Source organism: Vreelandella sp. ssv (assembly GCF_059448525.1).
The window spans coordinates 288358-345543 of the sequence record NZ_CM182545.1 but is presented as its reverse complement, the minus strand read 5'-3'; the positions used below and the strand labels follow the sequence as shown (position 1 = coordinate 345543).

The following is a 57186-nucleotide window of genomic DNA, read 5'->3' as shown; positions in this document are numbered from 1 at the left end:
ATGCCCCATAGCTCAAAGCCCATGGCAGCAACAACAGGTTCGATTAGCGCGTGAAGCGCAGCGTGTTTAGTGGCCACAGACAAAGCTCCTATAGCCGTTGCATCAGGCACCTGGCCAGGAGTTAGTAAAAAAGCTAGGTGGCTGATTGGCGTTACTCGGGAATGTGTCTCCGGCAATCCGGACGACATCCGCTCTTAAGGCGCTTTCGTTTACAAAAGCGCTCGCTATCCAAAAGCTGCTAACAAAAAGCCCCTTCACTGGAAGGGGCTTTTTGAAAGAAACCTTGAGTACCATCTTAGAAACATGTAACCGGCATTGCCTGGCAAGAGTGAGTGTTTTCAAGAGTAGTACAAAGAAAACAAGCTATCTACATGCTACTAGGAAATGGTAGCGGGGACCGGATTTGAACCGATGACCTTCGGGTTATGAGCCCGACGAGCTACCAGACTGCTCCACCCCGCATCAATCTAGGTCGACGATAATAGACACTAAAGCTACTTACGTCAAGGACTACTTGCTTCAAGAACATCTTACTTAAAGCTGTTTTCGTTTAGCTGTTAAATGCGAAATTGCCATTTGACAGTAAAGAAAAACATTCTGGGAAGCTGGCGAACCAGCAAAACAGATGGTGCCGAAGGCGGGACTTGAACCCGCACGACCATACGGTCACTACCCCCTCAAGATAGCGTGTCTACCAATTCCACCACTTCGGCATCAGGGGAGGCTAAAGAAACGCTATCTAACTAAACAACGGGCAACTGCTTACTCGCTGCTTTCCTCTAGCACTGGCGCGGTATTATCCACGTCCGCAGGCCTGTCGTCAAGCGTCGGAACACTTTGCTGCTGCTCGATCAAACGCGAGTCCGGAATACCTGCTTCCGGCGCCTGACCGGCCTGGGTGGCGAAGTAAGCCAGCGCCATTGAGGTAACGAAGAAACCCGCCGCCAAAATAGCCGTGGTGCGCGACAGGAAGTTACCGCTGCCACGCGAACCAAACACGGTTTGTGAGGCGCCGCCCCCAAAAGCGGCACCGGCTTCGGCACCTTTACCCTGCTGAAGCAGAATGAGTACCACCAGGGCGACCGCAATCACCACATGAATCATAAGAATTGCAACTTGCATGGCGTTATCCTGCTGACTGACAAATGGCATAAAAATCATCGATCTTGAGTGAGGCTCCGCCCACTAGACCGCCGTCGATATCCGGCTGAGCGAGCAGCTCAGCCGCATTACTTGCGTTCATACTGCCGCCGTATAGCAAACGCAGCTGTTCGGCTAACCCCTTATCAAAACCCGCTTGGTAAGCACGAATGCCTGCCATGACCTCCTGGGCTTGCTCGGGCGTCGCCGTGCGCCCAGTGCCAATGGCCCAAACGGGCTCATAGGCAATCACGACCTGCTTGCGCTGGTCGGGCTCTAAGCGGGACATGACATAGCCTACTTGACGAAGCACTACCTCCATCGTGCGACCTGCGTCACGCTCCTCTAAAGACTCGCCCACACAAAGGATCGGCTTTAGATCGAAACTTAACGCTGCCAATAGACGCGCGAAAATTTGCTCATCGCTCTCTTTATAAAGCTGGCGTCGCTCGGAGTGCCCCACCAAGACATAAGAGACTGCAAACTCTTTGAGCATGCGGCCACTCACTTCACCGGTATGCGCCCCGGAGTGGATGGGATTTAATGTTTGTGCACCTAATGACAACACCGTACCTTCAAACGCGTGGCGTGCCGCATCCAAATAGGGGAACGGCGGAATAATAACCACATCCACGTTCTTTGGCGATACGGCAGCAGAGAAGGCCTGGCCGAATTCATTGATCAACGCCACGGAACCGTTCATTTTCCAGTTACCGGCAATTAAAGGCGTACGCATCGACTCTCCTCACTCAAGGTGGAGCGAAATGGTATAGGAGCGGCCTTGTCAAGACAACCGCTGTTGTAAGCACACGACTGGTTTCAGGAACCGGTTTATGGTGCCAACGGGCTGAGCCCCCTTATTTAATTAGCGCCTGGACTTGATCAGCAAGGCCACGCGCCAATTGCTCGACATCTAAATGCGCACGCCCTTCCACCATCACACGAATCAATGGCTCGGTGCCTGACGGACGCAGCAACACTCGCCCTTCATCTCCTAACTCATGCTCTAGGGCGGCAACTGCTTCCTGCAAAGGCGCAGATTCCATCACTTCTTTGGCACTTGCATGTGCGGGCAAACGCACATTGACCAATACCTGCGGCACTTTCTCTAACTCTTTTAATAGCGTGGGCAGGCTCTTTTGCTCACGCATCATCAGCGCCAACACCTGTAGCGCAGAGACAATTCCATCGCCGGTGGTCTGCACATGACCACAGACAATGTGCCCCGACGCCTCACCGCCTAGTTCCCAGCCATTGGCCGCCATCCGCTCCATGACAAAGCGATCACCCACCTTAGCCCGCTCAAAAGGAATGCCCAGTTTATTCAGCGCCATTGCGAGGCCAAAATTAGACATTAAGGTGCCCACCACGCCACCTTGAAGCAAACCACGCTCGTGACGATCGCGCGCAATTAAATAGAGAATATCGTCGCCGTCGACTTCGCGGCCATTGCCATCAACCAGCAGCACGCGATCACCATCACCGTCAAAAGCGATTCCCAAATCAGCGTTTTGCTGGATCACAGCAGCGCGCAGCGCAGCGGGATGAGTTGACCCCACCTGCTGATTAATGTTTAACCCGTCAGGTGCAGAGCCAATGGTAGTGACGTTAGCTCCAAGCTCACGAAACACATTAGGCGCGATATGGTAAGTGGCGCCATGGGCGCAATCCAGCACGACTTTAAGGCCGTGCAGGCTTAGCCGATCGGGCAGGGTTGATTTGCAATATTCGATGTAACGACCAGCAGCATCATCGATGCGGGTTGCTTTACCCAACTGGGCGGCTTCTGCTGTGGTCAATGGCGCCTCGAGCATCTCCTCAATCCGATCTTCCGTTTCATCGGGAAGCTTTTTGCCTTCCGCGGAGAAGAACTTGATGCCATTATCATCATATGGATTGTGCGATGCCGAAATCACAATCCCCGCATCAGCGCGGAACGTCCGCGTTAAGTAGGCGATACCTGGCGTCGGCATTGGCCCAAGGAGCGAGACATCGACACCAGCTGCCGAAAGCCCCGCCTCTAAAGCGGACTCAAACATATAACCAGAAATACGCGTATCTTTACCGATGAGCACCCGCGTCCGACCTTTATCACGGCGCAGCACCTGCCCCGCCGCCCAGCCTAGCTTGAGCATAAAGTCGGCCGTAATGGGTGATTGACCCACCGTGCCACGGATTCCGTCTGTCCCAAAATAGCGCCTAGTCATGCGTTAAACTCCTTGTTCAGCGGCGGCTCGCAGCCTTCTTGTAGTACCGCCCACGCCATATTGACTGCATCTACCGTTGCAGCGACATCATGCACGCGCAAAATATTCGCTCCACGCTCGACCGCCATCGCAGCGAGCGCCAAACCTCCTGAGAGACGCTCCTCCACCGGTCGACCCAACACTTTTCCAATCATGCTCTTGCGCGACATACCCACCAGCAATGGAAGCTCCAGTGACTGTAGAGTTTCCATATATTTGAGTAAGCGTAGATTGTGTTCGACGGTTTTGCCGAAGCCAAAACCAGGGTCAATTAAAAGTCGATTACGGCGCAGCCCGGCTGCCTCGCACTCGGCGACTCGGCGCGCCAAATAATCCGCCACTTCCTCTTCTATTGGGCGGCGATAAGCGGGCGCGTGCTGCATATCTTGCGGCTCGCCCTGGCGATGCATCAAGCAAACAGGTAGACCACTCCCTACTGCCGCAAGCAGCGCGCCTTCGCGCTCCAGCGCGCGCACGTCGTTGATCATCCCAGCGCCCAGCTCGCTCGCCTCGCGTATAACCGTCGGGCAACTGGTATCCACCGACACCAGGGCGTCCAGCTCGCGCACCAGAACCTCCACTACCGGCGCCACACGATCCAACTCCTGCTGAGGGCTAACAGGCGTAGCGCCAGGCCGGGTCGACTCGCCCCCCACGTCTATCATTGCAGCCCCTTCCGCCAGCATACGTTCGGCATGGCGCAGCGCGTCATCCAGTGCAACGTGCTGTCCACCATCAGAAAAGGAGTCTGGAGTGACATTGAGAATCCCCATCACGCGAGGAAAAGAGAGATCCAGCAGATGGCGACCACACCGCAAATGAAAAGCATTTTCTGCGGTTAGCATAGAGGACGAGTCGGTCATTGATTTCATTCTTCAGCCTGGTCAAGAAAAGAAACATGGCAGTGATATATACAGCATAACAAAAAAGGCGCCCCATGACGGGGCGCCTTCGGCTCATACGAGGGGTGATCTAACTAGTCATTTCACTAGGAACCCGCAGTTCCACCGAGAGGATCCGAGGGCCGACGGCGAGGTTTGTCATCTTCCTCTTCACCATCACTACCTGAAGCATTACTAGACGTATCATCATCGGCTTCTTGCACTTTTGGCTTATCACCGCCACCAATAGGCGTACCACCGCCGGATGAATCACCGTCGTCCCAGCCTTCAGGCGGACGGGGATCGCGCCCCTCCATGATGTCCTTCAACTGAGTGGCATCAATAGTCTCGTACTTCATTAGTGCCTCTGCCATGGCATCAAGCTTATCGCGATTATCCGTCAGGATTTGGCGCGCTTGCTCATAGCAGTCATCAATAATTTTGCGGACTTCCTTGTCAAGGCGGGTCGTGGTGTCACCCGACTTCATCTTACTACCACCCTGACCGGGACCACCGAGGAATTGATGCGACTCATCCTCGTCGTACATGATCGGCCCCATTTCGTCCGACAAGCCCCACTTAGCGACCATGTTATGAGCCAGCTCAGTCGCACGCTTGATGTCGTTAGAAGCACCGGTCGTTACGCCGTTCGGGCCTAATGTCATCTCCTCGGCAATACGACCACCGAACAGCGAGCAGATCTGCCCTAAAATTTGTTGCTTCGACAGGCTGTAACGATCCTCTTCCGGCAGGAACATGGTGACACCCAGCGCACGGCCACGGGGAATGATCGTTACCTTATAGACGGGGTCATGAGAAGGCACGACCAAGCCGATAATGGCGTGACCCGATTCATGGTAAGCCGTATTGAGCTTCTCTTTATCGGTCATGACCATCGATTTGCGCTCTGCGCCCATCATGATCTTGTCTTTCGCCAGCTCAAGCTCTTCCATGCTGACTAGGCGCTTGTTACGACGCGCGGCGAACAGCGCAGACTCATTCACCAAGTTAGCCAAGTCGGCACCGGAGAAGCCTGGCGTACCGCGTGCGATTATTTGCGGCTTAACGTCGTCTGCCAATGGCACTTTACGTAGGTGAACACCCAAAATGTGTTCACGACCACGGATATCGGGCAAACCAACGGTGACCTGACGGTCGAAGCGACCTGGGCGCATTAACGCAGGATCAAGTACATCAGGACGGTTAGTGGCTGCGATGACGATAATGCCTTCGTTCGCTTCAAAACCATCCATCTCGACCAGCAGCTGGTTCAACGTTTGCTCACGCTCGTCGTTACCACCACCCATGCCCGTGCCACGTGAACGGCCCACGGCGTCAATCTCATCGATAAAGATAATGCACGGCGCCTGCTTCTTGGCCTGTTCGAACATGTCGCGCACACGCGATGCACCCACACCCACAAACATTTCAACGAAGTCAGAACCCGAGATAGAGAAGAACGGCACTTTAGCTTCGCCAGCAATCGACTTTGCCAACAGCGTTTTACCGGTACCCGGAGGCCCCACCATTAGAACGCCGCGGGGAATCATACCGCCCAGGCGCTGGAACTTGGTCGGGTCGCGCAGGAAGTCGACCAGCTCTTCTACTTCTTCCTTCGCTTCATCACAGCCCGCCACGTCGGCAAAGGTGGTTTTGATCTGGTCTTGAGAGAGCAGCTTGGCCTTCGATTTACCAAAGCTCATTGGGCCGCCTTTGCCGCCGCCGGCTCCACCCTGCATCTGGCGCATAAAGAACATAAAAATGCCCAAAATCAGCAGAATCGGGAAGCTAGCGATAAGCAGGCGCGTCCAGATACTTTGCTGTTCTGGCTCTTTACCGACGACCGTTACATTATTGCTCAACAGATCGTCCATCAGCTTCGGATCCTCCGCCGCTGGGCGGATCGTCTGAAACTGAGAGCCATCCGTGCGCTCACCACTGATGGTGTAACCATCAATCGTGACGCTACGTACCTGCTGATTTTGCACCTGTTGCACAAACTGAGAGTAGTTTGTGTTTTGCGGTGCGCTTTCCGTACTGAAATTATTGAACACTGTCAGTAGGACGGCCGCGATGACCAACCACAGAATCAGGTTCTTCGCCATATCGTTCAAGGGGCTACCCTCATTACAAGAATCCGTCAGTTAAACCCTAGTGCTCAATGAAGCCTGCTAATAGGACATTACATCAGCATCAAGCGTTCAACCATTGCCAAAGCGTCTTATATTCTGCCTCGGGCCATCTGTGTCACGCGCACTTATGGCGACTAATGTGACACACGTTGCGCTTGCCTGTCTGGCAATCGCGCTGATAAATCTAGGCTATGAACCATACGAGCGACTGCCGCACCATCTGACCAGTCACCCGCGAAACCCTTCGGCCAGAAAATAGACCTCACGAGAACGTGCCCGCGAGGCATCCGGCTTTCGAGCCACTACTTTGTTAAAGCTACCGCGCAACTCTTTCAAGTAGGCGTCAAACCCTTCCCCCTGGAATACTTTAGCTAAAAATCGGCCACCGGGTGACAACGTTTCGCGAGCGAGTTCTAACGCTAGCTCCACTAAGTACATCGCCTGGGGTTGATCAATCGCTGCCATACCACTCATATTGGGGGCCATGTCCGACATCACAAGGTCTACACGGCGATTATCGAGGCGATTTAGTATCGCTTCCAATACAGCCTCTTCGGTAAAGTCCCCCTGGATGAAATCTACCCCGGCCAGCGCATCCATTTCGAGAATATCAGATGCGATCACCACACCTTCAGGCCCCACCCGCTCAGCGGCAATTTGACTCCATCCGCCGGGGGCTGCGCCTAGGTCAATCACCGTCATTCCAGGTCGTAGCAACTTATCCTTCTCATCCAGCTCGATCAGCTTGTAGCTGGCACGGGAGCGATAGCCATCCTGCCAACTCTGCTTCACATACTGGTCGTCAAAATGCTCCTTCTTCCAGTTATTACTGGTCTTGCTGACGGAGTGTTTACGGTTTGGGGGCTTTTGCTGCATGTAGGAATCTAACACTGAAATAAGAGATGGGCGCATTCACGCGATCGCTTTCACTCGGTGACGTTTCACCGTAAGATGGAGCGTTAAGCGCTAACCGGGATACCGCAAGATACCATGAGCTTGTCACAGGCACAAAAGAAAGCATTTCGTAGCATTGGCCACCATCTTAACCCAGTGGTCACCGTTTCTGAGAACGGCGTCTCCGAAAATTTGCTCGCAGAACTTAACCGCGCACTCACCGATCATGAACTGATCAAAGTGAAGCTCGCCCTTCCTGAGCGTGATGATCGGGCTGCCATGATAGCCGAACTGATCGCCAACAGCCGCGCCGACCTTGTGCAAACCATTGGCAAAATGGCGCTGCTCTATCGCAGAAACCCACAGGTGAACCCGAAGCTTTCTAATGTTACCCGCTTCGAGAACCACCACGGTCGGCATTAACCGTTAGATTGCACTCATTCCAAAACGAATGCTGCTACACGAAAACGCCCCTTCAACCGACCTAACCATGGTCAATTGAAGGGGCGTTTTTTTATCAAACGTACTCGACGCTACTTATTTCGTATTCGACTTCGCCGCCGGGGGTTTTCACCACCACGACATCACCCTCTTCCTTGCCGATCAAAGCACGGGCGATGGGAGAAGTGACCGAGATACGGCCAGACTTAATATCCGCCTCATCTTCGCCGACGATACGGTAAGTGACTTCCGCATCAGTATCGAGATTGATGAGCGACACGGTTACGCCGAAAATCACTTTGCCGGTTTTCGGCAGTTTAGTGACATCAATCACCTGCGCGACGGAGAGTTTACTTTCGATCTCCTGAATCCGCCCTTCGATAAACCCTTGCTGCTCGCGAGCAGCGTGATACTCGGCATTCTCTTTTAGATCGCCGTGTTCACGCGCTTCGGCGATGGCCGCGATTACCTGCGGACGCGCTTCGCCTTTGAGGTAATTCAGCTCTTCGCGAAGACTTCTTTCTCCCGCAACCGTCATCGGGACCTTGTTCATTGACTTGCTCCTGCATGCAGATCCTGAAGGCGCCGCACCGTAATCTCCCTACCGTACTCAAGCGCCATGCAAACAGCATTAGCGCCCGCCAAGGTGGTCGCATAGGGCACCTTGCGCGCGAGAGCAGTACGGCGAATGACCGAAGAGTCGTTGATTGCCTGGCGACCTTCGGTAGTGTTCACAATGTAGGCGATTTCGTCGTTCTTGAGCAGATCGACGATATGGGGACGTCCTTCGTAGACTTTATTGACATGTTCCACGGCAAGCCCAGCCGCTTCCAAAGCAGCCGCTGTTCCCCGTGTTGCACATAGCGTAAAGCCTAATGCTAACAGAGAACGACCCACTTCGATAATCCCTGCCTTATCGGGTTCGCGCACAGACAAAAATGCCTTACGCTCGCCGGTTAGCCCAGGAATCGCTTCACCCGCCCCCAACTGCGCCTTGAAAAAGGCTTCTGCAAAAGTATCCCCAGAGCCCATCACCTCACCAGTGGACTTCATTTCCGGCGAGAGAATCGGGTCAACCCCCTGGAATTTATTAAACGGGAAGACCGCCTCTTTAACACTATAGAAGTGCGGTACGATTTCGCGCTCAAAGCCCTGCTCAGCAAGCGTTTTTCCAGCCATGCAACGAGCCGCAATCTGTGCCAGCGAGGTGCCGATGCACTTCGATACAAAGGGCACGGTGCGCGAGGCGCGGGGATTCACCTCGATCACGTAGATCTCGCCATCCTGCCAGGCAAGCTGCACGTTCATTAAGCCCTTCACGCCCAGCTCAACCGCCATCTGTTTCACCTGATGGCGCATCTCATCCTGCACATCCGCAGGCAGCGAGTAAGGCGGCAGCGCACAGGCGGAGTCACCGGAGTGAACGCCCGCTTGCTCTACGTGCTGCATGATGCCGCCGATCACCACCTGGTGACCATCCGACACCGCATCGATGTCGATCTCGATCGCAGCACTCAAAAAGTGATCCAGCAGCACCGGTGAGTCATTAGAGACTTTCACCGCGTGGGTCATATAGTTTTCAAGCTCAGAGGCGTCGTAAACGATCTCCATGGCCCGGCCACCCAGCACGTAGCTGGGACGCACCACCAGCGGGTAGCCAATCGCTTCGGCTTTATCGAAGGCCTCGGCAAAGCTGCGCGCTGTAGCATTAGGCGGCTGCTTCAGGCCCAGCTTGTCGATCATCACCTGGAAGCGTTCGCGGTCTTCGGCGCGGTCGATGGCGTCCGGCGTGGTACCGATGATCGGCACACCGGCCGCCTCCAGCTCGCGAGCCAGTTTTAGTGGCGTTTGACCACCGAACTGAACGATCACGCCCACCGGCTTCTCTTTGTCGGCGATTTCGAGCACGTCTTCCAATGTGACCGGCTCAAAGTAGAGACGATCAGAGGTGTCGTAGTCGGTCGAGACGGTTTCCGGGTTGCAGTTGACCATGATGGTTTCATAGCCGTCGTCGCGCATGGCGAAGGCGGCGTGAACGCAGCAGTAGTCAAACTCGATACCCTGGCCGATACGGTTAGGACCACCGCCCAGTACCATAATTTTCTGACGGTCAGACACATCCGCTTCGCACTCCTCTTCATAGGTGGAGTACATATAGGCGGTGTCCGAGGCAAACTCCGCAGCACAGGTATCAACGCGCTTGTAAACCGGGCGAATACCGGCAGCCTGACGGGTTTGACGGAACTCTTTTTCGCTGACGCTGAGCAGCTTAGCCAGGCGCGCATCGCCAAAACCTTTGCGCTTGAGCTGATAGATCTCACGGGCAGAGAAATCAGTCAGCGAGCGCTTGGCAACGGCATTTTCAGTCAGCACCAGATCTTCCAGCTGGACCAGGAACCAAGGGTCGATATTGGTTAGGGCAAAGACCTCATCGACGCTCATGCCCGAGCGCATGGCATCCGCCACGTAGAAAATACGCTCAGCACCGGCGGCCTGGAGCTCACCCTGGATAATCGCCATATTGTCCGGCGTGAAATCAGTAATGATCGGATCAAGGCCATCGTTGCCGGTTTCCAGACCGCGCAGCGCTTTCTGCAGCGACTCCTGGAACGTACGGCCAATCGCCATCACCTCGCCCACCGACTTCATCTGCGTCGTCAGGCGATCGTTAGCCTGGGGGAATTTCTCAAAGGTGAAGCGCGGAATCTTAGTGACCACGTAATCGATAGACGGCTCAAATGATGCCGGCGTACGCCCGCCGGTAATATCGTTCTGTAGCTCGTCCAGGGTATAGCCAATCGCCAATTTCGCCGCGATTTTAGCAATCGGGAAACCGGTCGCTTTAGAGGCCAGCGCCGAGGAGCGCGACACCCGCGGGTTCATCTCAATGACTACCAAACGACCGGTTTTGGGGTCCATACCGAACTGGACGTTAGAGCCACCGGTCTCTACACCAATCTCGCGCAGCACCGCGAGGCTGGCGTCACGCATGATCTGATACTCTTTATCCGTCAGCGTTTGTGCCGGGGCCACGGTAATCGAGTCACCGGTGTGCACGCCCATGGGATCGAAGTTTTCAATCGCGCAGACGATGATGCAGTTGTCGTTTTTGTCGCGCACCACTTCCATCTCGTACTCTTTCCAACCCAGCAGCGACTCATCGATGAGCAGCTCGTGGTTGTTGGAGAGTTCAAAACCGCGGGTGCAGATCTCTTCGAACTCTTCCTTGTTGTACGCCACGCCACCGCCGGAGCCGCCCATGGTGTAGGAGGGGCGAATAATCGTCGGGAAACCCAGTTCCGCCTGAATCTCCCACGCCTCATCCATGGTGTGGGCGATTTTCGCTTTCGGGCACTCCAAACCAATGCGCTTCATGGCCTGATCAAACAGATCGCGGTCTTCGGCCATGTTAATCGCATCGGCGTTGGCACCGATCATCTCGACGCCGAACTTCTCCAGTACGCCATGTTTTTCAAGCTCAAGGGCGCAGTTCAGCGCCGTCTGACCACCCATGGTCGGCAGAATCGCGTCGGGGCGCTCCGCCTCGATGATCTTCTCTACCGTCTGCCAGGTAATTGGCTCGATGTAGGTGGCATCGGCCATGGCCGGGTCGGTCATGATAGTGGCGGGATTGGAGTTGACCAAAACAACCCGGTAACCCTCTTCGCGCAGTGCTTTACACGCCTGGGCGCCAGAGTAGTCGAATTCGCAGGCCTGGCCGATCACAATCGGGCCAGCGCCAATGATCAAAATAGTGTTGATGTCGGTACGCTTAGGCATAACGGTTCCCGCAAAAAATGGTGACGATGAGCGACAAAAAGACGGCGATACGGTGATGCGACAGGGCGCGTTAGCGACGCGCCTGCATCATGCCTACGAAGCGATCAAACAGCGGCGCCACATCACGCGGGCCGGGACTCGCTTCCGGGTGACCCTGAAAGCTGAACGCGGGTCGGTCGGTGAGCTCAATCCCTTGCAAGGTGCCGTCGAACAGCGACCGGTGCGTTGCGCGTACATTGGCAGGCAGTGTTGCCTCATCCGCCGCAAAGCCGTGGTTCTGGCTGGTGATCATTACTGTGCCGGTAGCCAAATCCTGCACCGGGTGGTTGGCACCATGGTGGCCGTGGCTCATTTTGACCGTCTTCGCCCCGGCGGCGAGCGCCAGCAGCTGGTGGCCCAGGCAGATACCAAACACCGGAATATCGGTTTCCAGTACGTCTCGAATCGCTTTAATAGCGTAGTCGCAGGGCTCTGGGTCGCCGGGACCATTGGCTAAAAACACGCCATCAGGCTTCATCGCCAGCACGTCAGCGGCGGGGGTTTGCGCGGGCACCACCGTCAGGCGGCAGCCGCGGGCGGCCAGCATGCGCAGGATGTTGAATTTCACGCCGTAATCATATGCCACCACATGGTAAGGCCGCTCACTTTGCGAAGCGTCGGCGTAACCTTCCCCCAATGTCCACTCGCCTTCGGACCACTCGTAGGCTTCTTTACACGACACTTCTTTGGCCAGATCCATGCCCTTCAGACCAGGGAAAGCCTTGGCGGCTTCCAGCGCCCGCGCCACAGCATGATCACCCTCAGCATCAGCACCCGCTAGAATCGCCCCGTTCTGCGCGCCTTTATCGCGCAAAATGCGCGTTAGGCGGCGGGTATCAATATCGGCAATGCCCAGCACATTCTGGCTTTTTAGGTAATCCGACAGCGACTGCTCTGAGCGGAAGCTGCTAGCCATTAACGGTAGATCACGAATGACCAGCCCTGCCGCGGCAATAGAGGCGGACTCAATGTCTTCTGCGTTAATGCCGGTATTGCCGATATGGGGATAGGTGAGGGTAACAATCTGGCGGGTGTAGGAGGGGTCGGTGAGGATTTCTTGATAACCGGTCATGGCCGTATTGAACACCACCTCACCGCTTGTTAATCCGTCCGCGCCAATGGCGATGCCGTGGAACACGCTACCATCTTCCAGAGCCAATATTGCGGGTTTGCTCAATGCGGGGTTATTCAAAACAAGATCCTCCCATGCTGGTGGGAGCCTGGTGGGCGCAGGCTCAGCAATTTCTTCGTTAATCCACGACCTCATTATCAAAAATGGGGTCGTAAAAAAGCGGGACGAAGCCGATAAAAAGAATCGGTTTCATCCCGCTTGTTGTTCGATGCCCTTCAGAGCCACTTAGCTATCAACGTAATAACCGTAAACTCGGGGGCAGGCTTTGGGCTGGCCAACGCAACAAGCGCGCCGTTTTAGTTCTCTAAGCCACCCGGCCAAAATTTTTGAAATGTTACAGGAATTCTTGGCCTAAAACTACCCCTGAGTAATAGGGCAATTCTAGCATTAGTCATTCCTTAATCTAAACCCAGCACATCCTGCATGTCGTAACGGCCGCTCTCTTTGCCTGCGACCCAGCGCGCCGCGCGAACCGCGCCTTTGGCAAAGGTCATTCGGCTGGAGGCTTTGTGAGTAATTTCGATGCGCTCGCCCTCGGTGGCAAACATCACCGTGTGCTCGCCAACGATATCGCCCGCGCGCACGGTGGCAAAGCCAATCTCTTTATCCGTACGGGGGCCGCACTGCCCTACCCGCTCGAACACGCCATGCTCTTTCAGGTTGCGCCCCAGGCTGTCGGCAATCACTTCGCCCATTTTGATCGCAGTACCGGAAGGTGCATCAACTTTATGACGGTGATGAGACTCGATCACTTCAATATCGTAGCCTTCATCGCCTAGCGCTTTGGCTGCGGTTTCAAGCAACTTCAGGGTCAGATTGACCCCGACACTCATATTGGGTGCGAACACCATGGCCACCTTGTCACGGTAGCTATCGAGCTGAGACAACTCATCATCGCTCATGCCGGTGGTGCCAATCACGATACGTTTGCCGTGCTCGGCACAAAACGCCAGATTACCAAGCGTGACCTGGGGAGCCGTGAAGTCGATCAGTACATCAAAATCATCGACAATCGACGCGAGCGAATCTACCGCAACGACGCCGCGCTTCCCCACGCCAGCCAGCTCACCAATGTCAGCGCCTACTAGAGAGCTACCCGGCTCCAGAATACCGCCAGCCAGCGTTGCCTCAGCCTCTTGCTCAATAGCATTTACCAACGTACGGCCCATGCGGCCAGCCACGCCTACAATGGCAATTCGGGTCATGCGAACTCCTGCGCTCTGCGTTTCGGTGCGTAAAACTTATGTTTTGAAAAATCTATGCTTTCACAAATCCATGCTTTCAAAACCCTAAGCTTTCAAAAATTGCCGCGATTATAGCAGACGCACCAGCGCATTCGATGCACTGCTTTCCCTCTTAAAAAGCTTGGCTTAGTTTTCCCACACAATTGCCAGCTCTTCATCACCAGCCATACGTACCAAGTGACGCTCGACTACCCCCTCCAACTCATCCAAATGCTCCTCTTCGAGGGTTTCGAGGGCTACCACCAATTTATCGGGCTCCGCGAGCATTAAGCAGGTGCCGGTGGCAAACGTAATGGTGGCTTGCTGATCGCTTTGCTCAACCTCCAGCTTATGCGCCCAGTGCTTGCAGAGACGATTGATTAAACGCTCGGCGGACGGCGTGGCAATTTCAACGCGTGATAACGGCATAAGAGTTCTCCGATATGTAAATAATGAAGAGGTAAGTCTATCGAGAAATTACTAACTAAAAATTAGAGGGTATCTGTAATTTTGACACTCAAAACTTAAATTAACGCAAACCGATAGCACTCAAACAGTAATGCGATACAATAGCATCTGCATTAAAATGCCATTCCGCCCGCTGCCCCACACACCTGCTCAACCAACACCTATCGACGAGTAAACAATGTTCAGCTATAAACGCATAAAATGTCTGCTTAGCGCCCTTGTCTGCATTGGCTACTGCACCACTGTTATCGCTGAAGATATCACTATTACCGATATCGCTGGCCGTCAAATCACTCTAGACGCCCCCGCTGAGAAGATTATTTTAGGCGAAGGCAGGCAAATTTATCTGCTCGGATTACTCGAACCTGAAGCTCCTTTTGCTCATGTGGTCGGCTGGCGCGAAGACTTTTCTCAGGCGGATCCCGATAACTATGCCCGTTACCTGGAGCGTTTCCCCGAGATCAAAGCGATCCCCACTTTTGGTGGCTTTAAAGACGGCACTTTTGACGTAGAGCAGGCCGCCTCGCTTAACCCCGACGTGGTATTGATGAACATCGAAGCCAAAGCCGCCACGGAAGACGCCGCCTACGATGATAAGTTGGCACAACTCGGCATTCCCATCATCTATGTAGATTTTCGCGAAGACCCGCTTGAAAACACGATTCCTTCCATGCGCATCATCGGTCAGATCATGGACGATGAAGAAGCGGCAGAAGAGTTCATCGAGTTTGCCGAGACACAGCTGGCACGGGTAACCGATGTCATCGCTAAGGCCAACCCAGAGCGCCCCAGCGTGTTTATTGACCGGGCCGGCGGCTACTCCGACGAGTGCTGCATGAGCTTTGGCCCCGCCAACTTTGGCGAGTATGTCACTTTGGCTGGTGGGAGCAATATTGCCGAGGGCATCATCCCTAACAGTTTCGGCAACCTGAACCCTGAACAGATTATCGCTGCCAATCCTGATCATGTGGTTGTCACCGGCGGCAACTGGGACGCCTACGTACCGGGCGGCAACTGGGTCGGCGTAGGCCCTGGGTCTGATATGCAGCTCGCCCGCACTAAGCTGGAAGCGCTGACCAAGCGCACCGCGATGACCGGCATCGAAGCGGTGGAATCAGGTAACTTTCACGCTATTTGGCACCAGTTTTACAACAGCCCTTACTACTTCGTGGCCGTTCAGCAGTTAGCCAAATGGCTACACCCAGAGCTGTTTGAAGACCTGGACCCCAACGCCACAATGGAAGAGCTGCACGAACGCTTCTTGCCCATCGACTATGAACCCGGCTATTGGTTAACGCTCCATGAGGACTGAAACAGGAACAAGCGAACACGTCTCCCAGGGGCGCGCTTTCTACCATAGCCAGGTTTTCCGCCGCCAGATGATACTGGCGGCACTGGTTTTAGCGCTATTTTTTAGCCTCTGCGTCGACCTAGCGCTGGGGCCCGCCCGCTATAGCCTGGGCGAAGTGGTCGCCGCGTTATTCACGCCAGAGAGTGTCAGCCAGCAGGCCCGGGTTATTCTTTGGGAAATCCGCATGCCGGTGGCGCTGATGGCACTCGTGGTGGGTGCCAGCCTGTCGGTGGCCGGGGCGCAGATGCAAACCATTCTGAGCAACCCGCTAGCCAGCCCGTTTACCTTGGGGATTTCCGCCGGGGCCAGTTTTGGCGCCGCCCTGGGTCTCGCCTTTGGCGTGGCGCTGGTGCCTGCTGCCATTGAGTTTGTGGTGCCCATCAACGCCTTCGTGATGGCCATGTTTACTGCCTTCTTAATTCATGCCTTAAGCCTTAAGCGTGGCGTGACGGTAGAGACCATTGTGCTGCTCGGCATCGCCATGGTGTTTATCTTCAACTCACTGATGGCGCTGATTCAGTTCTTTGCCAGTCAGGAGGCGGTCTCCGCAGTGGTGTTTTGGACAATGGGCAGCTTGACCAAAGCCACCTGGCCGAAGTTCTGGATCGCCCTTAGCATTCTTGCCTTGTCGATGCCGCTGCTTGCCCGGCATGGCTGGGCGCTGACCGCCATGCGCCTGGGCGACGCCAAAGCCGAGAGCATGGGCGTCAATCCCCGCGCGCTGCGTCTGGAAGTACTGGTACTGGTGTCACTGCTTGCGGCCATCGCGGTGGCGTTCGTGGGTACCATTGGGTTTATTGGCTTGGTTGGGCCGCATATTGCGCGCATTTTACTGGGCGAGGATCAGCGCTTCTTTTTGCCCGGCTCGGCCCTGTGCGGCGCACTGATCCTCTCCGTTGGCTCGGTCATCTCCAAGATCATTATTCCTGGCACCATTATTCCCATTGGCATTATTACCTCGCTAGTGGGGATTCCCTTCTTCCTATTTCTGGTGCTTAGCCACAAGAAGGCCTCATGGTAACCCTACAACTGAACCGTGTATCCGCCCGATACGGGCGCCGCCCTATTCTGGAAGAGATCACCACGCCCTGTTTTCAAGGCGGGCAAGTCGTCGCCCTGCTAGGGCCCAATGCGGCGGGTAAATCGACGCTTTTTCGCCGCATTTTAGGGTTATTGAAAGGCGAAGGCGACGTGATTATCAGCGGCACCAGCGCCGAACGCCCCGTGGGCTATATGCCCCAGGATACCGGCGCCAAGGCCGTGCTGACGGTCTATGAGTCGGTACTTTTGGCACGCATGCAGGGGCGTGGATTAAAAGTGCAGCCTGAGGATTTAGCGCAGGTTGATCGTGCGCTTGAGGAGCTCTCTATTGCGGCCCTTGGCGAGCGGGATATCGGCGACCTTAGCGGCGGGCAGCGCCAGTTGGTCAGCGCTGCCCAAGCTCTGGTGCAAGAGCCCGAGATTTTGATGCTGGACGAGCCCACTTCGGCACTCGATCTTAACCGCCAGATTAACCTGCTGACAGTACTGCGCCGGTTAGCCGATGATCGCCAGATGCTGATTCTAGTGGCACTTCACGACCTGGGGCATGCATTGCGTTTCGCAGACGCGGCCATGATGCTTGAAAATGGCCGCTTGATTGCCTGCGGTTCCACCGCCGACGTGATTACCCCTGCGCTGCTACGTCAGGTTTATCGGGTATCGACACGCATCGAGTCCTGCTCGAAAGGCCAACCACAGCTTATCGTCGAATCAGCCATTTAAGCCGCCGCCCTTCCATCGCCGCTAGCGCTACCCCGGATAACATCAGCGGTAGCGCTAGCAGAAAGCCGCTGGAGACCGGTATTCCAAACAGCACCCAATCGGCGAGCACGGGCCACACCAGGGCAATATATTCGAAAGGTGCCAAACGCGATGCCTCGGCGTAGCGTAGGGCCAATGTCATCGCGATATGAGCAGCACCGCCAAACAGACCTGAGAACACCAACAGCGCAAACTCTACCCGGTTGAGTGCTGCCCAGCCCAATGGCAGCGTTGCCAGCCCTGCCAGCGCAGCCACTAAAATAAAGTAGAAGGCGATTGAAGCTGCCGTCTCGGTGCGCGAAATACGCCTGACGGTTAATAAAGCACCGGCCGTTAGCAGCGCACCCAACGCCCCTAGCGCGTACCCGGTCGCTTGGCCGTTACTGGAACTGGCATTAAGCCCAGGCAAAATCAGCACGGCTACCCCAGCAAGCGCCAGCACCACGCCACCCGCGCGATTAAGCGAGCAGCGCTCTCCCAGCAGCAGCACACCGCCAATCGCCATAAAGACCGGCGTAAGCTGAGCGAGCAGGGTTGCTTCCGCCACTGGCAAAAGCGCCACGGCGGCAAAAGAAGCGAACATCGCCGCCGCCCCCAGGCCGGAGCGCAACGCATGCCCCAGCGGGCGGCGCGTCGCCAATCCGCGTGGGAACTCCCGCCGCAGAAGTAGGAAAACGACAATAGGCAGCAGCGCAAACAACGAGCGAAAAAACACCGACTGCCCCACAGGCACTTCTTCACTAACTGCCTTGATACACACCAGCATCCCGGTAAAAAGCAGGCCAGACAGTACCCGCAGCAAAATGCCCATGGTGGGCCTTTCTTCAAGGTGATCCATTGCGCTTATCATTCCTTAAACAGCAAAAACCCCCGGGCGAACCGAGGGTTTTTGGGCTAAACACCTAACTGCTTACCATTATCTCAGACTTACGGCTTCATATCTTCAAAGAAGCTCTTCACGCTGTCGAAGAAACCGGTTTTCTTCGGCGAGTGATTGTGGCTGTTGCTGTCGTCGAAGCTCTGTTGCAGCTGGCGCAATAGATCGCGCTGCTCATCGTTAAGCTTGACGGGGGTTTCAACTACCACTTTGCACAGCAGATCACCTGGCATACCACCGCGTACTGGCTTCACGCCTTTACCGCGCAGGCGGAACAGCTTGCCTGTCTGGGTTTCCGGCGGAATCTTCAATTTCACGCGACCGTCTAACGTCGGCACTTCAAGCTCGCCACCTAGCGCTGCATCGACAAAGTTGATCGGCACGTCACACTGCAGGTGTTTACCGTCACGCTGGAAAATATGGTGTGGCTTGATAGCCACCTGCACATACAGATCTCCAGGCGGGCCACCGTTAACACCGCTTTCGCCTTCACCGTTCAAACGAATACGGTCACCGGTATCCACGCCGGGCGGAATCTTGACGGACAGCGTGCGTGTCTCACGTACGCGCCCTTCGCCATTACACTTGTGGCACGGCACTTTAATGTGCTGACCAGAGCCATGACAGGTCGGGCAAGTCTGCTGCACGGCGAAGAAGCCCTGCTGCATACGCACTTGACCGTGACCGTGACAGGTCGGGCACGTCTCTTTAGACGAGCCGGGCTCGGCGCCGCCGCCATCGCAACGGTCACACTCGATATGCCGCGGCACGCGAATATCGACGGTAGTCCCTGAAACTGCGTTCTCTAAATCCAGCTCAAGGTTATAGCGCAGGTCGGAACCGCGTGCCGGGGCGTTGGGCCCACGGCGGCGACCACCACCTCCGCCAAAAATATCGCCAAACACATCACCGAAAATGTCGCTGAAATCACCAGCGCCTGCGCCGCCGAAACCACCGCCGCCGCCTTGGCCATCAACGCCCGCATGGCCAAACTGGTCATAAGCTGCGCGTTTCTCGCCGTCGCTAAGTACTTCATACGCTTCGGACACTTCACGGAATTTTTCCGCTGAGGTGTTATCGTCCGGGTTTCGATCAGGGTGGAATTTTTGCGCCAGACGGCGATAGGCCTTCTTGATCTCTTTCTGATCGGCCCCTTTTTCGACACCCAGGACTTCGTAATAATCGCGTTTGGACATAGGGCCCTACGCCTCCTGGTTAGCTACGCACTTAACAGAAACTTATCTCGTGCGCTTTGGCTGCGGAAACAGCAACGCGGGAGTAAGCTCCCGCGTCACCGCTTTTCCTTGGCAGAAAGAGGTTGTTACTGCTTTTTCTGATCGTCGTTGACTTCTTCGTACTCGGCGTCAACCACGTCATCTTCCGGCTTGGAACCTGTGTTTTCGGTACCTTCACCGCCCTCTTGCTGAGCCGCTTCTGCCTGCTCGGCGTACATTTTCTGGGCTAGCTGACCAGAAGCTTCAGTCAATGCATCCAGTTTCTTCTGAATGTTATCGACGTCGTCACCTTTAACCGCTTCTTCCAACTCGCTGATAGCGGTCTGAATCGCCTGCTTCTCGTCGTCAGTCGCTTTGTCGCCAGCTTCTTCCAACGTTTTGCGCGTGGCGTGAATCATGCCATCGGCTTGGTTACGCAGCTGTACCAGCTCTTCGAACTTCTTATCTTCTTCGGCGTGCGCTTCAGCATCGCGCACCATCTGCTCGACTTCTTCCTCGGACAGACCGCTGGAAGCCTTAATGACAATCGACTGCTCTTTGCCAGTGGCTTTGTCTTTCGCCGATACGTTCAGAATACCGTTGGCGTCCAAGTCAAAGGCGACTTCGATCTGCGGCACACCGCGCGGTGCCGGCGGAATGTCAGCAAGATCAAAACGACCCAGTGACTTATTCTGCGACACTTGCTTACGCTCACCCTGTACGGCGTGAATGGTCACCGCCGTTTGGTTGTCATCCGCCGTTGAGAAGGTTTGTGTCTTCTTGGTCGGGATGGTGGTGTTCTTTTCGATCAGTGGCGTCATCACGCCGCCCAGGGTTTCGATACCCAGGGTTAGCGGAGTGACGTCAAGCAGCAGAACGTCTTTAACGTCGCCACCCAGTACGCCGCCCTGAATCGCTGCACCAACGGCAACCGCTTCATCCGGGTTAACGTCTTTGCGTGCTTCTTTACCGAAGAAGTCAGCGGCTTTCTTCTGCACCATCGGCATGCGTGTCTGGCCACCGACCAGGATCACTTCGTCGATTTCAGCCGCAGACAGCCCCGCATCTTTCAGCGCCATTTTGCACGGCTCGAGCGAGCGCTGAACCAGTTCTTCTACTAGCGACTCCAGCTTGGCGCGTGTCACCTTCACGTTAAGGTGTTTCGGGCCAGTGTTGTCGGCTGTGATGTAAGGCAGGTTCACGTCGGTCTGCTGGGCACTGGAAAGCTCAATTTTGGCTTTCTCAGCGGCTTCTTTCAGACGCTGCATGGCGAGGTTGTCGCCGGACAGGTCAATGCCGCTGTCTGACTTGAACTGATCAACCAGGTAGTTGATCAACGCCAAGTCGAAATCTTCGCCGCCCAGGAAGGTGTCACCATTAGTGGCCAACACTTCAAACTGGGTTTCGCCATCAACGTCAGCAATTTCGATAATAGAGATATCGAAGGTACCGCCACCCAGGTCATAGACCGCGATGGTTTTGTCGCCGCGCGACTTGTCCATACCGTAAGCCAGTGCGGCAGCGGTTGGTTCGTTGATGATGCGCTTAACGTCCAGACCCGCGATGCGGCCAGCATCTTTCGTTGCCTGACGCTGGCTGTCGTTGAAGTAAGCCGGTACGGTAATAACGGCTTCGGTGACCGTTTCGCCCAGGTAGTCTTCGGCGGTTTTCTTCATTTTCTTCAACACTTCCGCGCTAACCTGCGGCGGTGCCATTTTTTTGCCTTTTACTTCAACCCAAGCATCACCATTGTCTGCTTCGGTGATTTTGTACGGCACCATTTTGATGTCTTTCTGGACAACGTCGTCTTTAAAGCGACGGCCAATTAGACGCTTGATAGCGTACAGGGTGTTTTCTGGGTTAGTAACGGCCTGACGTTTAGCCGCCTGACCTACCAGCGTTTCACCATCATCGGTATACGCGATGATAGAAGGCGTCGTACGGCCGCCTTCGGCGTTTTCGATAACTTTAGCGCTGTCACCATCGAGCACGGCCACACAAGAGTTAGTGGTGCCCAGGTCGATACCAATTATACGTCCCATAGCAATACCTCGAATTCGGTTGTTACAAAACTGAAAATTTAGTTTTAAAAGCTTGTCTGCGGGTTTCCCCGCGGGGTTGCCCTTTATTTGGGGGCCGCCGCTGACATTTCAAGGGCTTTTTTTCACACTCTTATTTCACACTCTGTGCCGCCAGTGGCTTAATCGGCTTTTTTACTCACGACAACCATCGCCGGGCGCACCAGGCGTCCATTGAGTAAATAGCCTTTTTGCATAACGTCCATCACGGTGTTCGGATCAAGATCCGGGTTAGGCACCATGGTCATGGCTTCGTGCACCTGCGGGTCGAAGGGCTCACCATGGGGCTCAATGCTTTCTACCCCGAATTTGTTAAGCACATCCACCTGCATCTTCAAGGTCATGGAGACGCCTTCACGGTGGATGTCCGAGGCACCCTCTTCCATAGTCTCTAGCGCTTTTTCCAGGCTATCCACGACCGGCAGCAGCTCTTTAACAAACTTTTCAAGCGCAAACTTGCGGGCTTTTTCGGCTTCCTGCTCGGCACGGCGGCGAACGTTTTGTGCTTCCGCGGCGGCGCGCAGGGCCTGATCTTTGGCATCAGCTAAACTCTGCTCTAACTCATCCACCTGGGCTGCCAGCATTTCCGCTTCGGGGTTATCGACGCCTCCTTCTAACGGCTCTTCGTCATTGATCAACCCTTCCAGCTCGCCTTCCATCAAGCGCTCTTCTGCGGCTTGTTCCGCCGCCTGCTCGGCACCATCGGCGTCTTGCTCGTGGCGTGCCAGTTCGTCATCCAACGGAGTTTGCGGTTCTTTCGCCATGTTGTGCTCCTAAAAAGTAGGGCGCGGCCACGCGGGCAACGCGCAAAGAAGTAAGGCTTTAAGTCACTAGCTTTAACTGATCATGAACGCTATATGGGGGCCATAAATTCCATCTCAAGAGGTGCATTGAAGTGAGTTATTAACTACTGTATAAATCAACAACTATTGGATAAGTATCCAGCTTCTGTGCTGTACCGCCTCAGGAGGCGCCATGCTTACTCAGCTAGCTATTCAAGATTTCGCTATTGTTGACCATCTAGAGCTCGACCTAACGGGAGGCATGACCGCGATTACCGGGGAGACCGGCGCGGGCAAATCGATTCTGTTAGGCGCCCTCGGGCTCTGCCTGGGCGAGCGCGCCGATGCCGGAAGCGTGCGACACGGCCGCGAGCGTACGGATCTTTCCGCACGTTTCGATATTCAGCACCTGCCCGCCGCCGTCGAGTGGCTAACGGTTCGTGAACTCCCCGCCGAAGAGTGCTTGCTGCGCCGCGTCGTCACTGCTAACGGTCGCTCCAAAGCGTGGATTAACGGACACCCCGCGACTATTTCAGACCTTAAATCGCTGGGCGAACAATTGATCCAGATTCATGGTCAGCACGCCCACCACGCCCTGATGCGCGAGGAGACCCACCTCTCGTTGCTGGACGATTACGCAGGTCTAAACGATGCCACCACTCAATTAGCCGAAACGTTTCGCGAGTGGCGCCATGCGCGCCGTCAGTTGAAAAAGCTAAGCGAAGAAGGCAGTGAGGTAGAAGCCAAACGGCAGTTGCTGCGCTACCAGGTGGAAGAGCTGGACCAGCTCGGCCTGGCGGAGGGCGAGCTGGCGACGCTGGAGGAGGAGCAACATACGCTCGCCCACGCGGAAGAAACCCTGCGCGAGACCCAGTTTGCCGCCGACTGCTGTGCCAGCGATGAAGGTGGTGCACTCTCGCTACTCAACCAGGCTTTCGCTCACTTAAGCGCGCTGCCAGGCAGTGACAAGGGCACACTGGCCAACACGCTGGCCATGCTGAGCGATGCGCGCATTCAGGTGGAAGAGGCCTCCAGCGAACTCAATCGCCTCGCTAGCACCACTGAACTAGACCCCGAGCGGCTCGCCTGGGTTGAAGAGCGCATGACCGATGTCCACCGGATCGCCCGTAAGCATCACGTTGCCCCTGAAGAGCTATGCGCCCTGCATGCTGATCTACAGCGAGAAGTCGCGCAGTTAGAAGAAGGTGGCAATGACTTAGAAGCACTGAGTGCGCGAGTCGTTGAGCTACGCGAAAGCTACCGTCAGGAAGCGAAAAAACTCAGCGAGAGCCGTCAAAAAGCCGCGCTTCGTTTGGGCAAGGAAGTGCAGCAACAGCTGGGCTTTTTAGCCATGGGCAAAGCCCGCTTTGAAGTGGAAGTCACCGCGAAAGAGGCACCCTCTCCCGAAGGCCTTGATCGTGTGCAGTTTTTGATCAGCGCCAACCCCGGCCAGCCCGCGCGACCATTGACCAAAGTCGCTTCCGGCGGCGAACTGTCGCGGATTAGCTTGGCGATTCAAGTGGTCGCGGCGACGCACTCAACGGTGCCTAGCCTGGTGTTTGACGAAGTAGATGTGGGCATTTCAGGCGCTACTGCGGAAATCGTCGGTCAATTGCTGCGCAAGCTAGGTGAAAACGGCCAGGTAATGACGGTGACTCACCTACCGCAAGTGGCAGCCCAGGCGCACCAGCATCTGCATATCGAGAAACAGGCAAAACGCGACACCACGCTGACCCAAATGGCACTGCTCGATGAACAGGGGCGTATCAGCGAGCTGGCGCGAATGTTAGGCGGTGTGACGCTCTCTGACCAAACCCTCGCTCATGCCCGTGAAATGCTGCATGCAAGCCAGCGCCCGGCGCACTGATTAGAAGAGCATGTAACGGGGCTTTATACTCGACAAAATAAAACGCCCCTCATTACCTGACAAATTCCATTGAAGGCGAATTCGAACAGGTAATGCAGGGGCGTTCATATTTCCGAGCCGAGTGCAGTGTATAACCACGAACATTATTTCCTGTTCGTCGGCCCGCTGTCTTGGCGGGTCACATCGGAGCCACGTGGACGAACATAAAGCACTAGCGCATGATCCACTAACTCGTAGCCATGCTCTTCAGCGATTTCTTGCTGACGACGCTCAATGATTTCATCAACAAACTCAATGATCTCACCGCTTTCCAGGCACACCATATGATCATGGTGGTCCTCTTGTGTCATCTCAAATACTGCGTGGCCACCGTCAAAGTTATGACGAATAACCAACCCTGCCGACTCAAACTGAGTCAGTACGCGGTACACAGTAGCCAGGCCAACATCTTCGCCCGCATCAATCAGTGTTTTATACACTTCTTCCGCGCTAAGGTGGTGCTGACCCGAAACATTTTCGAGAATTTGAAGTATCTTGACGCGCGGCAGGGTCACTTTCAGACCGGCTTTGCGCAATTCATGGTTCTGATCGGCCATGGTCGCTCTTCGCAGTAACAGGTTAGGTCGGGTATGATCAACCGAAACCACGATAGTGAAGAATAGGCCCAAATGCAAAAATTGACTCGAATCATCACGCTTTCCGTTGCCCTTACCGTTGTGAGTGGCTGCAGCTACGTAGGCGTGTATAAGCGCGATATCCCCCAAGGCAACCTGGTCACTCAGGAGATGGTTAGCCAACTTCAACCTGGCATGTCTAAAGAGCAAGTCACTTATGTGATGGGCAGGCCGCTGTTAGAGGCGCCCTTTGATGCTAGCCAGTGGGACTATGTGTTTCGTTTAGACAAGGCGTACGGTGATGTAGAACAGCGCCGCGTTACGCTCACTTTCGACCCTCAGGATCGCTTGGTGAATATCGAACAGCAGGGCGATCTATCTTCTGACCTGCCGTTCGAAAGTGGTAACGGCATTGGGCCTGCGACAGAGGGCACAAACCCGATGGATTCGTTAACAGACGAAAACTTGTAGCTACAGGCACCGTCACGCACACAGCCTGTTTCACAGCCTTAAAGCAACTTACCTTCCTGGTTCGCTCGCTTGGCGCTTAGCGCGTTCTAAGCGAGCGACTTTAGGATCGATGGCCAACGGCCGGTAAACTTCTACCCGATCGCCTTCGCGCAACTGCTGTGTGTCGGGGTCGCGTAATGCTTTACCAAAAATTCCCAACGTTGCCTGAGCAAATATCTCCTCAGGTAGCTCAGGGTATAGTGACGGTAGATCTGCCAAAGCAACGGCCTGGCGCGCAGTGGTGCCCTCAGGCACGCGTAGCGCCACTATGCGCTGCTTAGCGGGCAACGCATAGGCTACTTCAACCGCTAGCGGTTCAGCGGCCATACAGCTCATTTGCGCGCTTGGTAAAGGCATCGACCAACTGCCCGGCTATTTGTTGAAAGATCTTGCCGAAAGCCATTCCGAGCAGCCGATTAGCGAACTCGAACTCCATCTCCAGACTGACCTTGCAAGCATCCTCTCCCATGGGGATAAACAGCCAGCGGCCTTTAAGCCGTTTGAAGGGGCCTTTAACTAGCGATAGCTCAATGCGCTCGGGCGCAAAGAGGTCGTTACGTGTGGTAATGGTTTGCTCGACGCCGGCGCGCCCAAGGGTCATTTCGCCGATTAAATGCTCATCATCATGCTCGACCAAACGAGCCTGACGGCAACCGGGCAAAAACTCTGGGTAACGTTCGAAGTCGTTAACCAAATCGAACATTTTCTGGGGGGTGTGCCGCACCAAGGCGGAACGATTGACGGTTGGCATTGACCTCTCCGCTGACTTCACAGTGCCCAAAGCGTATCATGGGGAATATTTTTCATACTCTAAATGGTATCACGCCTCCCCAAATAACGAAGGGGATGCCACTGACAGATTAATTATGAGGTTTCATGGCCACGAAGAAAGGTAACAGCAAGGGTCCCGGTAGCAGCGTCATTGCCCAGAATAAGAAGGCACGTTTTGAGTACCATATCGACGAAACCTTCGAGGCAGGACTATCGCTCGCTGGCTGGGAAGTGAAGAGCATGCGCGCCGGTAAAGCCCAGCTCACCGACACCTATATTTTGGTGCGTAACGGCGAAGCATTTTTGCTGGGCAGCCATGTCATGCCGCTTAACACAGCGAGCACCCATGAGATCGCCGACCCTACCCGCACGCGTAAATTGCTGCTGCATCGTAAAGAGATCGCCAAAATCTTTTCGGTCACTCAGGACAAGGGGCATACATGCGTGCCGCTCAAACTTTATTGGAAACGTAATAAAGTGAAGTGCGAATTAGCGCTAGTGACCGGCAAGCAGCTGCATGACAAGCGTGCCACAGAGAAAGATCGCGATTGGAACCGTCAAAAAGGCCGAATTATGCGGGAACATACCAAGGCTTAACTGGTCAATCAGGTGTGAGCACGTTAGAATGCTCACCTGTAATAAGGGGGCGACATGGTTTCGACGCCGGTGACAACCCTTGCGGTGCATGCCGAGAGCGTGATGTATCTCGTAAATCCCACATCACGAAAAAATAGTCGCAAATGACGAAAACTACGCTCAAGGCGCGCTAGCAGCTTAAACTGTTAGCTTCTTGTCTGGCCCCAAGGTGATGTGCCTATTCATCACTGAGGGGATACGAGCTAAAGCTGATAGGACCGCGTTTGGTGGTGTCTTCTCGCCAAGCGTTAAACTTTAGAAGGCTCGCGAGGCTGAATCCTGACCGTCGGAGTCAATCGCGCTAAATCAAATGACGGAATCTAAGCATGTAGAGCCAATAGGCGCGTGCTGGCGGACGCGGGTTCAATTCCCGCCGCCTCCACCACCTACCTTAATTCAGATGCTTCCACATAGGTCTGAATAAAGCTGAAAAGCCCGTCCCGCGCGGGTTTTTTTGTGTCCGAATGACCACCAAAGAATACAAGCGCCGAGCTCAAAGATAGACTTATCCCGGCGCAGTAGGCACTCCTAGCTTATGACTGGAGCAGGAAGCAAAATGCAAGACTTGGCCTTGAACGTCCCTCGTAAAGATTTTTTCAATTCATCAGCGGAGCGGCTCATATTTGAGTTTTGCCCTTCCACTTCGAGCAATGGGGGCGGCTGAAAATTGTCTCTCATTACTTTTTATTAGCTTTAGTTGGTAGCCGACTTAACCATATCAATATGTGGTATGCCATCCTCATCATACGGTTCATCGATAGCTTCAAAACCAAACGTTTCATAAAATTTTTGTAAATAGACTTGAGCGCCAATTTTTATACCCATTCGGGGGTATTTCTCTTCAGTAAAGCGAATCGCTTCACTCATGAGTGAACGACCAATTTTTAGATTTCTAAAGCCTGAAGTGGTCATAACTCGACCAATTGACGGCTGTTCATATTTAATTCCCGGATCAACAACACGCACATAAGCTGCTAATTGATTATCTATAAATACAGCCAAATGCCAAGAATGTAGATCCATATCATCGGTTTCTTGATAAGGACACTGTTGTTCGACAACAAAAACCGACTCTCTTGCTTTAATGATTGTAAATAGCTCAAGAGAGGAAAGAGTTTCTATGCGAGACCACTTAAAATCTAATTTCATGAATTAATGCATCCAAATGAAACAAAGATTGCGATTACATCATGCAGGTTAACGCGCTTGCAGCGCAGCGACATGAGCGTAGGGCCGCAGGTGCGGAACGAAGTACCACTACTGGTTATGTGCAACCGCTAACGCCTCTTCAGGTAACGCCATATCCCCCCAAGCCATGATTGACGAAAATACGACCGCCCCTGGTGGAACAACCACGAATAATAAAATACCTAAGCCCATGTCGTCTGCTAGTTCCGACCGTGATGATATGCCCGTCGCCCACATTTCGTAATACACAACGGCCTCAGCTAACACGTTCCAGAACACGACTGTGCTTACTAAGGTTCAGGATATGGTGATAAAAATGCGTCTGTTCATGAACATAACGCCCAGCTCAGCGGGCAATCGAAGCGCAGCGTAAATTGCTCCGATGCAGCTGATTGTTATGTGCTGAAACTCTTTCTCCGAGGCTGTGTTTATCCTTATCCCTGCGCATATTCTTGGAGCAGTTCCGGAAACTTTTCCTGCGGTGGAAACTTACAAAAACTATGTTGTGCGCCAGTAATAGCCCATTCCAGCTTTTCATCTGTATAAGTTTCTATGAATGGCTTATAGGTTTGAGAGTCCTCTAGCATCGTAGAGCGTACATTGACGAAGTCATCCATGCCTTCGGGTCTTGTGAATAGCCAACTCATACAGTGCCCGCAGAAATAGTGTCGCGTGGTTCCATGCAGCCCACCGATAACAGGCTCTCCAGATATAATTGAAAATGCAGCGCTCGGAAATAGCGAACTCAAACTAAACGCGCTTGACGTCATTTGCTGACATCCAGAGCAATGACAAGCCATTGTGATCATTGGCTTAGCACTAACCTCAAATTCTACCTGCCCGCAACGACAATGACCTTTAACCTTACTTGATTTACTGTCCACTAAAATTTACCTCCAAGTTAAACATGTTTGGCGCTTTCACCGTTCTCCAGTTCAGAGAGTAGAAAATTAACCATGGAGCACATAACGCCAGCGCACAACGTCACCCTTGTAATGGAGGCGCAGCCGCAATGAAAAGGACGTCCGGCGGCCACAGGCCGCGTATTGATGCGCCTTGTTATGTTCATTTTAGAAGAAGTGCTATTGCCTGCTGAATCAACGATGAATTAGATAGCTGATAAAACGCGGATACCAAAGTCGTCAGATTGGCGGCATCAGACAAATATTCTGACAACTATGTGACTTCCTAATAGAACATAACAGGTATTAGCCTGACCATCCTATGACTGGATGAACGTGCTGGCACGTTTACCCGACAAATGCGGCCTTCAAAATTCACACTAAGTCATTGATACGCATAAATACTGACTTACATTAGGCTACATATCTAATATCCGCGCGCCTGTTGCATTTCTCGACACCGCCACCTTGGGCGGATAACTGACTTGTGAAAACACAAACTGGTTGGAGTATACGGATGCAGAGGAGGAAAGAAGCGACGCTTACCGCTAGGCGGATTAGCTGATCAGCTATCTGAACAATCCAATTATTGCAGGCAATAGCCATCACCGGGGTGATGGCATAGTTGCACGGAGTGAGAATAGCGCGAGATTGGAGAGAATAGCGGTAGGCTGCTTAACGTTTTTCCCTCCACTTACGCGGGTCAATGCGTCCTTCGTACATCGGTAATTCCAGCACCGGGTCATCGTCTCGGAACTGAGACCACATACGGTTCAAGCCCGCAGTACCGAAGGTACGTACCCGCTCAACCTCATCCAGGTTGAGTACATCGGTGAGAATGCCTGGGGTGGCGCCGGGCATACTGGCGCGGATGCGGCCTTCGGGGTCGACGATCAGACTCTGCCCCTCCCCCGCAGGCGCGGCCGAGTTGGCGCTCACCATATACACCTGGTTGAAAATCGCATTTGCCTGCACAAGGATTTGCTCCTGGGCGCGGTCACAGGTGGTGGTGGCCACTTGGTTGATGATCACCTCCGCCCCCAGCCACGCTAGCTGACGCACCATCTCGGGAAACCAAATGTCGTAGCAGATGGCTAGGCCGACCCGGCCTATGCCCGGCACCTCGAACACTTCAAAGCGATCTCCCGGTTGATAGGGCTCATAAGGCCGCCAGGGGAAACACTTACGGTAGGCGGCCACTCGCTCACCTTCGGGCGAATACACCGGCGCGGTGTTGTACAGATGCCCGTCCTCTCCCCGTTCGCATACCGTGCCGGGCAGCAGCCATACCCCCAGGTTGCGGGCGATACGTGACAAGTGTTGGCCACGGGAGCCATCAATCGGTTCAGCCGCGGCTTCCAGTTGCTCCCTGCGCTGCTCCGGCGTCCCCGTGGCACCACATAAATGGAGCTCTGGATAAACCACCATCCTTGGCTGTTCAAAATCAGCACCGAAATCGCTTAGGTGTACCGCCAGCTCGGCCTCGAAGTCCAGCAGTTCGGTGTCAATGCCGTGCTGCCGCGAGGCCTCCTGCACCACAAGGACAGGCAAATATCTGGACATGATAGGTCTCCGTTTAAAGGGTCGCTTTTGCCGAGGCGGGTGCTGACTCGGGCTCTGATTCGTCAAAGGCCACTTCCGGCGGCTCGCGACGGAAGAGCCGAGTCAGGTAAGCCAGCTGGGCGAGACCGATGGACAGCCAGACCAGCCCAAGGATAAAAGCGTTGATATCCAGCTTACTCATCAGCCAAAGGTTAACTAAGGCGCCGATGAGCGGCACCAGCATCCCTCTAACCACACCATACTGGCGCCTTGCATCGGCGTCTTTGCAAACCAGAAAGATCACTGACAGGTTAACCATCGTGAAGGCGATGAAGGCGCCGAAGTTGATGAATGAGGCGGCAGATAATACATCGAGGAACAAGGCAATAATGCCAATGGCGCCCGTTAATACGATATTGAACACTGGCGTATGGAAGCGCGAGTGCAGTGCACCGAACAGCTTAGGCGGCAGTACCGCATCCCGCCCCATGGCAAACAGCAGCCGAGAGGCACTGGCTTGAGCGGCCAGGCCAGACGTGAACTGGGCGAGTACCATGCCAGCCAGGAAGATAGCGCCGAAAAGATCCGCCCCAATGGTCGTGGCAATCTCAAAGGCGGCGGAGTCGGAATTCACGAAACTGCTGCCAGGATGCACCAGCTGGGTGGTGTAGCCCACGAGTACGTAAATACCCCCGCCGATCAGCGCGGTGAGCATAATGGCCTTAGGGATATTGCGCTTCGGGTCGATGGTTTCTTCGGTCAGTGTGGTGACGGCGTCGAAGCCAAGAAAAGAGTAAGCGGCCACCGCTGCGCCCGCAGCAATCGCGGTGAAACCGGCATCTTCACCCAAGAATGGCCCCAGGCTAAAAAGCGAATCAGTGCCACCGGTCGCCATTACGTGACGAATGGAAAGCAGTACGAAGAACGCGATCACCAGTATTTGGAAGACCATCAGCAACGAGTTCACTTTGGAGGCGAGCTTGATGCCGTAGATATTCAAGAAGGTGGTGATACCGATGAAGCCGAGCAGGAATATCCAGCTCGGCACTTCAGGAAAACGCGCGTTAAGATAAGCAGCGCCGATCAACCAAATTACCATCGGCAGAAAGAAATAATCCAACAGCACGCTCCACCCCACCATGAAGCCAACCCGCGAGTCGATGGCTCTGCGGGCGTAAGTATAGGCAGACCCGGCTACCGGATAAGTACGCGCCATAATGCCGTAGCTGTATGCCGTGAATAGCATGGCGACGGTAGTGATGATGTAAGCAGTGGGTACGGCGCCATTGCTAGTGCTGGCAATCACACCGAAAGTGCCCAGCACGATCAATGGCGTCATGTAGGCTAAGCCAAACAGCACCACGGCTTTTAGGGATAGAGTTCTTTCCAGTTTGATATTGTTATCCGTCATGATCCATCTCCAGAAAACGTTGCAACCGACGTCGGATACTCGCTTAGTCGGCACAAAACGAAGAGGTGGTTGATCAAGCCAGCCGCCGAGGCTAGACCAGCTTGCTACCGTTGATGGTCGGCTAATAACCCTCAGTTGCTGGCGTTACAGCTGTCCAGCTAGACTGAGATGCTTAGTAGCCAACCTGTCTAGAACGGTATTTGCAGCCGCTCGGATCGTATATAACCCTAGCGTGGTATGGACTTGCGGATGTGGAAGCAGTGACTCAAAGCGAAACTGACGAGGCGATGGCCGATACCATCATGGCCTTGGGTACCCCTGCGTTGCCTCAACACTTCTCTCGATTGGTAAAACGTTTCGCGGCCTTCGATAACCTAATAATCATCGCTTATCACGGCGAACACCGGCCAGCAGTGCTCTATCGGGAATATACCGACCCTGTGGTTTATCTACCCATGGATAGCCAATATCTAGGGGGAGATTACCTGCTGGATCCGTTTTACCGCGAGCATCTGAAGGGCGATGTTCAGGGTATACGTCGATTGAAAGACATCGCACCCGATCACTTTCGACGCACGCATTACTATAAGAATTACTACCAGCAGACCACACTGCTAGACGAGGTAGCGGTTTTTGCCAATATCACCGATAGTGACACGATAACCGCCTGTTTTGGAAGGGATCGGTCCAGTGGCAAGCCTTTCAATAGGCGTGAGCTTGAAGGCCTGCATCAGTACGAAATAACCCTCAGCTCGCTTCTTAAAAAGCACTGGCAAGATTACCGCGTTGGAGGTGTGAGTAAAGCGGCGCCAGCTCCTCTAGAGGAACGCCTTAGAGAGGCATTGAATCAGCAACACAGTATTCGGCTAAGTCCACGCCAAGCAGAAGTGGCCTTGTTTATTTTAAGAGGCCACTCATCTCTATCCATCAGCCTTCACCTGGATGTCAGCCTCCAGACGGTTAAAGTCTTCCGCCGCCAGCTTTATGCCAAGTGCTGCATTTCGTCCCAGGCGGAACTCTTCGCGCTACTGATGCCGCTGTTTGCTCAGCTAGCCGATCACAAATGATACCTAGCCTTATTAGGTTTTAAGAGCTAAAAAGCTTGTTAAGTTAATCAGTTAGCTAAATGACTTATCGCTGATTATCACCAAGCCGACGATCACCTTTATCTCGGGCAACTTAGATCGCCCTCTTCACAGCTAGCATGCTCACGCAGCGCTTCGGTTCGTGCTTCCGTTAGCCCTTCAAGGCAGACGTTACGCACCATCGGCTGTGCACTGCCGCCTTCAACAGCGCTACTTTCAAATGCACACTCGGCATCGCGGAAACCGATCCACGCCCGCTGAGCGGTTCTAAGCTTCTCCAGTGAAGCAGAGTTGTTGCCTAATTGATCCACAAGCATTTGATAAGCATCATTTAGCTCATCGTCAGCCGCTTGGTACGCCTGCGCAGAGCATTGGGTTAACTCAGCCTGAGTCGTAGCGCTATCACACGTATCGCCCGCGTAGGCAAAGCTACATAAGGCCAACAACCCCATACCCATAAAAAGTGTAGAAAAACGCATAATGAATGACTCTATTAGATTTAGTAAAAATATAGAAAGAGTACTGCCGCACTCTTTTAAATCCCATCTTAACAGTGCCAATAAAACCAAAGCGCTGGCATGATAGCCAGCGCTTTTTCAACCTTAAAGTATGCTTATTACTGTTTAGTGGGCCAGCATCTCTTCAACAATCTCTTTGCCACTTAGTTCTGAGAAGTAATAAGTTGGCCAGTTAGTTACTTCCGCTAACAGCGCTTCACGATCATCTCCCCAGTAAAGGTGGAAATGGTGTGCGTCAGTTGGGTAAATGCTATGGTCGCTAAACTGGATATATTGGGGAAGATCGTCAGCCTCTTCGTCTTCAAGCTCGAAAATAAACCGAACACCCCGGTTACCCGCCTCGTAATTTAAAATCTCGTAGCCATCGTACTGGTAGTCACCCGACCTCTCTTTCCCATTCGCAAAGAAGGTCACGTTGCTGCCGTCGATAACGATACGCTCTACATCCGTTTCATAACCTATATCGTAATACGCTTTGTACTCTTCGGCGGTTTTATCACCATTCTCTGCCTTATCTGCAAACACTTCATCTAGCGTGCCGTCCTGCAGGTACGGATAGACGGATTGCCAATCCCCTTCCCAGTCTGAAAGCGGGCGATCCTCAATCTGATCATCCTCAAAATAACCTGAATGGATATCGCTATCGTGGTCGTGGTCGTGGTCGTGATGAGCATGATCGTGATCATGGCTGTGGTCATGATCATCAGCGCTGGCATAGTGAGCACCTGTCAGTAGTAAAGCACTGAACGCGAACGCACTGACCCCTTTGAGCGGCGATACCATCATTTTAATGTCTCCCATGTTTCTTTCTCCCCTTTTGAATTAACGGCACCCCATAAAGATACAATATAACATAACAATTGATCAAGCTGGTTAATCGGGGAATATAGGGGGATTGCTAGGAAGACAGGTAACCCATGGGGGTAGCAGCGCCTTACAGCAGGCGCATCGATGATGACATAAGTGTTTTTTTAAAGGCACAAACGCAGCGGGCCCCGCGTAAGCGGGGCCCGATCATCGAATCTAAACGATTCGAGAACTTAAATAATCGCTAGGATTAAGAAAGCAGCTTGATGTTTGAAGCTTGAAGGCCTTTCTGACCTTGGGTAACGTCAAAAGAGACGTTAGCGCCTTCAGGCAGAGTTTTGAAGCCATCAGACTGAATTTCAGAAAAATGAGCAAAAACGTCGTCGCTGCCGTCAGACGGTGCGATGAAGCCAAAACCTTTAGAATCGTTAAACCACTTAACTGTGCCAGTTGCCATGATATAAATCCTTTTCGCTAATCGCGAATTGTAAAATTCCTGGTATTACCCAGATAAATAGTGAGTAGAACAAGGAATACAATTACAGACTACCGAAAGAATTCGAATGTTTCTGGAACCATGCTTGCTTGCTAACTTACTAACTGCGCACATCCTGCCACGTAGACTGCAGCAGGTCAAAGTCTTTGTGTATTTTAATTTATCGACCGGCCTCTTTATAACCGCTGTAAAACCGCGCAAATTGTCAAAAATAGCAGTAATCTTGCCAGTGAGCTGGGCACTACTAATCCGACCGCCTAGCGCGCTTTACCAGCCAGGATTACCCCGCGTCATTCGCGGCCTGGCGGGTACTCTGGAAGAGGTTATAACATGCTATATGGACTTAGTTTGTTGGCGGGCATTGCGTTACTTACCCTGGGAGGAGAATCACTTATTCGTGGCGCTGTTGCTGGCGCACGAAGAGTGGGTGTCTCGCCGCTGCTAACCGGATTGGTAGTCGTCGGCTTCGGCACATCGGCACCTGAGCTAGTCGTTTCAATTGATGCCGCTATCAATCAACAGCCAGACATTGCTATTGGCAATATAGTGGGCAGCAACATCGGTAATATCTTATTGATTTTGGGCATGTGTGCCGTTATTTGCCCCATGGTAGTCCAACCTCTGGCGCTGCGCCGGGATGGCTTGGTGGTAGTACTGGCCAGCCTGCTGTTTATTGGACTCTCATGGGGTGGAGCGTTAGGACGGGCTGATGCAGCAATCTTTATCGCCAGTCTTGTGGCCTACCTTGTTTGGGCTTACTTAAGCGAAAGTCGGCAGCATACGCCGGCGACTGATATGCATGCCTCGGAAGCCGAAGAGATGACCAAACTTCCCACCACGGGCTGGATGATAGCCTTAGCGCTGGGGATTGGTTTAGGCATGCTGATAGGGGGTTCACAGCTGCTGCTATTTGGTGCCATAGGTTTGGCCCAGGCAATGGGCATTTCCGAAGCGGTCATAGGCCTCACCATTGTCGCGGTGGGCACCTCACTACCTGAAATGGCAGTGTCGGTGATTGCGGCATTGCGGCGTCATGCTGATGTCGCCGTAGGCAATATACTGGGTAGCAATATTTTCAACCTACTGGGCATCCTGGGTATCTCCGCCTTTCTACAGCCGCTACCCCTGGCACCCCGTGTCGCCATCTTTGACCAATGGGTGATGCTAGGAGCCGCTGGCATACTGGTGCTGTTTTTGTATACCGGAATGCGTTTATCCCGCTGGGAAGGTGCCGCGTTACTTGCAGGTTACGCAGCTTATATAGCGTTAAGCTTTACGATTTTTTAAGGCTGTTTGCTATTTGATTGATCTGAGCCAAAAGCCCAAGCGCTTTTGGCTCAATGATTAGATTCACTTAATAAATAAGGATGACAGTGCACATTGCGACCCTAGGGCCTAGTGGCAGTAACCATGAACTGATTGCCAGGCGTTATTTAACAATGCGCTGTTCAGGTGAAGGCAGCGTGACTCTCTTCACCCAGTTTGAAGAGGCTTTTGAAGCTCTGTTGGCTGGGCGTATTAGCCACGTACTGCAATGTACCGCTCACGCTAAGCATAGTGATTGTGTTGGCCGCTATATGCATCGCGCTTATCCCGTGGATACCTTTATTGCTGGCAGTAAGCCGCTGGCGTTGATCGCACAACGTACGATGGCGCAGCCCACCCAGGTGGCGCTGCAACCCGCCACACGCTATTACACTGACTTGACCGGTTATACCGACATTATTGAAGCCCCCACCACCGTCGCGGTGGCAGAGGGCCTGCTTGCAGGACATTTTGAGGCGGGCATTTGTGCTGAAGAGATACTGAAGCAGGCACCCAAGCAGCTGCGTTTGGTGCAATCACTGGGCCCTGCGCTAGACACCTGGGTGATGTTTGCCACCACCCCGTTGCCCGCTTCGTCACCGCTACGGCTAGACGCCGAGCGTTGAACGGTGGCGTTTAAACCAGTAAGGCTACACCACAAAAATCAGGATTATCCCCGCAGCCACTAGCCCAACGCGTAGCCATACTGCTTTACGCGCGATAACACCGTAAGAGATAGCCGATAAGCCAATCGCTACCTTTAGCGCATCAAGCAGCGCGCCTGAAGGGTTGAAAGCCAGCCGTATCATCTCGGGGTTGGCCACCATGGCTAGGGGAATAATATAAAGACCGATACCTAGCGCCATTGCCTTGAGCGCGACTTTGAGCCAGTTCTCCCCCACCATTCCGGCAGCAATGAATACACCACCACACACCGGCGGTGTAATGGTCGAAAGTAGCGCGTACCAGAAGACGAACAGATGCGCCAAGAGCGGCTCTAAACCTAGCGAGATCAGCGCCGGTCCAGCGACGGAAACACAAATCACATAGGCGGCTGTGGTCGGCACTTCCATGCCTAAAATCAAACAGGCAAGCGCCGTTAAGAGCAGCGCGGGCCATAGCATATCGCTGGAGAATGAAAGAATGGCGGAAGTAATTTTAACGCCTAACCCTGTCAACGACAGAACGCCGACCACCAACGAGGCACATAAAATAATGGCACCAATGACCGCAATCTGACGCCCCGCCGTCATCGCTGCATCGGCTAAACGCTGGGTAAAGCCAGGTAGCGAAAAGCGCAGCGTGACATCAAAAAACAGCAGCGCCATGCCAGCAAAAATGGCGATGCTAGCGGCGTACTGCGGGGTAAAACCGCCATTAAAAATACGCTCTAACAACAGTACAAACGGAATGGCGAAAAATATCGACGTAATCAGAACTTCTTTAGCACTGGGCCGTTCGCTTTCATCCACCGGTTTTAAATCATGCCGAGTCGCATAAGCGTTAATGCCAACCCAAACGGTTAAAAAATAGAGCACTGCCGGCAGCATCGCGGCGGCCATAATTTGCGTGTAGGGCGTCCCAGTAAGCTCCACCATGACGAACGCACCTGCGCCCATCAACGGCGGCATGATTTGCCCACCGGAAGAGGCCACCGCCTCAACCGCCCCCGCCAGCGAGCGTGGGTAACGCAACCGCACCATAGACGGAATAGTAATGGCCCCGGTAGAGGCCACGTTGGCCGACGCCGAGCCGGAAATGGACCCCATCAAAGCTGACGAAATTACCGCCACCTTGGCGGCTCCACCTGTCAGGCGACCTGCCACCGCGCTGGCCAGGTTCATAAACCCCTGACCCGCCTCACCGGCATTCAGTACCGCGCCAAAAATCACAAAAATGGCTACCACGCTGACGCTCACACCCGTTAGCGATCCCCACAGGCCGCCTTCAGCAATCGTCAATGCCCCCACCATACTGGGCAGCGGCAAACCGGGATGCCCAAAGGCGCCAGGAATGTATTGTCCAAATGCGCCATACAGTAAGGCAAGCAGGGCCACCAACGGCAGTGGCCAGCCAATCGCCCGTCGCGCCGCTTCGAGCGCCAGGGCGATGAGGAAAAGTCCAATCGCCATCTGTAGATGGGTATCAATAAAGCCATACTGGTTGGCTAACGTAGCCTCATTCACTGCAATGTAGCCGCATGCAGCCACGCCCAACGCCGTCAGCAACCATCCGCTAATGCGCTGCGCAGGCGTCTTGGCCATGTAGATCAGCACCCATGGCAGCAATAGCGCCATGTGCAGCGGCCGGCTAACAAGCGCCGGTGTTAAGCCGTAAAAGATCAAGCCAAGGTGAAACACCACACTGACCGCCCCTAGCGCCATCCAGCCCGGCGCTATTGAGCCATCATCCGAAGGGGCCGCCGCTTGCGACGAGGTAAAAACACGCATGCCTAGTTGCCTATCGAGACAGCGCTGCCACAGCGCAAACACTGTGGCAGCGGAGAGATGAAAGAGAGGATTAGCGCAGGGTGTCAGGCACCTCGATTCCCGCTTCTTCGTAGTAGCGCAGCGCCCCAGGGTGGAGCGTGCCCGTCATGTTTTCTAACATTGCAGGGGTAATACTGCTCCACCAAGCAGCCTCTTCTGCCATGGCATCGCGGCGCTCCCAGAACGTTTTGGTCAGCGTGTAGGCGGTGTCTTCGTCCATAAACGTGGTGGTGTAGGCAATCACCGGCAGCGATGTGGTTTCGACATCTTTATCAACGCCGGGGTAGGTGCCGCCGGGGATCGTTTGGCGAGGCGCACCGGTTTGCTCAATTTGCACATCGGTCAGGCTGACCAACGAGACCGGCATACTCGCGGCGGTCTCGATCACGTTGGGCGACGGGAAAGAGCTGGCCGTCACAAAGCCATCAATCTGACCATTTTTAAGTGCATCCGGGCCACTACCAATGGCAGCATCGGCAATTTGAACACTCTCGTCCAGACCAAACAGCTCCAGGTAACGAGCTGCTTCGCGGGCGCCAAATGTGCCGCGCCCAATCAATAAATGCTTGCCTTCCAGCGCAGAAATACTGGTCGCGCCTTCATCGCCCGCTAGCACAAAGTGCATGGTGATAGAGGGGATCGGGAACAGACCACGAATCTCTTGAAAGCGAGGGTTATGACGCTCTGCAAAGGCGCCTTCACCTGCCATGGCCTGATCGACTAGCGCAGGCGGCGTGGTAAACACGTAGTTGCCTTGACGGGCCATGACTTCCATGACGTTTTGTACCGAGCCCTGACTCTCTTCAAGGGTCAGAATAATCGCGTCATCCGTCCCCTGGCGGATGGCTTCTGAGAGTTCTACACCCATCTGATAGTAGGCGGTACCTGCAGAAGCCGATTTATAGGTCACCCGTGTTTCAGCGTGGGCAGAGAAAGCGGTACTTGCCAGCACTAGCGTAGCCGCCGACACGCCAAGCGTGCGGCGAAGGGAGCGAAATGAATGACGCATCTTAATTTTCCTTAACGTACCCAGCGGCCGTTGTCTAACGAGCCTTGTTTTATGTTACCCAGCAATGGGCGTAGGGGGCGTCAACATACCATGCCTATGCCCAAACGGGCAGCCTCGCCTGGGGTTGAGCGGTGATAGTAAAAGTGTGCATTAGTAAAAGGAAATATAAAAAAATAGCGATTATTTAATAATACTATTCGGCAATAGTATAACCACCACATTTAAATCAGCACTTAGGCGAAACTAATGTTGTTAAAGTTACCATTACCTAAAAGATTAATTTCCTAAAAAAAGATGCTATTACCCTAAGAAGAACTACTTTCGTTCGTTTTTATAAAGTATTGCGATGCATTATAGGCTGGTAAACTGGCGTCGATTTTAACTACTCCTGACAACTTAACCATGAGGAAGAACGTCACATGCCTACGTTGTGCCAACCCTCTTGCCAGCCACGATTATATCGTCGCTGGCTTTTTTTGTTAGCGGCCTTACTATTAGGCGTAAGTCCCAGCGCTTTTGCGGTAACCGGTGGGTTAGATTTAACAACGTCTGCCGTTGGTTTCTTTGCAGTGGCTATTTTCGTTCTGGCATACGCGTTAGTGATGGCAGAAGAAAAGATCCATATGCGTAAGTCTAAACCAGTGTTAGTCGCGGCCGGTATCATCTGGAGCCTCATCGGCTGGGTGTATGTTCAAAACGGAATGTCAGAAGCATCAGAGTATGCTTTCCGCATGACGCTTTTGGAGTTCACCGAGCTGATGCTGTTCTTGCTGGTGGCCATGACGTATATCAATGCGATGGAAGAGCGCCGAGTCTTTGATGCCCTGCGCTCCTGGATGCTACGCAAGGGTTTCAACTACCGAACGCTTTTCTGGCTGACCGGTGGTCTCGCGTTTGTGCTTTCACCGATCGCCGACAACCTCACCACTGCGCTATTGATGTGTGCAGTGGTGACTAAGGTGGCAGAGGGCGACCAGCGGTTTATTAATGTTGCTTGTATCAATATCGTCGTTGCCGCCAACGCAGGGGGTGCGTTTAGTCCCTTTGGCGATATTACCACCCTAATGGTGTGGCAAGCTGGCATGGTGGAGTTCCAGGAGTTCTTCATCCTGTTCGTCCCCTCACTAGTTAACTTCCTCATTCCTGCCTCCATCATGAGCCTGTTCATTAAGGACGAGAAACCCGCTAGCGTTTATGAAGATGTGTGGATGAAGCGCGGTGCCCGTCGCATTGTAGGGCTGTTTTTATTGACCATTATTACTGCCGTACTGTGCCACGTGGTGCTCCACCTTCCGCCGGTACTGGGTATGATGACTGGCCTGGGCTACTTGCAGTTCTTCGGCTACTACCTGCGCCGCAGCCTACCCCGCTCGCTGGAAGTTAAGCGAGAGCGCTATAGCCGCCTTGGCGATAACCGCAAGCTGGAGCAGCTGGGTAGCGTGGTGCCGTTTGATGTCTTCAACCGCGTGGCGCGCGCCGAGTGGGATACGTTGCTGTTCTTCTATGGGGTGGTGATGTGCGTTGGTGGGCTTGGCTTTATGGGCTACCTCGGCCTGTTATCAGAAGCGCTCTACACCGGCTGGAACGCCACTGCGGCTAACATTACGCTAGGGGTTGTTTCAGCGGTGATCGATAACATTCCCGTTATGTTTGCGGTGCTCACGATGGAGCCCGATATGTCCCATGGCCAATGGCTGCTGATTACCTTAACCGCAGGCGTTGGGGGCAGCCTGCTGTCGATTGGGTCAGCGGCGGGGGTCGCTGTGATGGGCCAAGCAAGAGGATCATATACGTTTATGGGCCACTTGCGCTGGTCACCGGTAATTTTGCTCGGCTATATCGCCAGCATTTTGGTACACATGTGGCTCAACGCTGATAGCTTCGCGCTTTTTAACTGAAGCAGGCATGTGACTTTAATCGTGCTTACCCCTTTTCAGCATACTGGAAAGGGGTTTTATATAGCCGCTTAAAAACTCTCGAAAAGATACTCAATCGGCGTAGGGCGACCAAACAGGTAGCCTTGATAGCGGTAACAGCCATGGCCTCTTAGCCAATCAAGCTGCTCTTTTTTCTCAACACCTTCCGCCACCACTGTTAAACCAAGACTTACCGCTAACAGAATCGTGGTATCAACGATTGCCGCGTCTGTTTTATCCGTGAGCAGTTCGTGGATAAACGATTGATCTATTTTCAACTCATCTAGGGGTAAGCGTTTCAAATAACTCAGCGATGAGTAGCCGGTGCCAAAGTCATCCAACGCGAAGCGAATCCCCTTGGCGCGAAGTTTGAGCATCGTATTACGCACCCGAACGGGCTCGCGCATCAACAGGCTCTCGGTCACTTCCAGCACCAAACGACCCGGCGGCGCTTGAGTCTCGGCTAACAACGCTTCTACATCACGCACGAAATCTGGCTGCTGAAACTGGACTGAACTGACGTTAACGGAAATGCTTAAAGAGGCATACGCCGCTTGATGCGACCACTTTGCCAACTGCTCACAGGCCGAGCGTAGCACCCAATGCCCGATGGGTACGATTAAGCGATTCTCCTCCGCCAGAGGTATAAACGTCGCCGGGGAGACCCAGCCACGCTGGGGATGATACCAGCGCAACAGTGCTTCAACGCCGGTGGTCACACCCTGGTGGTCAACCTGCACTTGGTAGTGCAGCGCCAGCTCATTACGCTCCAGCGCTTGATGTAGGTCGGCTTCCAAGCTGGCCCTTTTCAGCACACTGGTCTGCATCTCAGCGTTAAAAAAGCACAGCGTATTGCCCCCAGCATGCTTGGCTTGCTGCAAGGCCATGTCTGCCTGTTGTAGCACGCTGTCCATACTGTGCTCACAGCCAGCAAACAGTGAAATGCCGATACTCGCACTGACGGGTAACGAGTGGCTATTGCGTAATTGAGCGATCGTTTCCAGCAATTGACGCGCGATACGCTCCGCTTTCAATGCGGCATCCGTCTGCTGTTCGCCTAAATCGTTCATCAGCACCACAAACTCATCGCTGCTAAAGCGCGCCAACGTGACCTCTGTCTCTAGCCGCTGACGTAACTGTTCAGCGACATTAATCAACAGCTGATCGCCGCTTTCATGGCCCTGAATGTCGTTCACCAAACGAAAGTTATCCAGGTCAACGACGAGCAATGCACTATGGGAGGCGGCCCACTCATCATGATCAATCGCGGCCGTTAAAGAGTCCATCAGTAGTCGGCGGTTAGGTAGCCCCGTCAGCGAGTCATAGAAGGCTAAATAGTGAGTGCGCGACTGCATTTCAAGATAGTCGGTGAGTTCTGTCGAAATACCGCAAAGTGAAGGCGTGGCGCCAGGTGACATCGAAAGCGGCATTTTAATCGATAAGAACGTTCTTACTCGGCTTTCACCCTGTAAAACATTGCTCTCTTCGACGGTCACTTTTTTGCCTGACGCTAATACATTACGGTCAACTTGATCGAGTGCGGCAGCACTTCCTGCGTCAAAAAAATCAGCATCCCGCTTACCGATAATTTTTTCGGCAGGTAAACCAAATAGATCGCTGATGCGGCGATTAACGTATTGGTACTCTAAGGTGGGAGACTTGATATAAATAAATGCATCGACGCTATCCAATATTGTCGCCAGCATCTCTTTATTGGTTTGCAGCAAAGCCCGGTTTTGCTGCATGCGTCGCTTCAGTAAAACATTACCCACCAGTGCCAAAAACAGAAAAATGGCTAATAGAATAATGCCCCAACGCCCCATGTACTCGTCAACGCGACGCAGCATATCAATGGGAAGTGTTGCCGAAGAGGCTATTAACGCCAGACTAGAAATAGTGTCAGCACTGTTGAAAAGACTGGGGTATAGCAGCTCCTCGCTGAGCTCTGCTCGCTCAGCGAGGTAAATAGCGGCTGTTTGCTGGGTGACACTTGCGAAGCTATACGGTGCGTGTAAACACGTACATATAAGCAGCCCAGCACCCGCTTTTAGCCGACCAATGAACCGTTGAGAAACGGCTTTTTTAAACATTTGGCGGCTATTATTAACAGCTACCGAATAACGCATAGCAGCTCTTCACTGTCCAGGAATGGTAAGCGGACCCGCACGCTCTACCACTCGTTGCCACGCTGCATCTTGTTCAATACGCGACACAAAAGCAGCAATGGCAGGGTATTTTTCTAAGGACTGAACGGCAGCCACCGCCTGTAGCGGAAAGCTCATCTGAATGTCTGCACCACTCGGCCATGGCCCAGCAAAATTGTCGTTTTCCGATAAGTGCTGATTAATAAACGAGAGGTGCTGTTTCAGCTGTGGTGCTAGAAAGCGCTTACTCACCGTATCGCTAATGCCCTTTGCCAGTGGCTTGATAAACCAGGGCGACTGCTTGGGAAGCTGTCCAAACACAAGCTGCATGACCAGCAGCGGCATCAAGGAGCCTTCGGCATAATGTAGCCAGTAACGGTAATCTACCCAAGCATGCATCTCGTCAGCAGACGGTTGGCAACGCCCCTGCCCATAACGCTGTAAAAGGTAATCAATGATCGCCCCCGACTCGGCGACAGTCAGTTCACCATCGGTAATGACAGGTGATTTACCCAGCGGATGAATTTTCTTCAACGAAGCAGGCGCTTGCTGTGTTTTGCCATCGCGTTGGTAAACAACCAGCTCATAGTCCAGTTCAAGGGCTTCTAATAGCCATAGAATACGATGCGAACGAGACTTTTCCAGATGGTGAACGTGGATCATAAACACTCCATGGGGCTTAGTTGTACGCCAGCATTGCACTGGCGACAGTTATTCTTTTCTGCTGGCATATTCAGCTTAGTATTATAAAGCCCATCATCATAGGATCATTGTACTAAGATTAGTATCCCAGCAGTGCTTAACCTCATGGAAGCGCCGAACTAAAGCAAATGGTTAACGATGAGCGTGACGCCACCGCGACAGTAAATCAAGCGGTGACCATTTGCCTTGTAGCCAGGGGGCTAGTAAGCGCATAGAGAGGGGAATAAATACAAATACCATCACTGGCGTCAGCATTAAAGTGCTCACGACCACCCGTGGCAACAATGCCCAGTCGGCCAATACGCCACCAAATACAAACTGAAAAAGCAGCGAGATAGGAAAGAACGCCAACCAAACGGCCACGGCCTGCTTCCAACGCGGCGGTGCGCTGTTTCCGCTGTTTTGAAACCAGGTATCGAGTCCAGTGGCACGGTGCTCTTGGGGCGCCTCATACAACCCTTTACCGCGCGCCAGCCACGCGTTGCGCGAGGCTGAGTGTTCCCAGGCGGCTAACGTTTCGCTGCTGCTAAAGCGAAAGATAATCTGATATTCATCGTCATCCGCGGGTGGTGCCAATACGCCAGAGCCGAGGTAGCCAGCAAAATCAGCCGCCAGCTCGCGACCTTCATTTAGCCAACGATTAAAATCGAAGTAGCGGCCGTGCTCAACGCGACGAGCCACCATCAAAGTGACAGGTGAGGCAGACATGGTATATCTCCTAAAGTGTCCACAGCCAATGCCGGGTAAGCGGGCTGTTTGCTCTCAAGCGGATAAGCCTGAAAAGTCCAATGGGCACATTATACAAGCAATGTTGATGCCATGGTGTGACTGTTTAAGTTATATCAGTTTGCGTAGCGAGGTATCACGCCCGGGAACAGGGTGGGGACTCTCTCCGCGCTGAAACGCACAAACGTGCCGATAAATTTCCACGGCGCTGTGTATCGCATCGGCCTCTTGGTGATCGGGCTTCACTATCGGCCCTTTATACTCGCCTTCCGTGCGCAGAACGTCCTCAACCTCGTCCCGATAGCGGCTTAGCAGGTGCTCCAAATTGATTCTTATACGGTGTACTTCCAACCCAAACGCCTGCCGTTGATCGGTGCGCTTCATAATGTCCAAAGGGTTTGTAGCCGCATCAATTAGGCTTTCCAGCGTGGAAAAGACTAATTTTTCTGCACTGTTTAAATTAGGAATAACGGAATAAATGAGTTCATGTAACGTGATCGATGTTTCATAACGGTGCATAGAACTGTGCATAAGGTAGCTCAACGTCTGGTTAAAGCGACAATACTGATAAATCGGCCCTGATCAGAAAAACTTAACCGGTAGGTACCACGCACGCCATCACGGCTTACCACTCGGCGAATCGCCTCGGCAGGAAATATTACCCAGCGGCCATCCACACTGCGGGTACGCACATTGGCAATGCGCCCTTCGTAATGGGCTAGACACTCGTCGTAATTGAGATTGATGTCCACATCAATGGTTGGCATAAAATTGATTTAGAGAGCAATGAGATAGATAGGCTCATGATAAACAGATTTATGACAAATAGACTCATGACAAAAACAATCATGGCAAATAAGTTGCGCGACGAAACGCATAGCACTTACTTGCACTGTCGGCATCGCTCGCTAATACTTAACGGTATCCCAACTCGTACTTCGTCGGTAGTGACCTATGGCCATTTCTTCCATTAGCACCGTTTCTCTCACTGCATGGGCAACTCCCGTGGTAAACGCTTCTCCGTCGCGCGTTGAGTCAGTGGCAAATAGCCGTGAGATTGAAGAAGACACGACGACGTCTAGCGATTCCCGCAGCGCCAGCACAAACGAAGAGAAAAGCAGCGAAACAGTTGGCCCGAAGCGGGCTGATGGCACCCCCATGGCGCCGGAAGAAATCCAGCAGTTAGAGCAGCTTAAGCAGACCGACCGTGAGGTACGTCAGCACGAGATGGCCCACCAAGTAGCGGGCGGTGCCTATACGGGCGGCGCCAGCTACGACTATGAAGAGGGTCCCGATGGCAAACGCTATGCAGTTGCCGGAGAGGTACCGATCGACTATGGCCCGGTGCCCAATGACCCCCAAGCCACTATCGAGAAAATGCAGACCGTTATCGCGGCGGCAATGGCCCCTGCGGATCCATCTCCCAAGGATCACCAAGTAGCCGCTCAAGCCCGCCAGTATTTACTTGAAGCCAAGCTAGAAGCGGCCATGCAGCGCAGTGAAATGCAGCAAGCCCGCAGTGCCGGTGCCGCTGATGCGTCCGTTACCACTGATGAGCCCGAAGCTGAAACGCAGGCTGCTTAACGCTTAACTATCTAAATGGCGAGTGAGCGCCACTCTTCCCGCGCTGGCCAATTCGCCAACCAAGCAGGAAGAACATCAGCGGGCATCGGGCGAGCAATGCCATAGCCCTGTGCTAACTCGCACCCCAATGCCATTAGCGCTTTAGCATGCTCAAGTGTCTCAACGCCTTCCGCTAGCATGGGCCGCTTAAAGCGATTAGCCATGTAAATGACGCTTTCCACAATCGCCATATCATCTTGATCACTAAGCATATCGCGCACGAAACTCTGATCAATTTTGATCAAGTTGACCGGTAGTTGACGCAGATGAGTTAACGACGAAAACCCGGTACCAAAGTCATCGATAGCAAAGCTTACGCCTAAGGCCTGACAACGCGACATATTCTGCAGCGCAGCCTGAACATCATGCATCGCGGCGCTCTCCAACACTTCAAGCTTCAGCATTGATGGCGGGACATCAGGATGACGTGCCAATAGTTCCGCTAAGCGCTGGCTAAAATTACTCACTAATAAATGCGTCGGGCTTATATTCACATTAATGGGTAGCGTGATGCCTTGGGCATGCCATTCCGCCAACTGGCAAAGCGCCCGCTCAATCACCCACTCACCCAACTTCACTTCTAACGGCGTGGTATCGATAATGGGCAAAAACTGGCCGGGCGCCAGCAATCCCTCATCAGGGTGCTGCCAACGAATGAGCGCTTCGAGGCCAACCACCTTGCCACTGCGCATATCGACCTGTGGCTGATAGTAAAGGCACAGCTCATTATGATTGAGCGCATCGATAAACCGCTGACGCTGCTCATGGCGAACCTGCAGCAAACGGTCATGGTTAGGATCAAACAGATGAAACGTATCGCGACCACGCTGTTTGGCGCGATACATCGCCTGGTTAGCGTGTCGCAACAAAACATCGCCTTGAACGTGGTCGTTAGGGTAGAGCGTTACCCCTAAACTGGCCGTCAAGTGAATACTCTGCCCGTCCACCATTAGCGGTTGGCGAATGGTGGATAACAATTTCTCAAAAAAATCATCGCCTATGCCGTGGTGGAGTAACAGCACAAACTCGTCGCCCCCCACCCGCGCCAAGACATCATCACCAAAGAGCAGATGGCTTATTCGCTGGGAAAACGCAGTAAGCAGCGCATCACCCACCGGCGAACCCAGCCGATCATTAATGTTTTTGAAGAAATCGATATCCAGCGAGCACACCGCCAATGGCAGTTGCTTTGCTTCTGCGTGCTGCATTGACTCCTGAATCAGTTGCGTCAGCAGTTGCAGGTTAGGAAGCCCCGTCAGGGCATCGAAATAGACTTCCCGATTGAGATGGCGTGCATGAGCGGGAATAGCCGAAAGGTCGGCGAGCACAATCACATGGTGGTCAATTTTACCATGCTCATCTCGCACGCGATTAATCGACATCATTCCAGGATAAAACTGGCCATCGTGGCTGCGATAGCTCACTTGGCTTTTACTGCGGTCCCGCAGCTGTAGCTCTTCGCGCATTAGCCGCGTCGTACGGCTATCATCCAGCGGCAAAATGCTAAACGCTTCAGGCGTTTTGCCTTGTACATCGCCCAGCGTAATCCCCGTTAACTCGCAAAAGGCAGGGTTCACTTCCACCACCCGATTTTCCGCATCGGTAATAATGATCGCCTCGTTGGCGTAACAAAATACAGACTCAGCGGGAGACGACGTATTGCTAACAAACGCTGCCGGCATCGATTTTGAAAGGGGTAGTACGGGTGTTGGCTGGGAGGACTGTTGAGACAAAGACTGTTCCTTCGATAAATTCAAGGATTCATACATACGTCTTTGCTCTCCTCGTCGTTGTTATTGATCCGTTGCTGTAGCGCACAGTACATTATCGGCCGTAAAGGAAATAACTTAAGGGGCGGGACTGGCGGCCCCTAGAAAGCGCGCCTGCCAATAGTCGATTTCTAACGGCACACTGACCACGGCCCGGCCATTACCAGGCGCATGAATCATCTGGCCATCGCCACGGTAAATACCCACATGGGTCGCTTTGCGGCGGTCGCCAAAGAACAACAAATCGCCAGGGCGTGGCGCCTCGACTTGGGGCAGTGCGCGAAACTGCTCGTCGGCGGTGCGCGGCACGGGAATACCCGCCGCACGATACGTCATCTCCACCAGACCGGAACAATCTAACCCCGCCGGCGTATTGCCGCCGAAACGATACGGCGTGCCTATGGCCTGCTGGGCATGGGAAAGAATCAGTGCGCGCTCCATAGAGAGTCCCGCACGATTGGGGGGTGCCTCGATAGGGGTAAGATCGCGGCTCGCACAGCCCGCCAATACCAGCATTACTAGGCAAGGAAACAACAGACGAGCCAAAAACATGGGGCAGCCGCTCCGATAAGCCAACGTGCCTTCATGATGGCGCAAAGCATGCCAGCCGCCAATAAATAGTTAACGGCCAATCCACTCCACAAAGGTCGTTTCACCCAGTAAATGGCGCTCATGGCGCACCCGGCTCATCGACGCATAGGGCAAATCCATCGCCAGCACCCGCGCAAGCGGTTGTTCAATCACTTGGCGCAATAGTCCATTGCAGACAAATAGGTGCGCCACGATTAGCACATGCTTTCCTGGCGGGCTGGCAATAAGTTGCTGCCACACCTCAGCGAGGCGCGCATCGAAAGTCTGGATGGTTTCACCGTCCGGCGGTGACACCGCTGTGGGGTCGTACCAAAAAGCACTCATTCGTTCGGTGCCCTCCTCAGCAAATACCTGAGCGTGAGTTTTACCCTCCCACTGCCCCAAATGCAGCTCGGCTAGGTCATCCTCCACCTGTACGGGCAAATCAAACTCTTCGCCCAGCCACAGCGCAAACTCCCGACAGCGCGTTAATGGTGAGGTGACAATCGCATCATAAGGCAGGTGGCCCTCAACCGTATGCCGCATCACGGCCTCCGTCACCTGCTGCCAGCCTGTCTCACTCAGCGGGTGATCGGTGGAGCCGCGCAGCATGCGCCCGCCTACCGGCTCACCGTGGCGTAACAAGTCAATGGTGGTGATCTCTGCACCTGGAAAACGCATACTCGACTCCTTGCCTGCGGGCGCCACTCTCGGCGTTAAATAATCGCGTGGCGCACGCGTGCGGAAATCCACTCCGACACCAGCACGGTAGCGAAAATCATAATGAAAATAACGCTGACCTGATCCCAGGCAAGGCTGTTGATCGAGGCATTTAACTGCAAACCAATACCGCCCGCCCCGACCAAACCCAAGACCGTCGATTCGCGGATATTAATATCCCAGCGGTAAACACTAATCCCGGCAAAGGCAGGCATGATTTGCGGTAACACGCCATAGTTCATCACCTGCATGCGACTCGCGCCGGTAGCGCTAATCGCCTCTACCGGCGTGGGGTGGATCTCTTCAATCGCCTCATAAAGCAGCTTGCCGACAAAACCGATCGAGCGCAGCGCGATGGCGATAATGCCCGCGAGTACGCCGGGGCCGAGAATCGTCACTAACAGCATCGCCCAGATCAGCGAGTTGATGGAGCGGGATGACACAATCACCACTAGTGCCACACTGCGCACCAGTGGGTGTGGCGTCGTATTTCGCGCGGCTAAAAACGCCACTGGAAATGCCATCATGACGCCGATCACGGTACCGAGCGTTGCTATATTCAGCGTGTCCCACATGGGCTTCCAGAGCACATTGGCATAGCTCCACTCCGGCGGCATCATGCGACTAATCAGGTCGGCGCCCTGGCGGCCAGCGTCTTCGACAAACACCCACATGGTGTTATCGGAAATCACCTTCCAGCAGAGCAGAAATAGGCTGACACCCGCCAACCACACCAGGTATTGCAGCCATTGGGCTCGGGTGGTGCGCCGCCGCCAAACCGGCAGACCCTGGCAGTTAGTAGATACGGGCATCGCGATTCTCCAAAAATAACAGGCCAGGGATGGCTAATAAGCGTTTACTGGGTCCAGCGGCGGACATGGCTTGAGCTGTATTCGCACAGCAGCACAATCGCGATGATGACCAACAGAATCGCGGCAGACGTATCGTACTCATAGCGGCTTAGCGAGGTGTTCAGCGTGGCGCCGATACCACCCGCCCCGACAATGCCAATCACCGCCGATTCGCGGAAATTGATATCCAGTCGATAAACCGAAAGCCCGATCAAACGCGGCATAACCTGCGGCTGAACCGCATGGTTCATGGTTTGCCACCAGCTTGCCCCGGTGGCCCGCACGGCTTCTACCTGACGCCAATCCAGGTCTTCAATATCTTCCGCCAACAGCTTGGCCATAAAGCCAATCGTCGCAAAAGCCAGGGTGATCATCCCCGCCAGCGGCCCAAAGCCGAACATGACCACAAACAGAATCGCGATGATGATCTCTTGAAAGGTGCGCGAAACGGCAATAATGCCGCGACACACAAAGTAGATCGGCAAGGGTGAGATATTGCGCGCCGCCCCTAGGCCCACAGGAATCGCCAACAAAACGCCCACTACCGTAGAGGTGAGCGTCATGGTCAAACTTTCCATCAGGCCCGCCACAATATCGCTCTGACGGCTAGCAAAATCGGGCTGCATAAAAGCACCCAGAAAATTAACCGCCCGCGCCGCGCCTTCCGATACCCGCGCCCAGTTAACGTCTACCGAGGAGAGCGCCAACACCACATAAACCACTGCGCCAATCGCCAACCCCCAGCGCAAGCGTGGGTTATGAATCAGCGGCAGGCGCCGCCAATGGCCCTGTCGAGCAGCCTGTTGGCGCACCAGCCCCTCTGGCTGCCCTTCTGTTAGCGGTGCGTCTGCCAATTCACTCATCGAGCGCGCCCCGCGGCCATCGCCGGTAGGCTAGGCGGGTAAGAAGACGCTTCTAAAGCATCGTCAGCCGTGTCGTCGTCCATCGGCTCAGGAGTCGTGTCCCAATCCTCTTCACCATAAATGGTTGTGAGCATTTCGCTGGTGAGTTCGCTAGGCAGACCGTCAAAGACAATTTTTCCAGCCCGCAGGCCAACAATTCGGTCGGCAAACTGCTGAGCCAACGCCACATCGTGAATATTGATGATCGCCGCCAAATCACGCTCCGCGCAAAGCTCGCGAATCAGACGCATGATTTGACGCGAGGTTTTCGGGTCGAGACTGGCGGTAGGTTCGTCAACTAAGAGTAGCTTGGGACTCTGCAGTAGCGCCCGGGCGATACCGACACGCTGGCGCTGACCACCGGAAAGGGCATCGGCGCGCTTATCGATAGCGTGAGGAAGCCCCACCCGCTCGAGTAGCCGAAAGGCTTCGACCACCGCTTCCTGGGGATAACGACGCAAAAAACTGCGCCAAAAACCGACATAACCGAGCTGACCTGAGAGCACGTTCTCCATCACGGTGAGTCTGTCTACCAGTGCATACTCCTGGAAAATCATCCCCATTGATCGCCGTGCGTGGCGAAGCTTATGGCCTGAGAGCCTGGTCAGCTCGGTGCCTTCCAGGCGGATGCTGCCCTGGGAGGGTTCAACCAACCGGTTTACACAGCGGATAAGCGTACTTTTACCCGCGCCGGACGGCCCAATCAGCGCCATCACCTGTCCTTTGGGCAGCGTGAGTTCAATATCCGTTAGCGCCCGATCCCCGGTGGGGTAGCGCTTGCCTACGCCGCTGAGTGTTAACATTTTTCCCACCTCGTCTGTATAGCGAAACGGCCAGAAAGGTTAGCCTTCCTGGCCGAGCAGTAGCGTCTACCCAATCGATCAGTCGCAGTCGTAAGTCACACCGTTAGCATCGGCAATGGTGCGAATAACCGACCAGTTTTCCTGATAGGTAATCGGAATAAACTGCGCTTCACCGGAGTTGGCAAATTCTGCTTCCAGCGGGGTGCCTGCCCAGTCATAGCTGAAGAACGCGTCCTGAATTTTTTCGGCAAGCTCAGGGTTCAGATTGTTCGCCAAACCGTAAGCGGTGGTCGGGAAGGTTTCTGAGGTGTAAATAATGTCGTAGTCACCCTCGCTGACGACGCCACGGGAAATCATTCGTTTGCCCACGGAATTAGCGATCGCTGCCGCGTCGTAATCTTCGTTGACCACGCCCAGGATGGAATTGTCGTGGGAGCCAGAAAAAGCGGTTTCAAAATCTTCGCCCGCTTCCATACCGTACTCGGAGCGCAGCAGGGCAGACGGTGCACGAAAACCGGAGTTGGAGGTCTCGGAAGTGAACGCAAGCTGGCGGCCCTGCAGGTCTTCAACAGACTCAATGCCGCTCCCCGGATAGGTGATGATCTCCATTTCATAACCAAAGCTGCCATCGTCTGCCGCCATCATGGCAAACGGACGGAAACCACCGCAGTTGACCGCAACCGGTACGCCACCGGTATTAAAACCGGCTACGTGCAAACGGCCTGCGCGCAGCGCTTCCTGCTGGGCGGCATTGGACTGCACGGGGAAGAACTGGACCTTTTTGCCGGTTGCTTCGCTTAAATGCTCCAGAAAGTCAGACCATACGTCAGCGTAAACCGCTGGGTCTTCCACCGGCGTGTAGGCAAACACTAGCGTTTCGGGATCGACCCACTGAGACTCATCGCTGGGTGCATCAGCGACCATATCGCCATCGTTATCGACATAACGCGATGAGAGATCCGCTGAGGCATTCACCGCAGCAAAAGCGAAAGCACTGGCAACGGCAGCGCTGATAAGAGTACGGGGAAGCGCATGAATTAAAGAGGATGTCTGCATGGGGCACCTAACGCGTTGTTAAAAGATAGCGACAATCCTGACCACTTCAGATGACAACGGCGCGGCATTTATATGACTGCTTGGTGACGTTTTGGCTAACGCAAAATGACATGGCTTTTTAATGATATGGTTCTTTAATGACATAGCGCTTTAGCGGCTCAAACAACTACCACGACGCTCTACAAACAGACTATTCCCAGGAATTTTTTTGGCTTGATGCTTCAATTCAGACAGCTCAGCGGCAATGTCCAGCGCTCTGCAGGTGGTGGTGTCAGAAATAGGTTTCACTGCGATTGATACACTAACGAAAGGGAAAAATGTCACGCTGTTTTGCCGGTTTTCGATCAGAATCCCACCTTGTAGACGGTCAGCCTCTTCATAGAAACCGGGCGCAAGCACTTCGAAAGAGCGTAAGATTTGGTCACAGACGCTCTCCCAATGGCCGAGCGGTAGTAGCATCATAAAATCATCACCGCCAATATGGCCGATAAAGCCACCGGCATTCTCCACCTGCGCCTGCAGCAGCCGTGAGAGTGAAATAATGATGTGGTCACCTCGCGCGTAGCCGTAGGCATCGTTAAAGGCTTTAAAGTTATCTAAGTCGACATAGGCGGCTGCAAAGCCTTGCTCGGCAGCCAAGTAAGCGGCCAGGGTTTCATTAATCAGGATATTCCCCGGCAGGCCAGTCAGCGGGTTGGCATGGCGCGCTTGGCGCACCTGAATAGCGGTTATCTCACGAAGCAGGTCAACAATATTGCCCATCCCAAGATAGTCACCGTTAGCATTAACGATGACGAAGTCCTCCTGTTCAATATCCCGGCTATCGGTCAATTGCTGGCTCAAAACCTCGAGCGGCGTATCGGCATCAGCCACCAGCATGCGTGCATCAGCCACATCCAACACGCGGCGCTTGGCATACAAAGCATGGCTGTAGGGGTTGGTAAACAGGGTCAAAAACGCATTGCGACGCACCACTGCTACGGGCTTACCATTCTCTAGCACCGCGACACAGCGCAAGCCGGGCTGTTGGCGAAACCGCTCGGAAATATCCGGCACTGCGCACTCTGTCGTGATGGCGTCGATAGCCCGCAAAATCGAGCGCGCAGTGCGCCCCGCGGGGCTTTTTAATTGGGTGGTCGCAGGCAACACCATATTGAGCTCTAAGGGCGGTTGCTGGCTGGGACGGGCAAAATAGAAACCTTGCAGCAGCGCGAGCCCGCGGTCGAGCTCCCATAGACAGAGATGCTCGGCGGCGGTTTCCACCCCTTCGGCGATAACTTGGCAATCCAGACTGCGGGCTACATCGAGAATCGAGCGAAGAAATTCTCGCTTTGCTGGGTCCTGGTCGATGCCGGAGATAAAGTGCCGGTCAAGTTTGACGAAATCGGGGCGCAGCTCTGACCAGTGGCGCAGGCTTGAGTGCCCCGCGCCAAGATCATCCAGCGCTACCTGAAAGCCCATCGTCCGGTAGTGATCCACCGCTTGGCGCATTAGCTCGTAATCATGAATGGGCACGTGTTCAGTGAGCTCAATCACTACCCGTTCCGGGGGCAAGCCACTGTCACGAATAAAACCAAGGGTTAAACCTTCGCGAAAATCACGCTCTACGATGGTTAACGGCATCACGTTAAGAAACAGCAGGCCAGGCAGCTCAAGTTCTGCAAAACGGTGAATCGCCAACCGTCGGCAGAGAATATCTAACTCCACCAGTTTGCCTGCCTGGGTGGCAACTTCAAACAGTCGTAACGGCGAGTGAAGCGGCGAGGTCTTAGGTCCACGAATCAGTGCTTCGTAACCATAAACGGCCTGTTGACTAGCATCCACAATGGGCTGAAAAAGAACATGCAACTCTTCTGTTGCAATGATCTTTTTCAGCCACTGCGATTCTTGTGCGGTCATTTGCCTGCTGCCCTATTCTGCCACCCCAATCAATGGTGGTGGTACCTATGGAATGCACCATCCCTGGAGGTGATTGATAGGCGGCAAGCGTGCGTCATTTTCGTGACGTTATCATGACAATCCACTGCTGAGTCAGGCAGTTAGCGCCCTGTCGCGTTCGAGAACGGGGCCGTTCAGGTAAGCGGCTTTTCAGCCGGGGGAAAAACCACCTCACTACCATCGACGTCAAGCTGGCGAATATCGATAGGGTGGCCCTTTTCGTCCAGTGTGACTAAGCCAATGCCGCTGGCATTCCAAAGCCGTTCACCGGCGCTGGCGCGATCAGGATCGCGAGGGTGCACGCTCAGCTTGCGTCGCTTGGTAAACCAATTGAGCGGCGACCACGGTGCATATAGCCATCGATTCAAGCGGTCAAAGGTATTCAGCAGGTTTTTCGGAAAGGTGTTTTTAACCCCGCTGGAGGTGATCTGCCACAGGTGCGGTGAACGCCGCTGATGGCGTACCACAATGTCGTAAACAAACGAGTAGTGCACATCCCCCGACAAAATCACGTAGTTGCCGGGCGTTTTGGAGTGCTGCCAAATCTGCAGCAGCGTATTGGCTGCGCCACGGTGGGCCATCCAATTTTCGGCATCGACCACCAGCGGTTTACCCATAAGGGTAAAAAGCTTTTGAATGCTCTCAATCAACTTGACGCCAAACATGGGTGCGGGAGAAATAATCACGGCGCTTTTGGCGCCCAGGAGCGCCTGCTGCATCTCCATGAGCGCCTCCCAATCCATCAACCCAGAGGGCCGGCTAGGGCTGCGTTCGCTGCGCCAGCGGCGGGTTCGAGTATCCAGTACGATTAAGGTGGGCGTGCCGGGAACCTGAAACTCCCAACCCTGAAAACGCAGCACCCGCTCAATGAAGCCATCTTGCTCAGCACATACCAGGGGTTGGCTGTCATCACGCAGGAGTGTTGAAGCGTGATGGACCAATGGATTTAGCTTATCTGGGTCGTTCCCCCACGCTTGGCAGAGCAAATAAGCGACTAAGGCATTGCCGATGATCCGTTTAGAGAACGGATGTCCATAGGCAGTGCGCTCCCAATCGGCCGTCAGGTTCCAGTCATCGGTCACATCGTGGTCATCGAAAATCATCAGGCTGGGCAAGTGTGCCATCAGCCTTGCACATTGGGGCAAGCCCGCCACAAAGGCGTCAATCACTGCCTGCTCTTGGCGATAGAGTTCGGCGTCTTTTTTATCTAAAGCGGGGGCATCGGGCGCAATCACTTGCCAGGGCACCGGCGACCACACCAAACAGTACATGGCGAGCATTTCGGCCAGCGTCATCAAGTGGTTCTGCGCATTGGCCGAGGTAAAAACCGGTTTTTTAACACCCCCGAAGAAGCGCTCGCGCAGCGCAGCATTGCTGGTCACATCCGGCAGCAACTCTGCTCGCCGGTAGTAGCTGTCAGGCGATTGATAGAGTGCTTGGCTATCGTCGACCGTGGCGCCTTCCAGCCGCTCGTCCACCAACCCCAGCCTTGCAATGAGCGCATGAACAGCGCGCAGCATCGGCCCTGCCACGTCGTCGGCGTATACCTGGTCGCCGGTCATCAGCAGCCAAGCGGGCCACTCGGTGGGCGCTGACTGCTGCTCAGCAAGCCAGCTATCAGCGCGCACCAGGCCATCGGCACTGTCGTGATGAGGCTTGCGGCAGGAGCCGTGCATCAGGCGGTGATGCCGTGACGCAATCACAAAGGCGGGGTAGGCAGCACCGTCATAACAGAGCCACGGCGCCCACTCGGGCAAAGCCCACCACTCGCCCTGCTGGGTTTCTACCTGCAGGTCGTACTCGATGCGCTCATCGCAGGGTAGCGGTGAATCAAG

General features: G+C 53.9%; 54 protein-coding genes, 2 tRNA genes and 1 other RNA gene (2 of these 57 cut by a window edge). 13 read left to right on the top strand and 44 right to left on the bottom strand.

What is annotated here, in order from left to right; genetic code table 11:
• The 9 genes from rimP to rlmE form a co-directional block, all read right to left on the bottom strand.
• Window positions 1-77 carry the 5' portion of a ribosome maturation factor RimP gene (rimP, locus tag AC5TBW_RS01655; RefSeq protein ID WP_495510419.1) on the bottom strand. The gene continues 385 nt to the left of window position 1, outside the view, so only the first 77 of its 462 coding nucleotides appear in the window; its start codon is at window positions 75-77; the stop codon falls past the left edge of the window.
• Window positions 78-385: 308 nt separating this feature from the next.
• Window positions 386-462 (bottom strand) — tRNA-Met (locus AC5TBW_RS01650).
• 164 nt (window positions 463-626) lie between these two features.
• Window positions 627-713: transfer RNA gene (locus tag AC5TBW_RS01645), tRNA-Leu, on the bottom strand.
• Between the two features lie 49 nt (window positions 714-762).
• Window positions 763-1122, bottom strand: coding sequence for a preprotein translocase subunit SecG (gene secG / locus AC5TBW_RS01640; RefSeq protein ID WP_022520708.1), 360 nt, complete (start codon window positions 1120-1122; stop codon window positions 763-765).
• Between the two features lie 4 nt (window positions 1123-1126).
• Window positions 1127-1876, bottom strand: a complete 750-nt coding sequence (gene tpiA / locus AC5TBW_RS01635; RefSeq protein ID WP_495510418.1) for a triose-phosphate isomerase — start codon at window positions 1874-1876, stop codon at window positions 1127-1129.
• Between the two features lie 121 nt (window positions 1877-1997).
• Window positions 1998-3347, bottom strand: coding sequence for a phosphoglucosamine mutase (glmM, locus tag AC5TBW_RS01630; RefSeq protein ID WP_495510417.1), 1350 nt, complete (start codon window positions 3345-3347; stop codon window positions 1998-2000).
• Entirely contained in the window at window positions 3344-4258 is a 915-nt protein-coding gene (gene folP, locus AC5TBW_RS01625; protein WP_495510416.1) for a dihydropteroate synthase, read from the bottom strand. The genes glmM and folP overlap by 4 nt, the downstream gene beginning before the upstream one ends.
• A 116-nt stretch (window positions 4259-4374) precedes the next feature.
• Entirely contained in the window at window positions 4375-6381 is a 2007-nt protein-coding gene (ftsH, locus tag AC5TBW_RS01620) for an ATP-dependent zinc metalloprotease FtsH (RefSeq protein ID WP_495510415.1), read from the bottom strand.
• 246 nt (window positions 6382-6627) lie between these two features.
• Entirely contained in the window at window positions 6628-7275 is a 648-nt protein-coding gene (gene rlmE, locus AC5TBW_RS01615) for a 23S rRNA (uridine(2552)-2'-O)-methyltransferase RlmE (protein ID WP_495511895.1), read from the bottom strand.
• Window positions 7276-7389: 114 nt separating this feature from the next.
• Here rlmE and yhbY point away from each other — a divergent pair, with 114 nt between their 5' ends.
• A complete protein-coding gene (gene yhbY, locus AC5TBW_RS01610; RefSeq protein WP_022520713.1) occupies window positions 7390-7716 on the top strand; it encodes a ribosome assembly RNA-binding protein YhbY in 327 nt (108 codons plus the stop codon).
• A 94-nt stretch (window positions 7717-7810) separates the two neighbouring features.
• Here the strand turns inward: yhbY and greA are convergent, their stop codons facing one another.
• The 5 genes from greA to AC5TBW_RS01585 form a co-directional block, all read right to left on the bottom strand.
• A complete protein-coding gene (gene greA / locus AC5TBW_RS01605) occupies window positions 7811-8287 on the bottom strand; it encodes a transcription elongation factor GreA (RefSeq protein WP_495510414.1) in 477 nt (158 codons plus the stop codon).
• On the bottom strand, window positions 8284-11514 hold the full coding sequence (carB, locus tag AC5TBW_RS01600) for a carbamoyl-phosphate synthase large subunit (RefSeq protein ID WP_495510413.1): 3231 nt from the start codon (window positions 11512-11514) through the stop codon (window positions 8284-8286). Before carB ends, greA begins: the two co-directional genes overlap by 4 nt.
• A gap of 70 nt (window positions 11515-11584) precedes the next feature.
• Window positions 11585-12730, bottom strand: coding sequence for a glutamine-hydrolyzing carbamoyl-phosphate synthase small subunit (gene carA, locus AC5TBW_RS01595; protein WP_495511894.1), 1146 nt, complete (start codon window positions 12728-12730; stop codon window positions 11585-11587).
• 353 nt (window positions 12731-13083) lie between these two features.
• The gene (dapB, locus tag AC5TBW_RS01590; protein WP_495510412.1) at window positions 13084-13890 is read right to left on the bottom strand and encodes a 4-hydroxy-tetrahydrodipicolinate reductase; all 807 of its coding nucleotides are present in this window, start codon (window positions 13888-13890) and stop codon (window positions 13084-13086) included.
• Between the two features lie 165 nt (window positions 13891-14055).
• Entirely contained in the window at window positions 14056-14337 is a 282-nt protein-coding gene (locus AC5TBW_RS01585) for a DUF2218 domain-containing protein (RefSeq protein ID WP_071695095.1), read from the bottom strand.
• A 217-nt stretch (window positions 14338-14554) separates the two neighbouring features.
• On the opposite strand from AC5TBW_RS01585, the gene AC5TBW_RS01580 reads away from it, so the two are divergent.
• Genes AC5TBW_RS01580 through AC5TBW_RS01570 form a run of 3 tightly spaced genes read left to right on the top strand, consistent with a single transcriptional unit; the run spans window position 14555 to window position 17491 of the window.
• The gene (locus AC5TBW_RS01580; RefSeq protein WP_495510411.1) at window positions 14555-15688 is read left to right on the top strand and encodes an ABC transporter substrate-binding protein; all 1134 of its coding nucleotides are present in this window, start codon (window positions 14555-14557) and stop codon (window positions 15686-15688) included.
• Window positions 15678-16748: a FecCD family ABC transporter permease gene (locus AC5TBW_RS01575; RefSeq protein ID WP_495510410.1), complete on the top strand. Its 1071-nt coding sequence runs from the start codon at window positions 15678-15680 to the stop codon at window positions 16746-16748. Before AC5TBW_RS01580 ends, AC5TBW_RS01575 begins: the two co-directional genes overlap by 11 nt.
• Entirely contained in the window at window positions 16742-17491 is a 750-nt protein-coding gene (locus AC5TBW_RS01570; RefSeq protein ID WP_495510409.1) for an ABC transporter ATP-binding protein, read from the top strand. Before AC5TBW_RS01575 ends, AC5TBW_RS01570 begins: the two co-directional genes overlap by 7 nt.
• On the opposite strand, the gene AC5TBW_RS01565 is transcribed toward AC5TBW_RS01570, so the two are convergent.
• The 4 genes from AC5TBW_RS01565 to grpE all read right to left on the bottom strand — a co-directional run bounded on the left by AC5TBW_RS01565 (window position 17469) and on the right by grpE (window position 22463).
• A complete protein-coding gene (locus AC5TBW_RS01565) occupies window positions 17469-18368 on the bottom strand; it encodes a DMT family transporter (RefSeq protein WP_495510408.1) in 900 nt (299 codons plus the stop codon). The two genes, AC5TBW_RS01570 and AC5TBW_RS01565, sit on opposite strands and share 23 nt — an antisense overlap.
• An 89-nt stretch (window positions 18369-18457) precedes the next feature.
• Complete coding sequence (gene dnaJ, locus AC5TBW_RS01560; protein WP_290700651.1) at window positions 18458-19603, bottom strand: molecular chaperone DnaJ; 1146 nt, start codon at window positions 19601-19603, stop codon at window positions 18458-18460.
• A gap of 125 nt (window positions 19604-19728) precedes the next feature.
• A complete protein-coding gene (dnaK, locus tag AC5TBW_RS01555) occupies window positions 19729-21663 on the bottom strand; it encodes a molecular chaperone DnaK (protein ID WP_495510407.1) in 1935 nt (644 codons plus the stop codon).
• 158 nt (window positions 21664-21821) lie between these two features.
• On the bottom strand, window positions 21822-22463 hold the full coding sequence (gene grpE, locus AC5TBW_RS01550) for a nucleotide exchange factor GrpE (RefSeq protein WP_495510406.1): 642 nt from the start codon (window positions 22461-22463) through the stop codon (window positions 21822-21824).
• A 211-nt stretch (window positions 22464-22674) separates the two neighbouring features.
• Here grpE and recN point away from each other — a divergent pair, with 211 nt between their 5' ends.
• The gene (gene recN / locus AC5TBW_RS01545; protein WP_495510405.1) at window positions 22675-24348 is read left to right on the top strand and encodes a DNA repair protein RecN; all 1674 of its coding nucleotides are present in this window, start codon (window positions 22675-22677) and stop codon (window positions 24346-24348) included.
• 143 nt (window positions 24349-24491) lie between these two features.
• On the opposite strand, the gene fur is transcribed toward recN, so the two are convergent.
• Window positions 24492-24944 carry a ferric iron uptake transcriptional regulator gene (gene fur, locus AC5TBW_RS01540; RefSeq protein ID WP_096276274.1) on the bottom strand — a complete coding sequence of 151 codons (453 nt, stop codon included), beginning with the start codon at window positions 24942-24944 and terminating at the stop codon, window positions 24492-24494.
• Window positions 24945-25016: 72 nt separating this feature from the next.
• On the opposite strand from fur, the gene AC5TBW_RS01535 reads away from it, so the two are divergent.
• Entirely contained in the window at window positions 25017-25433 is a 417-nt protein-coding gene (locus tag AC5TBW_RS01535) for an outer membrane protein assembly factor BamE (protein ID WP_495510404.1), read from the top strand.
• 48 nt (window positions 25434-25481) lie between these two features.
• On the opposite strand, the gene AC5TBW_RS01530 is transcribed toward AC5TBW_RS01535, so the two are convergent.
• Together AC5TBW_RS01530 and AC5TBW_RS01525 are read right to left on the bottom strand one after the other, a co-directional pair.
• The gene (locus AC5TBW_RS01530) at window positions 25482-25799 is read right to left on the bottom strand and encodes an RnfH family protein (protein WP_495510403.1); all 318 of its coding nucleotides are present in this window, start codon (window positions 25797-25799) and stop codon (window positions 25482-25484) included.
• Window positions 25789-26223 (bottom strand): type II toxin-antitoxin system RatA family toxin, encoded by a 435-nt coding sequence (locus AC5TBW_RS01525; RefSeq protein WP_495510402.1) that lies wholly within the window; start codon window positions 26221-26223, stop codon window positions 25789-25791. The genes AC5TBW_RS01530 and AC5TBW_RS01525 overlap by 11 nt, the downstream gene beginning before the upstream one ends.
• A gap of 125 nt (window positions 26224-26348) precedes the next feature.
• On the opposite strand from AC5TBW_RS01525, the gene smpB reads away from it, so the two are divergent.
• Both smpB and ssrA read left to right on the top strand, forming a co-directional pair.
• Window positions 26349-26840, top strand: a complete 492-nt coding sequence (gene smpB, locus AC5TBW_RS01520) for an SsrA-binding protein SmpB (protein WP_007111854.1) — start codon at window positions 26349-26351, stop codon at window positions 26838-26840.
• Window positions 26841-26885: 45 nt separating this feature from the next.
• Window positions 26886-27264: a transfer-messenger RNA gene (gene ssrA / locus AC5TBW_RS01515) on the top strand.
• 308 nt (window positions 27265-27572) lie between these two features.
• Here the strand turns inward: ssrA and AC5TBW_RS01510 are convergent.
• The 4 genes from AC5TBW_RS01510 to AC5TBW_RS01495 form a co-directional block, all read right to left on the bottom strand.
• Window positions 27573-28028 (bottom strand): GNAT family N-acetyltransferase, encoded by a 456-nt coding sequence (locus AC5TBW_RS01510; RefSeq protein WP_495510401.1) that lies wholly within the window; start codon window positions 28026-28028, stop codon window positions 27573-27575.
• A 473-nt stretch (window positions 28029-28501) separates the two neighbouring features.
• On the bottom strand, window positions 28502-28951 hold the full coding sequence (locus AC5TBW_RS01505) for a GFA family protein (RefSeq protein WP_495510400.1): 450 nt from the start codon (window positions 28949-28951) through the stop codon (window positions 28502-28504).
• Between the two features lie 693 nt (window positions 28952-29644).
• Window positions 29645-30532 carry a carbon-nitrogen hydrolase family protein gene (locus tag AC5TBW_RS01500; protein WP_495510399.1) on the bottom strand — a complete coding sequence of 296 codons (888 nt, stop codon included), beginning with the start codon at window positions 30530-30532 and terminating at the stop codon, window positions 29645-29647.
• Window positions 30533-30545: 13 nt separating this feature from the next.
• Window positions 30546-31922, bottom strand: a complete 1377-nt coding sequence (locus tag AC5TBW_RS01495) for an APC family permease (protein WP_495510398.1) — start codon at window positions 31920-31922, stop codon at window positions 30546-30548.
• Between the two features lie 251 nt (window positions 31923-32173).
• On the opposite strand from AC5TBW_RS01495, the gene AC5TBW_RS01490 reads away from it, so the two are divergent.
• Window positions 32174-32989, top strand: coding sequence for a helix-turn-helix domain-containing protein (locus AC5TBW_RS01490; RefSeq protein ID WP_495510397.1), 816 nt, complete (start codon window positions 32174-32176; stop codon window positions 32987-32989).
• 98 nt (window positions 32990-33087) lie between these two features.
• Here AC5TBW_RS01490 and AC5TBW_RS01485 read toward each other — a convergent pair whose 3' ends face one another.
• The 3 genes from AC5TBW_RS01485 to AC5TBW_RS01475 form a co-directional block, all read right to left on the bottom strand.
• The gene (locus AC5TBW_RS01485; protein ID WP_495510396.1) at window positions 33088-33486 is read right to left on the bottom strand and encodes a lysozyme inhibitor LprI family protein; all 399 of its coding nucleotides are present in this window, start codon (window positions 33484-33486) and stop codon (window positions 33088-33090) included.
• 144 nt (window positions 33487-33630) lie between these two features.
• Complete coding sequence (locus tag AC5TBW_RS01480) at window positions 33631-34326, bottom strand: metal-binding protein ZinT (protein ID WP_495510395.1); 696 nt, start codon at window positions 34324-34326, stop codon at window positions 33631-33633.
• Between the two features lie 256 nt (window positions 34327-34582).
• The gene (locus tag AC5TBW_RS01475) at window positions 34583-34789 is read right to left on the bottom strand and encodes a cold-shock protein (RefSeq protein ID WP_007111857.1); all 207 of its coding nucleotides are present in this window, start codon (window positions 34787-34789) and stop codon (window positions 34583-34585) included.
• Between the two features lie 369 nt (window positions 34790-35158).
• Here AC5TBW_RS01475 and AC5TBW_RS01470 point away from each other — a divergent pair, with 369 nt between their 5' ends.
• Both AC5TBW_RS01470 and AC5TBW_RS01465 read left to right on the top strand, forming a co-directional pair.
• Window positions 35159-36115 (top strand): calcium/sodium antiporter, encoded by a 957-nt coding sequence (locus AC5TBW_RS01470; RefSeq protein WP_495510394.1) that lies wholly within the window; start codon window positions 35159-35161, stop codon window positions 36113-36115.
• 86 nt (window positions 36116-36201) lie between these two features.
• Window positions 36202-36759 carry a hypothetical protein gene (locus tag AC5TBW_RS01465; RefSeq protein ID WP_495510393.1) on the top strand — a complete coding sequence of 186 codons (558 nt, stop codon included), beginning with the start codon at window positions 36202-36204 and terminating at the stop codon, window positions 36757-36759.
• A 24-nt stretch (window positions 36760-36783) separates the two neighbouring features.
• Here the strand turns inward: AC5TBW_RS01465 and AC5TBW_RS01460 are convergent, their stop codons facing one another.
• Together AC5TBW_RS01460 and AC5TBW_RS01455 are read right to left on the bottom strand one after the other, a co-directional pair.
• Entirely contained in the window at window positions 36784-38583 is a 1800-nt protein-coding gene (locus AC5TBW_RS01460; protein ID WP_495510392.1) for a TRAP transporter permease, read from the bottom strand.
• 70 nt (window positions 38584-38653) lie between these two features.
• Window positions 38654-39631 (bottom strand): TAXI family TRAP transporter solute-binding subunit, encoded by a 978-nt coding sequence (locus AC5TBW_RS01455; RefSeq protein ID WP_495510391.1) that lies wholly within the window; start codon window positions 39629-39631, stop codon window positions 38654-38656.
• A gap of 419 nt (window positions 39632-40050) precedes the next feature.
• Here AC5TBW_RS01455 and nhaD point away from each other — a divergent pair, with 419 nt between their 5' ends.
• Complete coding sequence (nhaD, locus tag AC5TBW_RS01450; protein WP_495510390.1) at window positions 40051-41529, top strand: sodium:proton antiporter NhaD; 1479 nt, start codon at window positions 40051-40053, stop codon at window positions 41527-41529.
• A 68-nt stretch (window positions 41530-41597) separates the two neighbouring features.
• Here nhaD and AC5TBW_RS01445 read toward each other — a convergent pair whose 3' ends face one another.
• From AC5TBW_RS01445 to AC5TBW_RS01425, 5 genes are all read right to left on the bottom strand, one after another.
• Complete coding sequence (locus tag AC5TBW_RS01445; protein ID WP_495511893.1) at window positions 41598-43394, bottom strand: putative bifunctional diguanylate cyclase/phosphodiesterase; 1797 nt, start codon at window positions 43392-43394, stop codon at window positions 41598-41600.
• A gap of 288 nt (window positions 43395-43682) precedes the next feature.
• Window positions 43683-44354, bottom strand: coding sequence for a glutathione S-transferase (locus tag AC5TBW_RS01440; RefSeq protein ID WP_495510389.1), 672 nt, complete (start codon window positions 44352-44354; stop codon window positions 43683-43685).
• A gap of 171 nt (window positions 44355-44525) precedes the next feature.
• The gene (locus AC5TBW_RS01435; RefSeq protein WP_495510388.1) at window positions 44526-45101 is read right to left on the bottom strand and encodes an antibiotic biosynthesis monooxygenase; all 576 of its coding nucleotides are present in this window, start codon (window positions 45099-45101) and stop codon (window positions 44526-44528) included.
• Window positions 45102-45230: 129 nt separating this feature from the next.
• Complete coding sequence (locus tag AC5TBW_RS01430) at window positions 45231-45650, bottom strand: hypothetical protein (protein WP_495510387.1); 420 nt, start codon at window positions 45648-45650, stop codon at window positions 45231-45233.
• An 8-nt stretch (window positions 45651-45658) separates the two neighbouring features.
• The gene (locus AC5TBW_RS01425) at window positions 45659-45886 is read right to left on the bottom strand and encodes a DUF2835 family protein (RefSeq protein ID WP_495510386.1); all 228 of its coding nucleotides are present in this window, start codon (window positions 45884-45886) and stop codon (window positions 45659-45661) included.
• A gap of 187 nt (window positions 45887-46073) precedes the next feature.
• Between AC5TBW_RS01425 and AC5TBW_RS01420 the strand changes: the two genes are divergently transcribed.
• Complete coding sequence (locus AC5TBW_RS01420; RefSeq protein WP_495510385.1) at window positions 46074-46703, top strand: putative metalloprotease CJM1_0395 family protein; 630 nt, start codon at window positions 46074-46076, stop codon at window positions 46701-46703.
• Between the two features lie 11 nt (window positions 46704-46714).
• Here the strand turns inward: AC5TBW_RS01420 and AC5TBW_RS01415 are convergent, their stop codons facing one another.
• From AC5TBW_RS01415 to AC5TBW_RS01375, 9 genes are all read right to left on the bottom strand, one after another.
• On the bottom strand, window positions 46715-48511 hold the full coding sequence (locus tag AC5TBW_RS01415; protein WP_495510384.1) for a putative bifunctional diguanylate cyclase/phosphodiesterase: 1797 nt from the start codon (window positions 48509-48511) through the stop codon (window positions 46715-46717).
• 78 nt (window positions 48512-48589) lie between these two features.
• On the bottom strand, window positions 48590-49063 hold the full coding sequence (locus AC5TBW_RS01410) for a C40 family peptidase (RefSeq protein ID WP_495510383.1): 474 nt from the start codon (window positions 49061-49063) through the stop codon (window positions 48590-48592).
• 69 nt (window positions 49064-49132) lie between these two features.
• Window positions 49133-49762, bottom strand: a complete 630-nt coding sequence (locus AC5TBW_RS01405) for a histidine phosphatase family protein (protein WP_495510382.1) — start codon at window positions 49760-49762, stop codon at window positions 49133-49135.
• A gap of 35 nt (window positions 49763-49797) precedes the next feature.
• On the bottom strand, window positions 49798-50613 hold the full coding sequence (gene phnE / locus AC5TBW_RS01400; RefSeq protein ID WP_495510381.1) for a phosphonate ABC transporter, permease protein PhnE: 816 nt from the start codon (window positions 50611-50613) through the stop codon (window positions 49798-49800).
• A 44-nt stretch (window positions 50614-50657) separates the two neighbouring features.
• Entirely contained in the window at window positions 50658-51515 is an 858-nt protein-coding gene (gene phnE, locus AC5TBW_RS01395; RefSeq protein ID WP_495510380.1) for a phosphonate ABC transporter, permease protein PhnE, read from the bottom strand.
• Window positions 51512-52357 (bottom strand): phosphonate ABC transporter ATP-binding protein, encoded by an 846-nt coding sequence (gene phnC / locus AC5TBW_RS01390; RefSeq protein WP_495510379.1) that lies wholly within the window; start codon window positions 52355-52357, stop codon window positions 51512-51514. Before phnC ends, phnE (AC5TBW_RS01395) begins: the two co-directional genes overlap by 4 nt.
• A gap of 78 nt (window positions 52358-52435) precedes the next feature.
• The gene (gene phnD, locus AC5TBW_RS01385) at window positions 52436-53413 is read right to left on the bottom strand and encodes a phosphate/phosphite/phosphonate ABC transporter substrate-binding protein (RefSeq protein WP_495510378.1); all 978 of its coding nucleotides are present in this window, start codon (window positions 53411-53413) and stop codon (window positions 52436-52438) included.
• A 150-nt stretch (window positions 53414-53563) separates the two neighbouring features.
• Entirely contained in the window at window positions 53564-55312 is a 1749-nt protein-coding gene (locus AC5TBW_RS01380) for a bifunctional diguanylate cyclase/phosphodiesterase (RefSeq protein WP_495510377.1), read from the bottom strand.
• A gap of 173 nt (window positions 55313-55485) precedes the next feature.
• Window positions 55486-57186, bottom strand: the 3' portion of a protein-coding gene (locus AC5TBW_RS01375) for a metallophosphoesterase family protein (protein WP_495510376.1). It continues 219 nt past the right edge of the window; only the last 1701 of its 1920 coding nucleotides appear in the window; its start codon lies beyond the right edge, outside the window; the stop codon is at window positions 55486-55488.

Bases quoted from the DNA above. Each gene is read 5' to 3' on its own strand.
- AC5TBW_RS01570 (WP_495510409.1), top strand. From the start codon at position 16,742: ATGGTAACCCTACAACTGAACCGTGTATCCGCCCGATACGGGCGCCGC.
- AC5TBW_RS01455 (WP_495510391.1), bottom strand. From the start codon at position 39,631: ATGCGTCATTCATTTCGCTCCCTTCGCCGCACGCTTGGCGTGTCGGCG.
- rlmE (WP_495511895.1), bottom strand. From the start codon at position 7,275: ATGCAGCAAAAGCCCCCAAACCGTAAACACTCCGTCAGCAAGACCAGT.
- AC5TBW_RS01410 (WP_495510383.1), bottom strand. From the start codon at position 49,063: ATGTTTTTGGCTCGTCTGTTGTTTCCTTGCCTAGTAATGCTGGTATTG.
- dnaJ (WP_290700651.1), bottom strand. From the start codon at position 19,603: ATGTCCAAACGCGATTATTACGAAGTCCTGGGTGTCGAAAAAGGGGCC.
- AC5TBW_RS01565 (WP_495510408.1), bottom strand. From the start codon at position 18,368: ATGGATCACCTTGAAGAAAGGCCCACCATGGGCATTTTGCTGCGGGTA.
- AC5TBW_RS01470 (WP_495510394.1), top strand. From the start codon at position 35,159: ATGCTATATGGACTTAGTTTGTTGGCGGGCATTGCGTTACTTACCCTG.
- phnC (WP_495510379.1), bottom strand. From the start codon at position 52,357: ATGTTAACACTCAGCGGCGTAGGCAAGCGCTACCCCACCGGGGATCGG.
- carB (WP_495510413.1), bottom strand. From the start codon at position 11,514: ATGCCTAAGCGTACCGACATCAACACTATTTTGATCATTGGCGCTGGC.
- AC5TBW_RS01475 (WP_007111857.1), bottom strand. From the start codon at position 34,789: ATGGCAACTGGCACAGTTAAGTGGTTTAACGATTCTAAAGGTTTTGGC.
- AC5TBW_RS01530 (WP_495510403.1), bottom strand. From the start codon at position 25,799: ATGGCCGCTGAACCGCTAGCGGTTGAAGTAGCCTATGCGTTGCCCGCT.
- AC5TBW_RS01430 (WP_495510387.1), bottom strand. From the start codon at position 45,650: ATGCACAGTTCTATGCACCGTTATGAAACATCGATCACGTTACATGAA.
- dapB (WP_495510412.1), bottom strand. From the start codon at position 13,890: ATGACCCGAATTGCCATTGTAGGCGTGGCTGGCCGCATGGGCCGTACG.
- recN (WP_495510405.1), top strand. From the start codon at position 22,675: ATGCTTACTCAGCTAGCTATTCAAGATTTCGCTATTGTTGACCATCTA.
- glmM (WP_495510417.1), bottom strand. From the start codon at position 3,347: ATGACTAGGCGCTATTTTGGGACAGACGGAATCCGTGGCACGGTGGGT.
- AC5TBW_RS01445 (WP_495511893.1), bottom strand. From the start codon at position 43,394: ATGCTGCGTCGCGTTGACGAGTACATGGGGCGTTGGGGCATTATTCTA.
- AC5TBW_RS01535 (WP_495510404.1), top strand. From the start codon at position 25,017: ATGCAAAAATTGACTCGAATCATCACGCTTTCCGTTGCCCTTACCGTT.
- greA (WP_495510414.1), bottom strand. From the start codon at position 8,287: ATGAACAAGGTCCCGATGACGGTTGCGGGAGAAAGAAGTCTTCGCGAA.
- yhbY (WP_022520713.1), top strand. From the start codon at position 7,390: ATGAGCTTGTCACAGGCACAAAAGAAAGCATTTCGTAGCATTGGCCAC.
- AC5TBW_RS01480 (WP_495510395.1), bottom strand. From the start codon at position 34,326: ATGGGAGACATTAAAATGATGGTATCGCCGCTCAAAGGGGTCAGTGCG.
- AC5TBW_RS01435 (WP_495510388.1), bottom strand. From the start codon at position 45,101: ATGTCTGCCTCACCTGTCACTTTGATGGTGGCTCGTCGCGTTGAGCAC.
- AC5TBW_RS01580 (WP_495510411.1), top strand. From the start codon at position 14,555: ATGTTCAGCTATAAACGCATAAAATGTCTGCTTAGCGCCCTTGTCTGC.
- tpiA (WP_495510418.1), bottom strand. From the start codon at position 1,876: ATGCGTACGCCTTTAATTGCCGGTAACTGGAAAATGAACGGTTCCGTG.
- phnE (WP_495510380.1), bottom strand. From the start codon at position 51,515: ATGAGTGAATTGGCAGACGCACCGCTAACAGAAGGGCAGCCAGAGGGG.
- AC5TBW_RS01405 (WP_495510382.1), bottom strand. From the start codon at position 49,762: ATGCGTTTTCCAGGTGCAGAGATCACCACCATTGACTTGTTACGCCAC.
- dnaK (WP_495510407.1), bottom strand. From the start codon at position 21,663: ATGGGACGTATAATTGGTATCGACCTGGGCACCACTAACTCTTGTGTG.
- AC5TBW_RS01525 (WP_495510402.1), bottom strand. From the start codon at position 26,223: ATGCCAACCGTCAATCGTTCCGCCTTGGTGCGGCACACCCCCCAGAAA.
- AC5TBW_RS01575 (WP_495510410.1), top strand. From the start codon at position 15,678: ATGAGGACTGAAACAGGAACAAGCGAACACGTCTCCCAGGGGCGCGCT.
- smpB (WP_007111854.1), top strand. From the start codon at position 26,349: ATGGCCACGAAGAAAGGTAACAGCAAGGGTCCCGGTAGCAGCGTCATT.
- grpE (WP_495510406.1), bottom strand. From the start codon at position 22,463: ATGGCGAAAGAACCGCAAACTCCGTTGGATGACGAACTGGCACGCCAC.
- phnD (WP_495510378.1), bottom strand. From the start codon at position 53,413: ATGCAGACATCCTCTTTAATTCATGCGCTTCCCCGTACTCTTATCAGC.
- folP (WP_495510416.1), bottom strand. From the start codon at position 4,258: ATGAAATCAATGACCGACTCGTCCTCTATGCTAACCGCAGAAAATGCT.
- AC5TBW_RS01425 (WP_495510386.1), bottom strand. From the start codon at position 45,886: ATGCCAACCATTGATGTGGACATCAATCTCAATTACGACGAGTGTCTA.
- AC5TBW_RS01420 (WP_495510385.1), top strand. From the start codon at position 46,074: ATGGCCATTTCTTCCATTAGCACCGTTTCTCTCACTGCATGGGCAACT.
- fur (WP_096276274.1), bottom strand. From the start codon at position 24,944: ATGGCCGATCAGAACCATGAATTGCGCAAAGCCGGTCTGAAAGTGACC.
- AC5TBW_RS01585 (WP_071695095.1), bottom strand. From the start codon at position 14,337: ATGCCGTTATCACGCGTTGAAATTGCCACGCCGTCCGCCGAGCGTTTA.
- AC5TBW_RS01415 (WP_495510384.1), bottom strand. From the start codon at position 48,511: ATGTATGAATCCTTGAATTTATCGAAGGAACAGTCTTTGTCTCAACAG.
- AC5TBW_RS01380 (WP_495510377.1), bottom strand. From the start codon at position 55,312: ATGACCGCACAAGAATCGCAGTGGCTGAAAAAGATCATTGCAACAGAA.
- secG (WP_022520708.1), bottom strand. From the start codon at position 1,122: ATGCAAGTTGCAATTCTTATGATTCATGTGGTGATTGCGGTCGCCCTG.
- AC5TBW_RS01440 (WP_495510389.1), bottom strand. From the start codon at position 44,354: ATGATCCACGTTCACCATCTGGAAAAGTCTCGTTCGCATCGTATTCTA.
- AC5TBW_RS01495 (WP_495510398.1), bottom strand. From the start codon at position 31,922: ATGACGGATAACAATATCAAACTGGAAAGAACTCTATCCCTAAAAGCC.
- nhaD (WP_495510390.1), top strand. From the start codon at position 40,051: ATGCCTACGTTGTGCCAACCCTCTTGCCAGCCACGATTATATCGTCGC.
- AC5TBW_RS01485 (WP_495510396.1), bottom strand. From the start codon at position 33,486: ATGCGTTTTTCTACACTTTTTATGGGTATGGGGTTGTTGGCCTTATGT.
- AC5TBW_RS01500 (WP_495510399.1), bottom strand. From the start codon at position 30,532: ATGTCCAGATATTTGCCTGTCCTTGTGGTGCAGGAGGCCTCGCGGCAG.
- AC5TBW_RS01510 (WP_495510401.1), bottom strand. From the start codon at position 28,028: ATGAAATTAGATTTTAAGTGGTCTCGCATAGAAACTCTTTCCTCTCTT.
- AC5TBW_RS01460 (WP_495510392.1), bottom strand. From the start codon at position 38,583: ATGCGTGTTTTTACCTCGTCGCAAGCGGCGGCCCCTTCGGATGATGGC.
- phnE (WP_495510381.1), bottom strand. From the start codon at position 50,613: ATGCCCGTATCTACTAACTGCCAGGGTCTGCCGGTTTGGCGGCGGCGC.